The 57,671-nt window shown below is 41.8% G+C and carries 42 protein-coding genes and 2 tRNA genes (1 of these 44 running past the window's edge); 24 read left to right on the top strand and 20 right to left on the bottom strand.

Annotation, left to right across the window (positions count from 1 at the left end; translation table 11 throughout):
• On the bottom strand, positions 1-157 hold the start of the coding sequence (pyrH, locus tag H140_RS0106945) for a UMP kinase (RefSeq protein ID WP_019672940.1). The gene continues 569 nt to the left of window position 1, outside the view; only the first 157 of its 726 coding nucleotides appear in the window; the start codon lies at positions 155-157; its stop codon lies off the left edge, out of view.
• A 173-nt stretch (positions 158-330) separates the two neighbouring features.
• A complete protein-coding gene (gene rimO, locus H140_RS0106940) occupies positions 331-2,043 on the bottom strand; it encodes a 30S ribosomal protein S12 methylthiotransferase RimO (RefSeq protein ID WP_019672939.1) in 1,713 nt (570 codons plus the stop codon).
• Positions 2,044-2,663: 620 nt separating this feature from the next.
• Here rimO and H140_RS0106935 point away from each other — a divergent pair.
• The 5 genes from H140_RS0106935 (at position 2,664) to H140_RS0106915 (ending at position 8,358) form a co-directional block, all read left to right on the top strand.
• On the top strand, positions 2,664-3,878 hold the full coding sequence (locus H140_RS0106935; protein ID WP_019672938.1) for a two-component system sensor histidine kinase NtrB: 1,215 nt from the start codon (positions 2,664-2,666) through the stop codon (positions 3,876-3,878).
• A 115-nt stretch (positions 3,879-3,993) separates the two neighbouring features.
• Positions 3,994-6,006, top strand: a complete 2,013-nt coding sequence (locus tag H140_RS15865; protein WP_019672937.1) for a sigma-54-dependent Fis family transcriptional regulator — start codon at positions 3,994-3,996, stop codon at positions 6,004-6,006.
• Positions 6,007-6,079: 73 nt separating this feature from the next.
• Positions 6,080-7,213 (top strand): serine/threonine-protein kinase, encoded by a 1,134-nt coding sequence (locus tag H140_RS15150; RefSeq protein WP_019672936.1) that lies wholly within the window; start codon positions 6,080-6,082, stop codon positions 7,211-7,213.
• A 550-nt stretch (positions 7,214-7,763) separates the two neighbouring features.
• Positions 7,764-7,848: transfer RNA gene (locus tag H140_RS0106920), tRNA-Leu, on the top strand.
• Positions 7,849-8,273: 425 nt separating this feature from the next.
• Positions 8,274-8,358: transfer RNA gene (locus H140_RS0106915), tRNA-Leu, on the top strand.
• Between the two features lie 193 nt (positions 8,359-8,551).
• On the opposite strand, the gene iscX is transcribed toward H140_RS0106915, so the two are convergent.
• On the bottom strand, positions 8,552-8,758 hold the full coding sequence (gene iscX, locus H140_RS0106910) for a Fe-S cluster assembly protein IscX (protein ID WP_019672935.1): 207 nt from the start codon (positions 8,756-8,758) through the stop codon (positions 8,552-8,554).
• Between the two features lie 576 nt (positions 8,759-9,334).
• Positions 9,335-9,859: an acyl-CoA thioesterase gene (locus tag H140_RS0106905; RefSeq protein ID WP_019672934.1), complete on the bottom strand. Its 525-nt coding sequence runs from the start codon at positions 9,857-9,859 to the stop codon at positions 9,335-9,337.
• Positions 9,860-10,242: 383 nt separating this feature from the next.
• On the opposite strand from H140_RS0106905, the gene H140_RS0106900 reads away from it, so the two are divergent.
• Positions 10,243-10,533 carry a co-chaperone GroES gene (locus H140_RS0106900; RefSeq protein WP_019672933.1) on the top strand — a complete coding sequence of 97 codons (291 nt, stop codon included), beginning with the start codon at positions 10,243-10,245 and terminating at the stop codon, positions 10,531-10,533.
• A 152-nt stretch (positions 10,534-10,685) separates the two neighbouring features.
• Complete coding sequence (gene groL / locus H140_RS0106895; protein WP_019672932.1) at positions 10,686-12,326, top strand: chaperonin GroEL; 1,641 nt, start codon at positions 10,686-10,688, stop codon at positions 12,324-12,326.
• A gap of 259 nt (positions 12,327-12,585) precedes the next feature.
• Here the strand turns inward: groL and yaaA are convergent, their stop codons facing one another.
• Entirely contained in the window at positions 12,586-13,398 is an 813-nt protein-coding gene (gene yaaA, locus H140_RS0106890) for a peroxide stress protein YaaA (RefSeq protein WP_019672931.1), read from the bottom strand.
• Between the two features lie 524 nt (positions 13,399-13,922).
• On the opposite strand from yaaA, the gene H140_RS0106885 reads away from it, so the two are divergent.
• The 4 genes from H140_RS0106885 (at position 13,923) to H140_RS0106870 (ending at position 18,367) form a co-directional block, all read left to right on the top strand.
• Positions 13,923-15,056 (top strand): Re/Si-specific NAD(P)(+) transhydrogenase subunit alpha, encoded by a 1,134-nt coding sequence (locus tag H140_RS0106885; protein ID WP_019672930.1) that lies wholly within the window; start codon positions 13,923-13,925, stop codon positions 15,054-15,056.
• A 150-nt stretch (positions 15,057-15,206) separates the two neighbouring features.
• Positions 15,207-15,527 carry a proton-translocating transhydrogenase family protein gene (locus H140_RS0106880; RefSeq protein WP_201546954.1) on the top strand — a complete coding sequence of 107 codons (321 nt, stop codon included), beginning with the start codon at positions 15,207-15,209 and terminating at the stop codon, positions 15,525-15,527.
• A 23-nt stretch (positions 15,528-15,550) separates the two neighbouring features.
• The gene (locus H140_RS0106875; RefSeq protein WP_026348912.1) at positions 15,551-16,939 is read left to right on the top strand and encodes an NAD(P)(+) transhydrogenase (Re/Si-specific) subunit beta; all 1,389 of its coding nucleotides are present in this window, start codon (positions 15,551-15,553) and stop codon (positions 16,937-16,939) included.
• A 711-nt stretch (positions 16,940-17,650) separates the two neighbouring features.
• Complete coding sequence (locus H140_RS0106870; protein WP_019672927.1) at positions 17,651-18,367, top strand: DUF3108 domain-containing protein; 717 nt, start codon at positions 17,651-17,653, stop codon at positions 18,365-18,367.
• A gap of 153 nt (positions 18,368-18,520) precedes the next feature.
• On the opposite strand, the gene H140_RS0106865 is transcribed toward H140_RS0106870, so the two are convergent.
• From H140_RS0106865 to wrbA, 4 genes are all read right to left on the bottom strand, one after another.
• Positions 18,521-20,650 (bottom strand): TRAP transporter permease, encoded by a 2,130-nt coding sequence (locus tag H140_RS0106865; RefSeq protein WP_019672926.1) that lies wholly within the window; start codon positions 20,648-20,650, stop codon positions 18,521-18,523.
• Positions 20,651-20,800: 150 nt separating this feature from the next.
• Positions 20,801-21,808, bottom strand: coding sequence for a TAXI family TRAP transporter solute-binding subunit (locus H140_RS0106860; protein WP_019672925.1), 1,008 nt, complete (start codon positions 21,806-21,808; stop codon positions 20,801-20,803).
• Between the two features lie 380 nt (positions 21,809-22,188).
• On the bottom strand, positions 22,189-22,620 hold the full coding sequence (locus H140_RS0106855) for a hypothetical protein (protein ID WP_019672924.1): 432 nt from the start codon (positions 22,618-22,620) through the stop codon (positions 22,189-22,191).
• Positions 22,621-22,623: 3 nt separating this feature from the next.
• Positions 22,624-23,262, bottom strand: a complete 639-nt coding sequence (wrbA, locus tag H140_RS0106850) for an NAD(P)H:quinone oxidoreductase (protein ID WP_019672923.1) — start codon at positions 23,260-23,262, stop codon at positions 22,624-22,626.
• A gap of 290 nt (positions 23,263-23,552) precedes the next feature.
• On the opposite strand from wrbA, the gene H140_RS0106845 reads away from it, so the two are divergent.
• The gene (locus H140_RS0106845; RefSeq protein ID WP_019672922.1) at positions 23,553-25,184 is read left to right on the top strand and encodes a YihY family inner membrane protein; all 1,632 of its coding nucleotides are present in this window, start codon (positions 23,553-23,555) and stop codon (positions 25,182-25,184) included.
• Here H140_RS0106845 and H140_RS14165 read toward each other — a convergent pair.
• Positions 25,174-25,752: a GNAT family N-acetyltransferase gene (locus tag H140_RS14165; protein ID WP_156819111.1), complete on the bottom strand. Its 579-nt coding sequence runs from the start codon at positions 25,750-25,752 to the stop codon at positions 25,174-25,176. The genes H140_RS0106845 and H140_RS14165 overlap by 11 nt on opposite strands.
• A 390-nt stretch (positions 25,753-26,142) precedes the next feature.
• Between H140_RS14165 and ribF the strand changes: the two genes are divergently transcribed.
• Complete coding sequence (ribF, locus tag H140_RS0106835) at positions 26,143-27,249, top strand: riboflavin biosynthesis protein RibF (protein WP_019672920.1); 1,107 nt, start codon at positions 26,143-26,145, stop codon at positions 27,247-27,249.
• Positions 27,250-27,369: 120 nt separating this feature from the next.
• Here the strand turns inward: ribF and acs are convergent, their stop codons facing one another.
• A complete protein-coding gene (acs, locus tag H140_RS0106830; protein ID WP_019672919.1) occupies positions 27,370-29,328 on the bottom strand; it encodes an acetate--CoA ligase in 1,959 nt (652 codons plus the stop codon).
• A 709-nt stretch (positions 29,329-30,037) separates the two neighbouring features.
• Here acs and H140_RS0106825 point away from each other — a divergent pair.
• Complete coding sequence (locus tag H140_RS0106825; RefSeq protein ID WP_019672918.1) at positions 30,038-31,435, top strand: BaiN/RdsA family NAD(P)/FAD-dependent oxidoreductase; 1,398 nt, start codon at positions 30,038-30,040, stop codon at positions 31,433-31,435.
• A 128-nt stretch (positions 31,436-31,563) separates the two neighbouring features.
• Here the strand turns inward: H140_RS0106825 and H140_RS0106820 are convergent, their stop codons facing one another.
• The 3 genes from H140_RS0106820 to H140_RS0106810 all read right to left on the bottom strand — a co-directional run bounded on the left by H140_RS0106820 (position 31,564) and on the right by H140_RS0106810 (position 37,370).
• A complete protein-coding gene (locus tag H140_RS0106820; protein ID WP_019672917.1) occupies positions 31,564-33,054 on the bottom strand; it encodes an amidase in 1,491 nt (496 codons plus the stop codon).
• Positions 33,055-33,440: 386 nt separating this feature from the next.
• On the bottom strand, positions 33,441-34,151 hold the full coding sequence (locus H140_RS0106815) for a pirin family protein (protein ID WP_019672916.1): 711 nt from the start codon (positions 34,149-34,151) through the stop codon (positions 33,441-33,443).
• A 192-nt stretch (positions 34,152-34,343) separates the two neighbouring features.
• Complete coding sequence (locus tag H140_RS0106810) at positions 34,344-37,370, bottom strand: DNA translocase FtsK (RefSeq protein ID WP_019672915.1); 3,027 nt, start codon at positions 37,368-37,370, stop codon at positions 34,344-34,346.
• A gap of 576 nt (positions 37,371-37,946) precedes the next feature.
• Between H140_RS0106810 and trxB the strand changes: the two genes are divergently transcribed.
• A complete protein-coding gene (gene trxB / locus H140_RS0106805) occupies positions 37,947-38,975 on the top strand; it encodes a thioredoxin-disulfide reductase (protein ID WP_019672914.1) in 1,029 nt (342 codons plus the stop codon).
• Between the two features lie 198 nt (positions 38,976-39,173).
• On the opposite strand, the gene H140_RS15860 is transcribed toward trxB, so the two are convergent.
• On the bottom strand, positions 39,174-39,326 hold the full coding sequence (locus H140_RS15860) for a hypothetical protein (RefSeq protein ID WP_156819109.1): 153 nt from the start codon (positions 39,324-39,326) through the stop codon (positions 39,174-39,176).
• 382 nt (positions 39,327-39,708) lie between these two features.
• Between H140_RS15860 and aat the strand changes: the two genes are divergently transcribed.
• Both aat and H140_RS0106795 read left to right on the top strand, forming a co-directional pair.
• Positions 39,709-40,485, top strand: a complete 777-nt coding sequence (aat, locus tag H140_RS14160; protein WP_156819110.1) for a leucyl/phenylalanyl-tRNA--protein transferase — start codon at positions 39,709-39,711, stop codon at positions 40,483-40,485.
• A complete protein-coding gene (locus tag H140_RS0106795) occupies positions 40,486-41,304 on the top strand; it encodes an arginyltransferase (RefSeq protein ID WP_019672912.1) in 819 nt (272 codons plus the stop codon). It begins immediately after the preceding gene.
• A gap of 300 nt (positions 41,305-41,604) precedes the next feature.
• On the opposite strand, the gene ispH is transcribed toward H140_RS0106795, so the two are convergent.
• On the bottom strand, positions 41,605-42,555 hold the full coding sequence (gene ispH / locus H140_RS0106790) for a 4-hydroxy-3-methylbut-2-enyl diphosphate reductase (RefSeq protein WP_019672911.1): 951 nt from the start codon (positions 42,553-42,555) through the stop codon (positions 41,605-41,607).
• 209 nt (positions 42,556-42,764) lie between these two features.
• Here ispH and gmk point away from each other — a divergent pair, with 209 nt between their 5' ends.
• The 6 genes from gmk to H140_RS0106760 all read left to right on the top strand — a co-directional run bounded on the left by gmk (position 42,765) and on the right by H140_RS0106760 (position 51,082).
• The gene (gmk, locus tag H140_RS0106785) at positions 42,765-43,379 is read left to right on the top strand and encodes a guanylate kinase (RefSeq protein ID WP_019672910.1); all 615 of its coding nucleotides are present in this window, start codon (positions 42,765-42,767) and stop codon (positions 43,377-43,379) included.
• A gap of 101 nt (positions 43,380-43,480) precedes the next feature.
• Complete coding sequence (gene rpoZ, locus H140_RS0106780) at positions 43,481-43,741, top strand: DNA-directed RNA polymerase subunit omega (RefSeq protein ID WP_019672909.1); 261 nt, start codon at positions 43,481-43,483, stop codon at positions 43,739-43,741.
• A gap of 735 nt (positions 43,742-44,476) precedes the next feature.
• Complete coding sequence (locus H140_RS0106775; RefSeq protein ID WP_051086873.1) at positions 44,477-46,627, top strand: RelA/SpoT family protein; 2,151 nt, start codon at positions 44,477-44,479, stop codon at positions 46,625-46,627.
• 56 nt (positions 46,628-46,683) lie between these two features.
• Complete coding sequence (locus tag H140_RS0106770; protein WP_019672907.1) at positions 46,684-47,079, top strand: Rid family detoxifying hydrolase; 396 nt, start codon at positions 46,684-46,686, stop codon at positions 47,077-47,079.
• 199 nt (positions 47,080-47,278) lie between these two features.
• On the top strand, positions 47,279-49,822 hold the full coding sequence (priA, locus tag H140_RS0106765; protein ID WP_019672906.1) for a replication restart helicase PriA: 2,544 nt from the start codon (positions 47,279-47,281) through the stop codon (positions 49,820-49,822).
• A gap of 201 nt (positions 49,823-50,023) precedes the next feature.
• Complete coding sequence (locus H140_RS0106760; RefSeq protein WP_019672905.1) at positions 50,024-51,082, top strand: cation diffusion facilitator family transporter; 1,059 nt, start codon at positions 50,024-50,026, stop codon at positions 51,080-51,082.
• 189 nt (positions 51,083-51,271) lie between these two features.
• Here the strand turns inward: H140_RS0106760 and H140_RS0106755 are convergent, their stop codons facing one another.
• Positions 51,272-52,180, bottom strand: a complete 909-nt coding sequence (locus H140_RS0106755; protein WP_026348908.1) for an MBL fold metallo-hydrolase — start codon at positions 52,178-52,180, stop codon at positions 51,272-51,274.
• A gap of 626 nt (positions 52,181-52,806) precedes the next feature.
• Entirely contained in the window at positions 52,807-54,039 is a 1,233-nt protein-coding gene (gene serA, locus H140_RS0106750; RefSeq protein WP_228127158.1) for a phosphoglycerate dehydrogenase, read from the bottom strand.
• Between the two features lie 521 nt (positions 54,040-54,560).
• Between serA and H140_RS0106745 the strand changes: the two genes are divergently transcribed.
• Positions 54,561-56,072, top strand: coding sequence for an FAD-binding oxidoreductase (locus H140_RS0106745; RefSeq protein WP_019672902.1), 1,512 nt, complete (start codon positions 54,561-54,563; stop codon positions 56,070-56,072).
• Positions 56,073-56,117: 45 nt separating this feature from the next.
• Here H140_RS0106745 and H140_RS0106740 read toward each other — a convergent pair whose 3' ends face one another.
• Both H140_RS0106740 and H140_RS0106735 read right to left on the bottom strand, forming a co-directional pair.
• On the bottom strand, positions 56,118-56,759 hold the full coding sequence (locus H140_RS0106740) for a BLUF domain-containing protein (RefSeq protein ID WP_019672901.1): 642 nt from the start codon (positions 56,757-56,759) through the stop codon (positions 56,118-56,120).
• Between the two features lie 649 nt (positions 56,760-57,408).
• The coding region (locus H140_RS0106735) for a transposase (protein ID WP_019672900.1) at positions 57,409-57,671 on the bottom strand (263 nt) is incomplete at its 5' end.

The following is a 57,671-nucleotide window of genomic DNA, read 5'->3' as shown; positions in this document are numbered from 1 at the left end:
CGATACCCACTTGCACGCCCAAACCGCATAAATGGGCAATGGCCAAGCTCATCTTATCAAGTACCGAGGCATCAATCCCCATGCCCTGATCACCCGCTAAGGCTTCGCCTGATAGTTTAAGTAAAATACGAGAAAATTGTGGATTTTTATCAGACATAAGGCACCTTTTTTATTTCAACTAATTTAAAGACAACGAACTATCAATGAATGAACTATCAACGAATGAAAGACAAGTGGACTGACGGTTTGCAATCGCTTCATTGCTGAAAAAATTAAAAAACAAAGCTAAATTCGGTAAAGTTTACCAAAAAATGCTAACGGCTTATAGCACTAATTTACTAATGATGCAAATAAATCATATTCACTGGCCTCATCAATAGTGACCTGCAACATATCTCCGATAGCGACTACTATCTGCCCCTTGTGTACAATATTATCGACATATACATGCCCATCAATTTCAGGCGCATCAGCATAACTACGGCAAATAGCAATCTCTTCTTCGGCATCAATATCATCAACCAGTACCATCAGGCGTTTACCGACCTTCTCTTGTAGCTTTTGTTCTGAGATTTGTTGCTGTACTGCCATAAAGCGCTCATAGCGTTGCTGCTTGACCTTTTCTGGCACAGGGTTGGGCAACTCATTGGCAACTGCGCCCTCAATTTCTGAATAAGTAAAACAGCCAACGCGATCTAATCTGGCCTGTTTAAGCCAGTCTAATAAATACTGAAAGTCTGCTTCAGTTTCACCTGGAAAACCAACCACAAAGGTTGAGCGAATTACGATATCTGGATTAATTTCACGCCATTTTTGAATACGTGCCAACGTATTTTCGCTATGCGCTGGGCGTTTCATTGCTTTTAATACACTTGGACTGGCATGCTGTAAGGGAATATCAAGATATGGCAGCAGACCGCCTTGATCTGTGGGCTTGGCCATTAACTCAACCACCTTGTCCACATGCGGATAAGGATAGACATAGTGCAAGCGTACCCAAATACCCACCTTAGCTAGCGCTTGGCAAAGGTCAAAGAATTTTGACTTCAGTGGCATCCCATTCCAAAAGCTGGTTTTGTACTTTAGGTCAACGCCATAAGCGGAAGTGTCCTGCGAGATAATCAGCAACTCTTTAACACCTGCCTTTTTGAGCGCCATCGCCTCATTCATCACACTATCTATCGGACGAGAGACTAGGTCTCCACGCAAGCTTGGAATGATACAAAAGGTACATCTGTGATTACAGCCTTCAGATATCTTTAAATACGCATAGTGACTTGGGGTAAGCTTAACACCTGCATCATCAATCAAGTCTATCTTAGGATCATAGCGGCGCTCTTTGGCGGACTTAGCAATGGGTGCGTGGGTTGATACAGCAGTAATCACCTCATCGTACGCATGCGCACCAGTGACTGATAATACTGCTGGATGCATCTGTCGAATCTTATCGGCATCTTTTCCCAAACAGCCAGTGACTATCACTTTGCCATTTTGACTGATTGCCTCACCAATGGCATCAAGGGACTCTTGCACCGCAGACTCAATAAAGCCGCAAGTATTCACCACCACCAGATCAGCGCCATCATAGTCTGATGCAACCTGATAACCATCACGGGTAAGCTCGGTAATAATGTGCTCACTATCGACCAAAGCTTTGGGACAGCCTAAAGAAACAAAGCCGACTTTAGGCGCAACTTGTGGCTCAGGATGAGCCACTGCTGGCTGCTCGCTCACCCTTGTATTGACTTGTAGATTAGACTGCTGGCTGACATGTTGGCTACTGTCACCAACACTACGGTTTTGGTTGTGATTAGCTTTATGGTGATAAGCCCCAGTACTGGCTTTGGTACGGATACGTTGAGAGTCGCTATTTTGTAAGCTATTGTTTTTGGCGTTGTCATCTGCCTTGATGCTGTCTTGTTCATTACTATTGGGTATATAGATAGAAACAGGATCTACAACAGAGTCTTTTGATGTTTGGCTTGGCACTGGTGTTTGGCTTGGCACTGGTATTTGGCTTGGCATAGTCAATTTGCTTGGCATAAAAAATTACTTTTTTAAAAATAAGGAAGGATAAAATAAACCACAAGATGTATTTTTATCAAGAGTTGCTTGTATTGTGGTGCATTGTACGAATTTTGCCCGCATGATACCAGTATCAAAACATGATTCATCAGATTTTCATCTCTGTTAACCATATCATCTTGTTAGTTTATCCAGCAAAAAAAATCAAAGTTCATCAATCATGGCGCAAAAACAATCATCAACACCCTCTTTTGTAAAAAATGCACTAAAATAGAACATAACACGTGCTCTAGTCCGTTATTTGCACTATTATAATATTAATACAAGTAGATTTAAGAGCCATTATAGTGCAATTTAGCCAACTTTATCCTTTATATCTGTCGAAGACATACTGTTTTTAGGGGGTGAAATCTATCGTATTAGCTACAAATGCTGGTACTATTCTTGCAGCTCACTATTAAACTAGGGGGCAGCATCATTTTGCAAATGGTAATAAAAATATAAAAATGAGCAACACCCCCTAATGACTCGACACTTAACTTGCTTAGCTGACTGACTTAACAGTTACTCAATACTTAATTAAACGCGTGCAAATCACTAAACGCACTCAAACAACAATATAATAAAAAAGACACGCCATGCCAGTGCTCAACCCCCTACTCTTACTGCAAAACCTATATACAGGTGTGATTTGGGTCACACATGACCTACGTATTGCATGGATCAATACTCAAACTGAACAAACCCTATCCGCCAGCGCCTCCCGCTTAATTGGACTTAATATTATCGATTTGTTATTACCAGTACATTCAAAGATGACAGATCCACAGGCTTCAGATGCAAACTTGCCAGCTGCGCTAGATGCTTATGACAAGCTAAAAACCCAGTTTTATAATGCTCAACATTACCAACAACCTTTTATCGAATATAGCCGCAACATTCGTGGTGTTACTCATCCGTTAGATGTTCATTATAGCGTTACACCAGTAGAGCAAGACGGTAAGCCTTACTTTTTAATTGAGATCTGGCAAGGTGACCGCCGTAGCAGATTGGATAAAGAGCAACAACTACAAGAGCAACATGATGTCTCACGTGAAATGCTACGCTCTGTGGCACATGAAGTCAAAAATCCATTGGCTGGTATCCGTGGTGCTGCCCAACTCCTAATTCGACAAACTCGTTCTAGCTTAGCAACCACTGCCGACACCGCACAAGCCAACGACAATCCAAATATCTTAGTAGATGCCAAGAGGTTGACCACCTACGCCAACATTGTCATCAGTGAAACTGATCGCTTAACGAAGTTAATAGAGCAATTACTTGGTTCTAACCAGCCACCAAACTTTCAGCTTATTAATATACATCAGCCACTAGAGCACGTGCTACTACTGACCCAAACTCAGCATCCTAGTGTTCGCATCCAACGAGATTACGACTTATCCTTACCAGAGCTCATGGCAGATAACGATCAACTGATTCAAGTGTTTTTAAATCTCGTTAACAACGCCTGTGAAGCCATGCTCGAACAAGACACTAGCCGATTGCACCCTGACTATCGACCACAACTAAAAATCAGCACCCGTATTGAGCATCAATACACCATAGGTACAGTACATCATAAGCAAGTGATTAAAGTGAGCGTACATGACAACGGAGTTGGGATTAGTGACGATCTTATCGGACGTATCTTCTTCCCGTTAGTGACCGCAAGGGCAAACGGCACAGGGCTAGGGCTGGCATTGGTGCAAGAGATTATCCATCGTCATCAAGGCACTATCGAAGTATTTTCACAACCAGGTGATACCCAATTTAACGTTTATCTACCCCTTAATATGACAACCCATACATCATGACAACCCATACATCTAGCCAAACTGAACCACAGACGCACTAACAGCTTACAAACGAATAGTAAAATAAAACGTCACTCATACAGCGTCATTTTTAATACACAAAGGAACCAAACTCATGACAACACAACATAGCCTTTGGTTAATCGATGATGACCCAGCATTACGCTTGATCTTGGAAGATACTTTTTGTGATGCTGGATTGACAGTACACCCGTTTTCTAATGCCAAAGGCGCATGGGTTAAGCTCAATGAAGTTCTCAAAGGACAGCAACCTAGCGACAGCCTCCCAGATGTCATTTTGACAGATATTAGAATGCCAATGATGGATGGGCTATCTTTTAGCCAGTGGATGCAAAACAACTTTCCCCAGCTACCCGTGATTATCATGACCGCCCACTCTGATTTAAAATCAGCGGTGGACAGCTATGAAACAGGTGCATTTGAGTATCTGCCAAAACCCTTTGATTTAGACCAAGCGGTATTGGTAATAAAAAAAGCCATTCAATCAAACCCAGCCGCTCGCAAGGAAGCCACAGCGCAAACTCAAGCCGAAAAAATAGTTACACCAACCACAACACAGACTGGTTCACAGCCAACTGATAGTCACTTGTCCACAACAAGTGTCGCAAGTTGTACTGACAGCATCCCAAATACAAACAAACAAAGTAAGAATGCTAAGCAAAATACGACTCAAACAACGCCAACTGATACGACCAAAATTACAACGGATAAAGCTCAGTCGATAGCCATACCCGCCGATACCAATCAAATCAATAAAACTAATAAGCCTAGCAAAACCAATAGCAACCGATCAAAAACCAACAATAGCAAAATTCAGCCCGATAGTACCACCCCAATTATCGGTCAATCAGTAGCGATGCAAACCGTATTTCGTGCTATCGGTCGCCTCGCCTCCTCTCCAATCACAGTATTAATCACAGGCGAATCTGGTACTGGTAAAGAGCTAGTAGCGGGGGCTTTGCATCAAAACTCACCACGTAGCAAAAAACCATTTATTGCGTTAAATATGGCAGCCATTCCACAAGAGCTTATAGAGTCAGAGTTATTTGGACATGAAAAAGGCGCTTTTACTGGAGCAACTACTCAGCGCCAAGGCCGATTTGAACAAGCCAATGGTGGAACACTATTCTTAGATGAAATTGGAGATATGCCGTTTAGCACCCAAACCCGTCTTTTGCGAGTATTAGCCAATGGTGAATTTTTTCGTGTTGGTGGCCAACAACCTATTAAAGTCGATGTGCGCATCATTGCCGCCACCCATCAAAACCTTGAACAGTTGGTGAAAGAGGGTAAGTTTCGAGAAGATTTGTTTTACCGACTTAATGTAATTCGTCTGCCGTTACCACCGCTACGTGATCGCCCTGATGACATTGCTGAGCTGGTTGATTTTTTTATGGCTAAAGCAGCAAAAGAGATGAATACAGATAAAAAGCAGCTATCGACAGAAGCCATGCACATCATGCAAGCCTTTGACTGGCCAGGCAACGTCCGCCAACTTGAAAATGCCTGTCGCTGGATAACAGTAATGGCCACCGGTGACCTACTGACTATCGAAGACTTACCACCTGACTTAACCGAATTTGCCAAACGTTATTTAACCCAGCAGATTCAACAGGAACATATAGCAACTCAAAGTGAGAGCAACAACAATACTGCTAGAGATATTGATGTCACTAATAACAGTGCTATTAATAATAATGGTGGTATCAATAATAGTGATGTCACCACTATTATTGATAATCTTAATAACCAAATACTAGCCACACCAGCCCAAACAGATGCTACTAAGTCTCTAGCTAAAAACCTAGCCTTTATTGATACACCAAGCTCCGTAAAAGCTCAACATCTGCCAGATATTAATACTCAAAGCTCACAACAAAACTGGCAGCAACAACTACGCACTTGGGCAACCAATGCGCTTAATGCTGGTCAAACTGATATTTTACAACAGGCTGCCCCAGAGTTTGAAACGGTATTAATTGAGGTGGCCTTAAATCACAGCAAAGGACGCAAAGGTGACGCTTCTGAGCTGTTAGGCTGGGGGCGCAACACCCTAACTCGTAAAATTAAACTACTGGGTCTAAACGACAATATAGATAATAGATAATAGATAATAGATAATAGATAATAGATAATAGATAATAGATAATAGATAATAGATAATAGATAATAGATAATAGATGATAAATAAGCCTGATGATCTTCATTCAATCCGCTTCAGCCAGAAACAGCGCTCCCTGCTCGCCCTGCTGACTCGGCATTTGGCCAAGCACAACTATCAAGTCAACAAGCATCTACGCCTTAGCCAGTATCGTGCTGTTAGCCAGCATAGTCATACTAGCCACAACCTAAGTGCAGACTATCAGTCAGATCAATTATCAGGCACTGCCTATTATCAAGGCTTAACTCTACTGACACAGTCTATCCCAGATAGCATAGCCTCTGACCTACCTTCCAGCCTACCTGCAAAGTCCCACGTTAGTCCTTACTGTATTTATAAATGGCAACTATCACCCTACAAACCACAAAGCCAGCACCAGCACCAGCACCAGCACCAGCATTTTAGCTTATGTCATGAAATTAAAAATTTGCAGCTTATTCAACAGCACATTACAGAATCAGCCTCACCTATCCCACCAACAGTTCCAGTTATAGCTTGTTACGATGAGATAATCACAATCACTGACAGCGACCAAAAATGGCAATGTGTTGGCTTTATCATGCCTTATTTGTTTGAAGCTAGTATTAAAGATTATTTAGCCAGAAACGATGGCGATAACCAAAGCCTAAACATATGCCACAAGCTTGACCTAGCGCAAGCGATGGCAAGTAGCTTGAAACAGCTACATGGCTTGGGCTGGATACATGGCGATATTAAACCGAGCAATTTTTTGTTGTCTCGCACAGACAGTAAAATTACAACATATCTTAGCGACTTATCCTGCGCACTTCAACCTGGCGATAATGTCGCATTAACCACCACTTTGCTGTCAGGCACACCCGCTTATCTCGCGCCTGAATGCTGGCAAGGTCAACTAAAAAATCAGCAAAGTGACATTTATGCGTTTGGTATTACTCTATATGAGATAGTGATGGGAAAAAGACCGTTTATACTCGATAACCTAGATGATTTGCAGGGCTGGGCACAGCTACATTGCCAGCAGCCGGTGCCTTTGCTTTCGGCACAGTTGCAAGAACAGTATCCAGCATTACAAACCATCATCGACAAATTATTGGCAAAGCAGATATCAAATCGCTATCAGTGTATGGATGCGGTGTGGAATGATCTGTATCAGCTATTACAGTCACGATAATAATACCAAATCTAAAAATTAAGCTATCGAGGAAAACGAGTGCAAACGCTACATATAGTAGGTTCAACGAGTTTGACAAAGATAGGTTGTTTTTTAGAAAAGGTATAACTATAATCACACCAAAAAGTATTTTGAATTAGCTTGATTTGCTTAGGCTATTAATACTTAATCAAAATAAAAAAAAGGTACAGATAACAAACTAGCCCACCTTATCCTATCTTGCCGTTTTATTAACGTTTCGCTAACCTACACTTGTATCTACGCTGGTGGGTTGACTTTGCAGGGATGGTAGCGCTATGGCTATGGCAAATACAAGAACGAAGCTATCTTAACTAGGTGTACTCTCATTCAAACAATGAATTGAACTGCCTAGCACCAAACTTAAAACAGAGCAAACCATACTACAAAATACTTTCACCTTCCTTTCCAAAATTTTGATGTACTATTCCTATCACGTAACAAATCGCAATTTTCTAAAAAAAATACTTGCCAACTCAAATTAAATCTATATAATACACAACCACTGAGACACACTGACCCAGTTAAAAACGGGGATGTGGCGGAATTGGTAGACGCACCAGATTTAGGTTCTGGCGCCGAGAGGTGTGAGAGTTCGAGTCTCTCCATCCCCACCATTTTTAGCGGTTAGTTGATTGTTCTCAACCCTATATAGAACCTGCCTTTGAGCGGGTTTTTTTTGTGTTTGTGATTTTGGTACGTGAAATAGATGTGGGCTGAGACTTTGCTTGCGTATATTGCGATAGGGCTAGTAAACGCCCATAAATAAAGGCTTTGCGGTGAACGGTAACTGTAAAGGCTTTTGTGTACCGTGAAACAGAATCATAGATTGACCAGCTATTTTCTATGTAGTAGTTAATCTTGGTAGTAGTTAATCTTGGTAGTAGTTAATCTTGGTAGTAGCTAATCTTGATCCAAAGCCAAGCCAATGTGGTATCAGTATTGACCCATAATTCACTCTTTAACTAAAAAAAAGGCTTGCCAATCAGTTTTAAATCTATATAATACACAACCACTGAGACACACTGACCCAGTTAAAAACGGGGATGTGGCGGAATTGGTAGACGCACCAGATTTAGGTTCTGGCGCCGAGAGGTGTGAGAGTTCGAGTCTCTCCATCCCCACCATTTTTAGCGGTTAGTTGATTGCTCTCACACCTATATAGAACCTGCCTTTGAGCAGGTTTTTTATTGCTTAATAAAATTAATACTACACTACTTGATAACCACCCTATTTATTTGTTTTGTTGTCAAAAAGCCAGCCCTTTTTTTCTTTTTGATACAAAGGACTGGCTTTTTTTTATCGAGATTTGATATCCAGTTAATCCGCTTCGTCAATCCAGTTCATTTGGATGGCTTCTAAGATACCTTCGTTTGATTTTTGAGGGTCATCATCAAAATTTTCCAGCTCAGTTACCCAGCGATGTAAGTCGGTAAAGCGGATGTATTGTGGGTCGGTGTCTGGAAACTTCTCATAAAGCTCGATGGCGATGTCTAGGCTGTCGGTCCATTTTAGTTTTTGGTTCATTGGGTTGTCCTTTTTATTAGGTTGAGAGTTGATTTATTAGGTTGAGAGTTGATTTATTAGGTTGAGAGTTGATTTGTTAGGTTGAGAGTGGCTATCTGGCGCAGGGTGGTGTTCGTTTTTTATTGCGCTTGAAGATAGTATTAAAAACGTGATCTGCCACGATTAAATTAAAATTAGTTGTAGTTATTATACATGGGTGACTCACGCTTCGCTAACTTCGCTGACTTTATCTGGTTGGTTTACGTTTGTTGGGGTAAGTAAGTGGGTGTGGGTGGCCTTAATAAGGCTTTTTAGTCCTGATTGAAGCGGATATACTTGGTTAAGCACAGGCTTGCAGGCGCTTGGCTAGAGGTGGTATCGCTGGGTCAGGAACGCCTCTGGCCTTAGTGCCTGCGCCTGTGTGTACCAAGATAGCAGCGAAAAGCAGGGTTGACTCCTTGGTATGTTTATGTTGCTACTTCGTTCTCAACTTTTTGTATCGGCTGTGGTTTTTGTCCAGAATTTTTACGAAAAAGTAGGTTTATCTGGGCTATAAGCTTCAGCCTATATCGATTTTTTAAGTCGAGATTGGGGGTGTTACTGGTTTTTTATGGCGGTTTGATTGGCATTCCAAGTGGTAATTACCTCAGTCAACTGCTTACCTTGTAAGCCTATTACTTCTGGGCTTTGTTTGCCTTTTTTATTAACTAAAAGAAACTTGGTTAGGCCAATCGCCATTAATTTATTTTTGACATAAAAGTGATGCTGAAAATACAAATACTTGTTATCCCAGCCTTCTAAGGTGCTGGTCACGGTCAGTTTGTCCAAAAATTTAACCTCTTTCAGATACACCATCTCTTGCATCGAGATAATCCAATTGAGGCTTAGTCCGCCCTTACCTTGCTGTTTTAGTATTTGATATAGCCAACCGGTGACATTGAGCTCGATAAAGGAGAGGTAGCGGTAGTTTGGTAGGTGATTGCGAAAGCCCATATCGTGCGGCAATACTCGGTAGTGACGACTAAAGGGGGCTTTTAATCGCTCAAGATTAATGGCGTCATCTTTGGCTTGTTGCTGTCTGAGCAAATTAAGCAAAATAGCAAAACGAATGATCATGTTCATGGTGGCGGTGTCCTTTGCTTATTTTTAAATTTTCCATACAGAGTGACAGTTGCTATGTTTGGATGTTTGGATGTTTGGTTTGGTTGGGTTGGGTTTCGATACTGGCTGTTCAGTCTTTTATTACCAAGACGGGTATTGATTTTAGCACTGGCTTTAATAATGGTTACATAAATCAATCAATTAAGGCAAGCCTAGTCTATACCTGCCTATTACCCTTGTCATCTTAGGATTAGAAAAAAATTTTATCGGCTTGAACTTGAAACTTTCACTATGAAACCCCACTTTCATTACAACCCCATAGCTCAATAACAATATTTTAATGAGTGATATGGGTACCCCCCTATACATTAACTGTAACTGAACTTTTTTTAATGGAGTGAACAATGAATATTCGCCCTTTACATGACCGCATCGTTGTCCGCCGTGTGGAAGAAGAGCAAAAAACTGCTGGTGGTATTTTATTGCCTGGTTCAGCTCAAGAGAAACCATCTCAAGGTGAAATCTTAGCTGTTGGTAATGGTCAAATTCGTGATAATGGTGAGGTGCGTGCGTTAGACGTAAAAGTTGGTGATAAGATTTTATTCGGTCAGTATGCAGGTCAAACGGTTAAGGTTGACGGCGAAGAGTTATTGATTATGAAGGAGTCTGATGTTTTAGGTGTGCTTGAAGGTTAGTTTACCGATAGATAGCTTATTCATCTTTATTTAATATGTAAGCTGGCTTAGAACAAAAATAAAATGTCTAAGGCTTCTAAGCCCTTTTATAGACTACTTTTTTATAAATATAAACAAACACTCATTAACAAAAATAATTGGAGAGTATTCTCATGGCTAAAGATGTAAAGTTTGGCATTGACGCTCGTACGCAAATGATGGATGGCGTTAATATCCTAGCAGACGCTGTCAAAGTAACTCTTGGTCCTAAAGGACGTAACGTGGTTATTGATAAGTCTTTTGGTGCACCGTCAATCACTAAAGATGGTGTGTCAGTAGCAAAAGAAATTGAACTTGAAAATAAGTTTGAAAATATGGGTGCTCAGCTTGTACGTGAAGTTGCTAGCAAAACCAATGATGTGGCTGGTGATGGTACAACAACGGCAACGGTATTGGCTCAGTCTATCTTGCAAGAAGGCATGAAGTCTGTTGCTGCGGGTATGAACCCAATGGATCTAAAACGTGGTATTGATAAAGCAGTGAAAGCCTCTGTTGAAGAAATTCATAAGTTAGCAACACCTGCTGATGACCACAAGGCCATTGCCCAAGTAGGCTCTATCTCTGCTAACTCTGATACCAAAATCGGTGAGCTAATCTCTGAAGCAATGGAGAAAGTAGGCAAAAAAGGGGTTATTACAGTTGAGGAAGGCTCAGGCTTTGAAGATGCCTTAGAGGTCGTTGAAGGTATGCAGTTTGACCGTGGCTATATCAGCCCCTACTTTGCAAATAAACAAGATAGCTTAACGGCTGAGTTTGAAAATCCATTTATCCTATTGGTTGATAAAAAAATCAGCAATATCCGCGAAATTGTGCCTTTACTTGAGCAAGTTATGCAACAAAGTAAGCCACTATTAATCATCGCTGAAGATGTTGAAAACGAAGCATTAGCAACATTAGTAGTAAACAATATGCGTGGTGGCTTAAAAACTTGTGCAGTAAAAGCGCCTGGTTTTGGTGATCGCCGTAAAGCGATGCTACAAGATATCGCCATCTTAACAGGTGGTACGGTTATCTCTGAAGAAGTAGGTCTTAGCCTAGAGACTGCGACCCTTGATCACTTGGGTACTGCTAAAAAAGTTACTGTCGGCAAAGAAAATACCGTTATCGTTGATGGTGCGGGTTCAAAAGAAGATATCACTGCTCGTGTTGAGTCTATCAACCGTCAAATCGAAGAGTCAACTTCAGATTATGACAAAGAAAAACTACAAGAGCGTGTTGCTAAGCTTTCAGGCGGTGTTGCAGTTATTAAGGTCGGTGCAGCAACTGAAACAGCGATGAAAGAGAAAAAAGACCGTGTCGATGACGCACTACATGCGACTCGTGCTGCCGTTGAAGAAGGGGTGGTTCCAGGTGGTGGTGTTGCACTAATACGCGCCTTAATCGCTATCAAAGATTTAACTGGCGACAACGATGATCAAAATGCGGGTATCAATATTTTACGCCGCGCAATGGAAGCCCCATTACGTCAAATCGTGAGCAACGCAGGTGACGAAGCTTCTGTTGTAGTAAATGAAGTAAAAGCTGGCTCTGGTAACTATGGCTATAATGCTGCCACTGGTGAGTATGGTGATATGCTTGAAATGGGTATTCTTGACCCTGCCAAAGTATCACGTTCAGCACTTGAGCATGCAGCATCTGTTGCAGGCTTAATGCTAACGACAGAAGCGATGATCACTGACAAGCCTGAAGCTGCTGACCCAATGGCTGGTATGGGTGGCGCTGGTGGTATGGGCGGTATGGGCGGCATGATGTAGTCTAGTCTGCGTAGAACTAAACTGTGACGGTGTTAACCTCGCTAAGCCTACCTTAGTAGTACTAACGCTCGGTTGCCTTGTCACATTTTAGTCTACTTGACTTTACACGTTACAATTAGATGCTGTTTATAGCAAAAATAAAAACCCCGATAGGCAATCGCTTATCGGGGTTTTTGGTTGTCTAATTTATTTCAACTCATTCGCTTAATTTAATTCATTCACTTTATTCAATTCATTAGCCATAAAAGGTCATTTCGGCTTATTGGCTAGATTCATCCCGTCTAAACGTCCAAGTCTTCTCATCGGATAACTCATCAACATAATAATAACCCGCAAGATTAAAGTCTTTTAACTGTTCTGCCTTAGTTATTTTGTTAACCGCCGCAAAATTAACCATTAATCCACGTGCTTTTTTGGCATAAAAAGCAATCACTTTATATTTGCCATTTTTTTCATCTTCAAAACGTGGGGTGATAATATCCGCTTCTAAATTTTTCTTTTTTACTGACTTGAAATATTCATTAGACGCCAAGTTAATCAGTACATTATCCTCGCCTTGAGCTTCGGAGTCAGCCATACGCTGATTAATAACTTCAGTAATCGCATCTCCCCAGAACTGGTATAAATTATCACCACGCTCATTTTTAAGCTTGGTACCCATCTCTAATCGGTATGGCTGAATTAAATCTAGTGGTTTTAAAACGCCATACAAACCAGACAAAATACCCAAATGCTCATTGAGATAAATTACGGTGTCTTTATCTAGGTTATACATATCAAGCCCAGTATAGACATCGCCATCAAACAGATAACCCGCTGCTTTGGCATTGGCATCGGTGAACGGAGCGTCCTCACTCCACGCCCATTGCTGGTTGCGCTGAGCATTTAGTTGCGCTAAGTCATCAGAGATACCCATTAACTCTTGTAGGTCTATCGGCTCTTTGTCTTTTAAAATTTTCATCAGTTGCTGGGCATGCTCGATAAGCTCAGGCTGACTGTAATAGTTGCCTACATTGATTGGCACACCATCACTCTCATTGAGACTCTTTGCAGGAGATAGTAAGAAATACATGAGCTTATTATCCTTTTATATTAATTGATTCGGTTATATTAACTCAGTAAGTTGGTTTATCTATAATTGGTTTATCGGTTACTTGCTAATTAGCGAATTGATAACTACGGAAGCTTAAAAGAACATCATAGCCTGTATCTATTGAGCATTTCAATGCACTCTTGTTGCTTCGGTGATGATAGCCAAACTTTGTAATTATACACATAATAATAAGTATGATGTAGATAGCAAATATCATTATATAGATAACCTTATGTTATCTGTTATACTTCTATTAGAAAATCCTATAAATTTAAGTTTTTATTAAATTTAACTGGTTGGTCATCTTTCTACAATGATTTTTATTAATTTATATTCTTATAATAAATTCTAAGAATGGTTTTCAAACGACCATTTTATATATTGATAACCTTTGGTTTTAAATACACTAACCAGAGGTTTTTTAACAGAAAACATAACTGCGCTTAAAGAATGGATATAAACCAGATTATGGTTTTACTCAACTGAACAAGCTAGGAGCGAAAATGATAATAGGCACAATACAAGCCAAGCAGGCATATGAAGGCCGCGTTGCTATTACGCCAGATTCGGTAAAAAAATTAACCAAACTTGGGCATGAGGTGATTATTGAGTCTGGTGCAGGTCAACATGCCTATTACGATGACACCGCCTATGTTAATGCTGGTGCTAAAATTGCCAGTGAAGCTGAAGTCCTTTCTCAAGCAAACATAATTTGTGTGGTACAAAATCTGACAGCTGAGCAGATATCTCAGCTATCAGCAGCGAGTATCGTCATCGGTATGCTAGATCCTTATCGCAATGATCAACTTGAAAACTATGCTAAACAGGGCGTCACTGCCTTTGCGATGGAGTTGTTACCTCGAACCTTATCACGTGCTCAGAATATGGACGTGTTGTCATCACAAGCAAACCTTGCAGGCTATAAAGCTGTGTTAATGGCAGCCAACGAATATGCCCGCCCTTTTCCAATGTTTATGACCTCAGCTGGTACGGTCAAGCCAGCCAAAGTCGTGATACTTGGTGTCGGTGTAGCAGGCCTACAAGCTATTGCAACGGCAAAACGGTTAGGTGCTGTGGTCGAAGCCAGTGACTTACGCCCTGCGGCAAAAGAGCAGGTAGAGTCATTAGGCGGTAAGTGGCTTGATGTTCCCATGAGCGATGAGGAAAAAGAAAAGGCCAAATCAACAGGGGGCTATGCTTGGACACCGTCAGAACAGTACATGAAAGATCAAGCTGCAGTGGTAGATAAAGCGGTGTCAAATGCTGATATTGTGATCACTACGGCTCAAGTACCTGGTCGCAATGCACCTCGCCTTATTCACAAAACTACATTAGACAAGATGAAAGCTGGCTCAGTACTGATCGATATGGCAGCCAGCTCAGGAGGAAATGTTGAAGGCACTGTCGCAGGAGAGACTATCGTTACTGATAATAAAGTACGTATCGTAGGCGCAGCCAATATCCCTGCCACTTTGGCAGCCCAATCTTCAGATTTATATGCCAACAACTTAGTCAACTTTATCACTACTCTCTTTGATGCAGAAAACAACAATACCCTAGCCATCAATCTTGACGATGAAATCCAAGGGGCACTGGCGGTAACTCACAATGGTGACGTGCGTTTGCAGCGTAACTAATGTATTTACGGATGACTCATTACGCTTTATCACTGTCATACCAAACGCTTACATAAAGATATTTAAGAAAGAAATTAGGAGAAAACTATGCTTGCTACTGTATTAGCAACGGCCCCTTTAGGGGTGGCCGTCACAGGTGGCACACCATTTGTGGCAATATTTACCATTTTTGTACTCGCCATCTTTGTCGGCTACTATGTGGTTTGGGGCGTTACCCCTGCCCTACACACGCCCTTAATGGCAGTTACCAATGCCTTGTCTAGTATTGTTATTGTCGGTGCTATGTTACAGACCACTCATATTGATGGTAGCGCCATTTCTGTCACTAGTGTACTCGGTGCTTTTGCCGTATTTTTAGCCAGTATCAATATTTTTGGTGGTTTTGCGGTGACCGAACGTATGCTCGCTATGTTTAAACCGAAGGAAAAAAAAGCCAAACCAGTTGCTAAATCAGAAGGAGAAGACGCATGAACGAGGTAACAGATTTAGCACAAATGAATTGGATTGCCGCACATGCTGACTGGTTTTATTTGATTGGTGCGATTTTATTTATTCTAACCCTACGTGGACTGTCTAGCCCAAAAACTGCAATTCGTGGTAACCGCTTTGGTATGGCAGCGATGGCGATTGCCGTATTGACTACTTTCTTCTTAGCTGAAGGCCCTGTACTGTGGCTGATCATAGGCGCAATGGCTTTAGGCGCTATTGTCGGAATGTGGAAAGCAAAAACCGTTGCTATGACTCAAATGCCAGAAACAGTTGCGTTAATGCACTCTTTTGTCGGTCTAGCCGCAGTAGCGATTGCGCTAGCAACTGTGTTACATACAGGTCATGAACATAGTACCATTGCCCGTATCGAGCTGTTTATCGGCTGCTTTATTGGTGCCATTACCTTCTCAGCGTCTGTGTTTGCCTTTGGTAAACTTGCAGCCAAAAAATGGGCGAAAACCGTCACTGGTGGCTGGGTTAAGCCTGTACAACTGATCTTGTTTGTCGCCATGATTGCCTTTGGTGGCATTTACTTTACCACTGAATCTATGCCAGCGTTTTACGCCATGACCGTTCTTGCTGTTATATTTGGCTGGATGTGGATTGCCCCTATCGGTGGTGGCGATATGCCAGTCGTTGTATCCTTACTAAATTCATTTTCTGGTTGGGCAGCAGCTGGTATCGGATTTACACTTGGTAACTCGATGCTCATCATTGCTGGCTCATTAGTGGGCTCATCTGGTGCCATCCTATCTTATATTATGTGTAAAGCGATGAACCGCTCTTTGATCAATGTACTATTTGGTGGTATGGGAACTGCAGCCGCTGCTTCAGGTGATGATGATGGTGCGCCTAAGACCTACAAATCAGGCTCTGCCGAAGATGCAGGCTTCTTGATGAGCAATGCCAGCGACGTCATCATCGTTCCAGGTTATGGTATGGCACAAGGTCGTGCGCAAAATGCAGTAAAAGAGCTGTATGAGCTATTAAAATCAGAGGGTGTTAACGTGCGCTTTGCGATTCATCCTGTGGCGGGTCGTATGCCAGGTCATATGAACGTTCTATTAGCAGAAGCGGATGTGCCTTATGATGATATTTTGGAAATGGATGAGATCAACTCAGACTTTCCAAGTACAGATGTGGTACTAGTCATTGGCGCAAACGATGTGGTCAACCCATCTGCCAAAGACGACCCAACCTCACCGATTTTTGGGATGCCTATTTTAGAGGCTTCGAAAGCACAAACCGTTATGGTTATCAAGCGCTCAATGAGCACTGGCTATGCTGGACTTGATAACCCACTATTTTATTTAGACAAGACCATGATGATCTTTGGTGATGCCAAAAAAATGGTGGAAGAGATGGTGCGAACAATTAACGGTGGTGGCCATTAACAGTCATACTATTATTCGTTAGTGAGTGAGTTAGTTAATGAGTGAGTTAGTAATGAATCTCTCATAACTCATTCGTAAAAAGACAGCTTCGGTTGTCTTTTTTTATTCACCCTATTTTTTGAATTAACACTGCCCTAATACAAAAGTCACTTGAGAAACAAGTTATGTAACTAAGCTTGTCCTAACTCAGCCTGTTAGAAAGAATTACTAACAAAACACCTTCAAGACCACCCTTGGAAATGTAACAAAGTATGACCATATATAAGGTATAGTAGCGGCTAACAAACAAATGATGTCAGTCGCTATGTTGCTGTTTATAAATAGTTAGTTGTTTATAAATAGTTATTATAAATAGTTAAATGACTAAATAATCGTTACATAATGGCTAGGACGTGTCTTCATTTTATTAAAACACAATATCGGCTGCGTTTTAGCCCAGAAAATCGTATCTTTTAACCAAGTATGTTGGGCTAAAGCCACAGCCGATGCTAACAGTTGCGAGTAAAATATATAAAACTAAATATAGGATCTATTGAACATTCATCACATATGATTAATAGCCATTTAGACTTAAAGAAAAGTTTCATTTTCGTTTATTTATTTTTACACGAAAAAAAGGCTAAATTTTTTATCCGAAGATGACTATTCAACAAACCCTAAAACCATCCTAAAAAATACGACATTTAATGAATAAATTAAGGAATACCTATCATGTTAAATATGTTAAAAAATATTAAAAGCTCAAAGATAGCGACTGGTATTGGACTTGCCGCGGCAGCGACTGTTGCGTCAAGTGTTTCTCTAGCATCTACGGCACTAGCGCCCTCTACTGCTGACTATACCTTCACTGTTGAAAACAAATACAAAGGAACAGGTACCCGCACTTTAACCAAGTCAGGTAATAACTGGACCTATAAAGTCAATGCTCGTGTTGCTGGTGTGGCTACCGCCAATCAAAGCAGTATTTTTTCATTAAGTGGCAATACCATTATTCCAAGCAAAGCCAGTACATCATATCGCTTGTTTGGTATCGGTCGTACCCACGATATGAGCTTTAGCAATTCAGGCAAACGAGTGTCCAGTACTTATCGCGGTAAAACTCATAATTTATCCTCATCAGCAGTTGCTTATGATGACTTGAGTTTAGAAGCTCAAATCAGGCAAGATTTGTTAACAGGTAAGTTTACTGGCAACTATTACATGGTCAAAAAAGATAAAATTGAAAAAACACCATTTAGACGCGTGGGCAATGTCAAAATAACGGTTCCTGCAGGTACTTATGATACAGTTCGTGTCGATCGAGTCCACGATGACAAAGATCGTAAGACTAGCTTTTGGTTAGCACCGAGCCTAAACTATCTACCAATTAAGATGGTACAAGATGATGATGGTAAAGTGATTGAGATGGCATTAACTAAAGTTCGTTAAAAACGCTTAGTCCAAAAAACAACCTCATTCAGTTTATGACTGAATGAGGTTTCTATATGGGTTTATATCAGTTTAGCAATTGAATCATTCAAAACATCAGACAAAGCTTCGGTCTAGACATAAGTCAAAGCCTCAGTTAAAACACCAGCTACTTTAAGCTGCCAGCTTATTACCCAGGCTTTGCTTATTTTGACGTTGTATCTGCCACCAATAAATAACCGCATACAAACTGATTCCAATAGCATAACTGACATACTCATGCGGCAAATGCAACCAACCTTGAACCAAGTTTGGAACCATCAAAAACACAGTAACAATAATCAGTAGCACCACTTCTAGCCAATTGGTTTTGACCCGTATCCAGCGCTGGGTAGCAGAAGAAAATGCCAACATCCCTAATACGGCTGTTGCAAAAATTAATACGATTTCTAATGGGTTACTAATCCACTGCCAGCCCGAGGGATCTTTTGGATTACTTGGATCCACACCCTCAATTAACAACAGCTTACTATTAAAAAAGAACATAAACGGTAATATAGCGGTTCGAATATCATAGGCAAAACCTTGTAACCCCGTCTTTATAGGATCCGACTTAGCAATACCCGCAGCGGCATAAGCAGCCATACCAACAGGGGGGGTATCATCAGCTAAGATACCAAAATAAAAGACAAATAAGTGTGCTGCAATTGCTGGTACTAAGTAGCCTAAATCACCACTTAAACCAAGGATAACAGGCGCTGTCAAAGAAGCCATAACGATATAGTTAGCCGTGGTTGGCAGCCCCATACCTAAGACTAACGATACCACAGCAGTTAATGCTAACACTGCAAAGATGTAGCCACCCGATAGCACCTCAATCACATCTGCTAAGATAAGTCCAATACCAGTAATGGTAACCGACCCGACCACGATACCAGCCACACCAGTTGCTACGGCAATAGGTACCATATTTTTGGCACCATTAATCATACCAGCACCAATATCACTAATGGCTGTTTGCACATTGTGAATCGGATTTAGTCCTTGCTTGGCATAAAGCGACTTAATAAAAGGCTGCACTATCATAATCGCCATCAATACCATAATGCCGTTAAACGCCGCTCTCTGTGGCGACATGCGCAATACAACCAAAGTGTACATCAAATAAAATACTGGCAACAAAAAGTGTAACCCACTTACGAATACTGACCACACTTTTGGTAGTCTATCTTTGGCTTCGCCCTTAATGCCAAGTTTTTTAGCTTCTAAGTGAACAATATAAAATAGCGCAATATAGCTGACAAAGGCAGGAATAGCGGCAGCCATAATTACCCCCGCATAATCCATTCCCAAAAACTCAGCGATAATAAAAGCAGCTGCCCCCATGATCGGTGGCATCAACTGTCCATTGGTAGAGGCTGCCACTTCGACAGATGCTGCCTTATGCCCTGGAAAGCCAAGGCGCTTCATTAATGGAATGGTAAAGGTACCAGTGGTTACTGTGTTAGCGATAGAGGATCCAGAGATGATACCCATCATCCCTGAGGCAGCCACTGAGGCTTTTGCTGGTCCACCATCATAACGTCCTAAAGCGGCATAGGCCAAATCAATAAAATACTTCCCCGCACCAGCACGTTCTAATAATGCACCAAACAGCACAAATAAAAAAACATAGCTGGCACTTACTCCAAGTGGCACCCCAAAGATACCCTCTGTGGTCAAGAACATCTGACCCATCATCTTATTAATACTGGCGCCTTGGTGAGATATCATATCAGGCATTAACTGACCAAATTTCACATACCCCAGGAAGATAATAGCAATAATAGCTAATGCTGGGCCCAGTGCTCGGCGTGATGCCATTAACAATAAAATAATGCCAACAATGGCTGCCCAAACATCTATCGGTAACCAAGCACCAGAACGCGCATTAAGCGCATCATAAAAAATAAAGATGTACAAAGACGTTACCGCTGCGACAATTGCCAGTGCATAGTTCCACAGTGGGATACTACTCATGGTACGCTTGGTACGGAACATAGGATACATAAAGAAGGTCAATACCAGCGCAAAAGCTAAGTGAATTGAGCGCACAAAGACATCATTAACTGGCAGTAGCACCACATACAATTGGAAAAAAGACCAAAAAAAAGCAATCAAGCCAATAAGTTTATATCCAAATGAATTGACTGGTAATACCCGCTTACCCTCCAATACATCTGCGCTATCAACATTACCCATTTCTGGAATAAAATCTGGATCTGGCGGTGAGTTATTATCCTTAACATTAGTCTTATTAGTCATTGAAATTCTCCTTAAAGCAGTCTATTGTTCTACAACATCGGCACGCATAAAAATAAACTTGTCACTGCAAAAAAATAAGCACAAGTTAATCAACCTGTGCTTATCATTATTTATCAACTCATTTGCTCACAAGCCATTTATTTTTATAGACTATTGTGCATTGGCTGCAACAATACCAGCTTCTTCAAATACCGCAGCAGCAGCTGGATGCTGAGGTACAGCTAAGCCTTCAAGCAATGACTCTTTGGTAATATTTTTATAAGCAGGATGTGACTCTTTGAACTCATCAAAATTATCAAGTACTGCTTTGGTAATAGTAGTTACCGCATCCTCTGCCATATCTTCACGGGTAACCAACACCGCCTTAACACCAATGCTTGGAATATCTTGCTCCACGCCTTCGTAATATTCAGCTAAAATAGTGCCTTTGGCGTAATATGGATTTTCTGCAACGAGCTTATCAACACCAGCGCCCTCGATTGGCACTAGGTTAATTGCTACTGAATTAGCAGCATCTTTAATATTAGCAGTTGGGTGTCCTACCATATAAAAATAACCATCTACTTTTTTATCTTTTAGCATGGTTGGGCCTTCAGATGCCTTCAACTCATTTGCAAAAGCTAGATCATCTAGACTTATACCACTTGCTGCAAAGACCGCTTCGGCAGTCATACGGTTGCCACTTCCTGGTACATCTACGTTAATTCTTTTGCCTTTCACATCTTCAAGCTTTTCGATACCAGCATCTTTGCGAACAATGAGTGATAGTAGCTCTGGATAAATAGCCAAAACACTGCGCAACTCTGGCACAGGTGCGTCGCTGAATTTACCTTCACCTTTAAAGGCTTGGTAGGCGGTATCGCTTTGACTAATACCAAAATCTAACTCACCAGCTTTAATGGTATTGACGTTATAGACAGAGCCACCTGTTGACTCAACTGAACAACGAATAGGAGACTCGGCTGCTTTTACCATACGACAGATAGCACCGCCAGTGGGATAATAAGTTCCAGTCACCCCACCTGTGCCTATGGTCATAAACTTAGTTGCACCAGCGGCTGCGTCGCCGCCTTTTGCAGTTTCGTCAGTTGATTGTGAACAGCCAGTGATTACGCAAAGGCCAAGCGCCATTGCAGTTAATGAGGGAAGTAATTTCATGGAAAACCATCCTAGTTGGTCAAATCTTGAACTTAATTTGAATATAAAAAACAAAAAACTAAGTTGCCTGTGATTAGATTATTAACGCTGTCGCATCCATTCAGCCAGTTCAATATCTTGCTTGATAAGGTAAAACAAGACTGGACCTCATATACCTTGATATAAATACTTAATATAAATAAATATAACTTGATATAATAAAAGATACAATTAATAACAATTAGTTTCAATCTACCTATATTATGATAATTTTATACACAAGTCCACATTTATCTTGACAAAGAGCTATTGAAAATTCACTTCATGTGTTGAATAGTAATCTAAGTTTAAAGAAAATTTCATTTTTGTGTAAAAATAGCTATCTTGTGAAAGATTGGTTGCTAGCCATTCATTGATGGCAAGCGTTTTAACAACTTAAACAACCACACATTGGTCAATAGTAATAAGGCAGTATCCAACAAATAGACCCACAGCACACTAATACCACTGTCATACAACCTAGCAAATAAGGTCACACCACTGGCGCCCAAATACACCAAGGTCAACATACTGCTTATCAATAGCGCATAAGCAGATCTACCCATGAGCATCCAAGGACTAACAACCAATGCAGGTATCAACCACAGCAGATGCCAAGCTACTCCGCCCACAACATCAGGTGCCGTTGGCAGGAATAAGCTTAATAAAATAGGCAAGCCAAAACCTCGGTAACATAGCCATAACAGCCAACCCAGACGCAGCTTAGATTGCATTTGCGTGATGGCTGTTAGATTCTCTGGGCTATGCCTATCTATTTTTTGTTTTTTTGCCATAATCTAAGACCACTTGGTCTGGGACAGTGCTTTGGCAGCTTGAGCAATACGCTTACCTTGGGCAACCGCTAAGGCGCGCTCATCTTGACTCATGGGGTGGTCATGAGCTGTGCCACTAACATGCGTTGCGCCATAAGGAGTGCCACCACGATTGGTACGACCCAACTCTGGATTGGCATAGGGTAAGCCTACTATCATCATTCCATGGTGCAATAGAGGGATCATCATTGTAAACAAGGTCGTTTCTTGACCGCCGTGCATCGAGCCCGTACTGGTAAACACACAGGCTGGTTTGTTTTGTAAATTACCAGCCAGCCATAAAGTGACCGTATTATCCCAAAAATGTTTCATAGCACCCGCCATATTGCCAAAATGGGTAGGACTACCTAGTGCTAAGCCTGCACAGTTTTTTAAGTCCGCCATGGTACAATATAAGTCGCCTTCATCAGGTATGACAGGCTTAATCTCTGTGGTCTCAGTCGCTATGGTAGGCACTGTGCGAATACGGGCAATCATACCCGTATCTTCAATCCCTTGAGCAATGGCGTATGCCAATTCTTTAGTGGTACCATGTTGAGAGTAATACAATACCAGTACATAATTTGATGAATTCGAGGTTGAACTTACCGTTTGAGCTGTCATCGACTTACTATCTCCAAGTTAGACATTGATAAAAATGGATAAAATTTGAGGGGCGTATTGTCCCTAGTACTTAATCTGAATGGCTGCTTTATGACTTTATTCATGACTAATAATAATCTAAGGCGTCAATACCTCTTAAGACGACTTAACAGCTAGCACAATCTGCGTGTTTGCCACTCATTGTTAGCATATGACCCTTATCATATCACTTTGACACAAACAAACATCACAATTAGTATGACAATTTTTGTTAAACTAACGTTTCTTTTCATAACTCACATCTAGCCACTATGGAAAAATTACTCAAAAAACTTCCTTTTTACGACCAGACTTGGTTTAGTTTTTTACGCTTTTTGGTACGTCATTTTTTAGAGGACAACTGTCAGCAGAAAGCGGCATCCTTGACCTATACCACCATGCTATCTATCGTGCCGATCTTAACAGTGCTACTGATGATCTTATCTTCCGTGCCTGCACTAGAGTCTGTGCGTGAACAGATATCTCAAATTATTTATTCAAACTTACTGCCCCAATCTAGCTTGCAAGTCAGTGAGTATCTAAATAACTTTGCAGAAAAATCAAGCAACTTAACTGCCATTGGCGCGATGGTGCTTTTTGTGACTACCATCATGACCTTAACTACCATTGAGCGGGCGTTTAACCAAATCTGGCGTGTTGAGGAGCGCTCAGGTGGACTAAAAAGTATTTTGCGTTATTGGACCATCATTACTTTAGGTCCTTTAGTTTTAGGTACTGCCTTTATTGCTTCAAGCACAGTACAAAGCTTAAGCTTACTAAATAAACAAGTTGCTGGCTATGGCATTGACTGGTCATTTTGGGTACAACTTATCTCTTTTGCAGTGACCGTTGCTGGTTTTATCGGTATGTACTGGTTTATTCCCAAAGCAAGGGTACCAGTAAAAACAGCGGCCATTGCAGGGGTGTTTGTCGCAGTCGTATTTGAATTATTAAGACACGTATTTGGTGTGGTGATGAGTAATTTCACCAGTTATGAGGCCATCTATGGTGCGTTTGCTGCCTTCCCTATCCTACTATTGTGGATCTATATGTCATGGAACCTGATTTTATTGGGTGTTGAGATTAGCTATACTTTGACCATCTTTGCCAGTAGTGAAGTACATCCTCGTCATCCTTTAATCAGTCTGCTAGACATGCTTAATTTGTTACATGAACGTTATCAGCAAGGTCAATGTACCAAGGAGCAAGAGCTACGAGATGTATTGGGTCGCAAAGAGCTACCTAAATGGTTTACTTACTTAAATTATTTGCGCCAATGCGACTTGATAACTGTGACGGCTAACGGTGAGTATGTCCTAAAAAAAGACTTGCATAATCTAACTTTATGGGACTTTTATCGCACTCTACCTTACCCGCTACCGATCAAAAATGAGTTAGACGATATTAAACTAAATGCCACCCAACCTGGATTGCAGCAGCTACTAACTCGCCTAGAGCATACAGAAGCCTATGTACGTCAAGAGCTGGATATCCCATTGGCGACTATTTTTAATCAAAGTCATGCCACAGGTGAACACCATAGCTTATTTGCTAATAATGACCAAGCTAATGCTAATAGCAAGTCTGAACTTAGTGTCGCTAACAAGGTGATTGATAATAAAAAATCAACTGCAACCAAAGACAGTAATGAAAATCATGACCAGACTTCAGCAGAATCCTTTGATGCCAAAGAAAAAGTGGTCACTGATAACAGTAATAAAGAAGCGATTATTCCTTCAGACGCAGACTTAACATCGCCTCACTCAGAACCAACCATAGCGCCTAAAACTGAGGAAAAAACAAAAGAAAATAAAAAAACTGGACTGTTTAGCGGTATTTTGTCACACCACCACAACCAACCCTTAATTACAGAAGAAGATAATCCAAAAAAGTCTAATGATTAATGGGCTCAACACCCTCTGCATCTACGATATTTGTGGATGCGGCAAGTTGCTTACCCATAATGACAATATCGGCAATAAAGGTTTGCATATCGCATACTTGTGGTAGCTTACCCCAAATGGTGAATCCAAAATTGCTAAATAAAGCAAGGCTCGGTTCATTATGAGCAAAGATTAGCGCCAGAATATTATAGATACCCAGCTCAGGCGCTTGATCCAACATCCATTGTAATAAATGACTGGCCAAGCCACGACGCTGAAAGCTTGAATGTACATAGATGCTGATCTCAGCACTAATATGATAAGCAGAGCGATCTTTGACATCACTAAAACAGCCCCAAGCCATCACCTGATCATCTTGATTTTTGATGACATAAATAGGACGCTCTGGGCGTTGCTGATGTGTATCAAACCAGACCTGTCTATCTTTGATACTCACTGGTGTTAAATCAGCGGTGGCTTTTTTTGTCAAGATACTTTGGTTATAAATCTTTACTATCTGCTCGAGATCCAGAGCCTGTGCTTTGACAATACTATATTTTGTTCCACTAACTATTTTCGCTCTATACATTTTAGTTGTGGACTTTTTACCCTTGAACTGAGTTCTATTGTCTTGTTTATTGTCTTGCTCATCGCCTAGTGACATCAGTTTTATTTCCTAATAAAGCGGGCGGTTATGATTTTGGGCATCGTTATTGCTCATTTTACATTATAATAGGCTTATTTTATCGCTATAATTCATACCTTATGATCAACAAGGATAAATGACAAATAGAGGCTGTATAGAATTAACCTATTTAGTTAATGTCGTATAACATGATTTTGCTATTTATTAGCTTATCCACTTTAAGGTCATTGCATGAATTAAAGACACGTCCTAGCATAGACTGGCGAATCCAGACAACCATACATCCTTATACCCTTTTCTATACCCCTTTATGATGTTTATAAACAAGGCTTTATGAAAACAATATTTTTAGACTTAAACCAACTTAATACGCTCGCAACTCATGACGCACTGAATCAAGCCAGCGCCCTGACAATAGGAAACTTTGATGGTGTACATCTAGGTCATCAAGCCATGCTAAAGCAACTTCAAATCACGGCTAATGAACAAAACTTGGCAGCCATGATAATGATTTTTGAGCCTCAGCCACGTGAGTATTTTGCACAGCTAAAGGGAGAACCACAGCTGGCGCCTGCTCGCCTGACATCTCAAGACGAGAAGTTGGCTTTATTTGCCGAACTTGGCATAGATACTGTTATTGTCGCTAAGTTTGATGAGGCATTTCGCTCACTATCTGCTACTGAGTTTGCAGATTTGCTCACGACCAAGCTTAATGTCAGATCCTTAGTACTCGGTGATGATTTTAAGTTTGGTCATGACCGAACTGGTGACAGTGAGTTTTTACGGGGTTATGGGTTACCAGTGACCAACTTGCATACCATTACAGATACAGCCAAAAACACAGATACAGCCAAAAACGATAGCATTTCTAACCAAGCAGAACAAATAGATAACCGCATCAGTTCAACCCGTATCCGCGAGCTACTCGCAGTAGGTGACTTGGCCAATGCCAATCGATTACTTAACCGAGATTACAGCATGACAGGCAAGGTAGTTGGTGGCGATAAAATTGGTCGTACTTTAGACTTCCCAACCGCCAATATTGAGATTAATCGCGTCCGCCCTGCTCTACATGGGGTGTTTGGTGTGGATGTAGTGATCTTGGATGAAGATGGAAAAACAGTTAAAGATAGCTTTCAACAAATAGCACAAGATGAGCAATATGGCATTGCAGGCCTACGACCCTCAAGCCTTTTTGGTACTGCTAATATTGGCATCCGCCCTACCATTGATAAGCCACATGAGTGGCGTCTTGAGGTGTTTTTTCCACAGTTTTCAGGCAATTTATATGGCAAAACGCTAAGCGTCAGGTTTTTGCACCATTTGCATCCTGAACGAAAATATGATGGGCTAGAAGCACTAAAAGCTGGCATTAGACAGGATGTGCAGGATTTGATCGCTTGGCGCACTAGTATCCGTATCGATACCAAGCCAGACTAGAGCACCAAGCAAAGCCTAGTGCTCTTTAATCCGTAAGCGCTCTCTAGTCTAGAGGTAGGCTTAGCGAGTCTAACCCAATCTCTCATAAGTTGAGAGTGCTGTCACGGATGGTAAAAACAGTCACTGGCTTGCTTGCTCCAGCTTAACCCTAGCAATCAGTTGTTCAATCACACTATCATCAGCTAAGGTAGATAAATCGCCGAGTCCATCAAACTCGCCCGCAGCCAACTTACGTAAAATGCGTCGCATAATCTTACCAGAACGGGTCTTAGGCAGTGCCTCTACAATATAGATAGCATCCAAGTTTGCAATCGGTCCAATCTCATGACGCACATGCAGATTTAAGGCGGCACGCAATCTGGCACTATCCTCTTCACCATGCTTTAATATAACATAGGCACAAACGCCCTCGCCTTTTAAGTCATGCGGCATACCTACGATGGCGGTCTCTGCAGCAGCAGGATGTGAAACCAAAGCGCTTTCAATCTCAGCAGTACCAATACGATGACCTGAGACATTTAATACATCATCAACACGCCCAGTAATCCAGTAATGACCATCTTCATCTCTTAATGCACCATCCCCAGTAAAGTAGCTACCAGGATATGTGGTGTAATAGGTCTCTAAAAAACGTTGATGATCACCATAAATGGTACGCATCTGTCCAGGCCACCCCTCGGTGATGATTAAGTTTCCGGCAGCAGCATCTTCTAGCGCATGACCATCAGAGTCAACAATCGCTGGCTTGATACCATACAGAGGGTTCATCGCTGCGCCTGGTTTCATCTCTACCGTATTGGGTAATGGTGCCATTAAGATGCCACCTGTCTCTGTCTGCCACCAGGTATCGACAATTGGACAGCGACCTTCACCAACAACCTGATAATACCAATCCCATGCTTCAGGGTTAATTGGTTCACCCACCGTTCCCAGTAAACGTAGACTTGAGCGATTTGACTGACGTACATAAGCATCACCTTCTTTCATCATCGCTCGAATCGCTGTTGGCGCTGTATATAAAATACTGACATTGTGCTTATCGACTATTTGACCAATACGAGCCCAAGTTGGATATTGTGGCACACCTTCAAATATCAGTGTCGTCGTACCATTGGCCAATGGCCCGTAGGTAACATAGCTATGTCCAGTAATCCAGCCAACATCGGCAGTACACCAAAACACATCTTCCTCTTTGACATCAAACACATCAATGAAGCTTGATAACACATAGGTAATATAGCCTCCTGTGCTATGCACCACTCCTTTTGGCTTACCAGTGGACCCTGAGGTATATAATAAAAATAAAGGATCTTCAGCATTCATTGGCTCAGGTGGACAGTCTTCATGCGAGTTATCAATCAGACTGTGATACCATACATCACGGCGCCCACTCATCGGCACAGAGTTACCAGTACGGTGTACCACAATCACTCGCTCCACGCAATGAGTACCATCCACATCCAATGCCCGATCAACATTGACCTTTAAAGGACTATACTTACCGCCACGTACGCCCTCATCAGCAGTAATAATCAACTTAGCCTGACTATCAACAATACGACTGGCCAAGCTCTCTGCTGAAAACCCACCAAATACTACCGTATGAATAGCGCCGATACGGGCACAAGCGAGCATAGATACCACCGCTTCAGGCACCATAGGCAAATACAGCACCACCCGATCACCTTTACCAATACCAATTTTACGCATGGCATTACCTAGACGACATACTTCAGCGTGTAATGCCTTAAAAGATATAATTTTGTGTAGTGAGGGATGATCACCCTCCCAGATAATGGCTGGTTTATACGGATTATTACGCAGATGACGATCTAAGCAATTCACAGAAACATTAAGCTCACCATCTTCATACCATTTGATGGTAAAGTCATCTAAATCATAGTTGACATTTTTGATCTTAGTTGGCTTTTTGATCCAATCAATCAACTCAGCACGCTGCGCCCAAAAGACCTCATTTGCTTCTGGTGACTCGATTGACTGTTGATAGGTTTGTAAATACCGTTCAGCGGTGGTATTGGCTTGCGTGGAAAATTCACGGCTAATTGGATATCTTTTCATAACATAAAGTCCTTTTTATGATGATTACGTCTTTTACTCTAAGCGTTACTACTGCTCACTGTTAACACTAAGTGTTGATTCAGGCGTTGCTTAACTGTAACTTCTGCCAATCAGTGGTATCATATGACAAGTGATAACTATCAATAACAGCATAACTATCAATAACGCCATGACAAAAGTAATTCGACAAAGTTGCTACTGCTAACCTTAACACCTAATAGCTAACTTAATAGCTAATAACTAACCTGAACCTATCCCTAGCTACCTAGCTAATACCAAATCTGAAAACTAAGATATCGAGGAAAACGTGTGCAAACGCTACAAGTAGTAGGTTTAGCGAGTTTGACAAAGATAGATTATTTTTCAGAAAAGGTATAGATATAATAGAATACGCAGCATACCCTTGCTTTGTGATGGTTATCTATTTATTGATAGCTCAATATTAGTTGTACTAAATTTTAATACTCTTGTAAACGGTTGTTTTGTCTTCAACTATCGCCCATCTTAGCAATATTCTGATTGGCTCAATCTCCAACAGCTTCTAAAGCAGAGACAAATAGCCTGTAAATAAAAAAATACAGCCCATTAGGGTATGTTGAACAGTCATCTTCGTAAGAAAAATTGAGATAAATTTTTCTTTAAACCTAGATATCCTAATCAATTCAATCCTCACAAACCATAATACACATCTTTAGTAAGCAATATAAATATGCCAAAACAGCACTCAAACTCAAACCACTCAACCCTTATTAGTCATAGCTTAAACAGTAGTCATAACTTAAACAGTAGTCAAAGCTTAAACAGTAGTCATAACTTAAACAGTAGTCATAACTTAAACACTAGTAACAGCTTAACGTCACATCACTCACAATCAGCAATCAAAAATAAGCACCCAGTAAACACTGTCGATGTTCTCATCATAGGCGCTGGTGCATCAGGATTATATTGTGCCTTTACTGCTGGACAGCGTGGCCGCTCAGTATTGGTCATTGACCATGCCAATAAGCCTGGAAAAAAAATTCTAATGTCTGGTGGCGGTCGCTGTAACTTTACTAACTATGTCGTCGAGCCCGAAAACTTTATCGGCAATAATACACACTTCTGCAAGTCCGCTTTGATCCGTTATAACCCATGGGAATTTATCGGTTTGATTGAAAAATACAGTGTCGCTTATCATGAGCGGGATTATGGACAGCTGTTTTGTGACAATTCCTCAAAAGATATTCTAAATGTATTGCTTGAAGAGTGTACTCAAGCTGGGGTTAAGATTCAATTAAAAACAAGCATCACAGCCATCAAACCTTTGTCACAAAATCCACAAAATAATAATGCATCAAGATTTATTGTAGAGACCTCAAAAGGCATAATCCAATGCCACTCGCTGGTTATCGCTACTGGAGGTCTATCTATTCCTACCATGGGCGCGACTGGGTTTGGTTATGAGGTTGCAGAACAGTTTGGTCATAAGATATATCCGACATCAGCAGGCTTGGTACCTTTTACCTTTACTGATAAGGTTGGTGAAGTTATTGCTTCTTTAGCAGGGATTAGCTTGGATGTGCTAGCCTTTAATGAGCGTATAGCTTTTGCACGTCCAATGTTATTTACCCACCGAGGCTTGTCTGGCCCTGCCATGTTGCAGTTATCTAACTACTGGGAAGTGGGCGAAAACATTCATATCAATCTAATCCCAAATATAGACGTTACAGGCTTATTAATATCAGCCAAGGCAGAACATCCAAAGCAAAAAGTACGCAGTGTCTTAGCCGAATACTTCCCGAAAAAACTATTATTGGCATTACAAGATTTACACTGGGCAGCTTTCAAGGATATGGAGCTTGCCAATATCAAAGATGACGATCTGTCCTCTATTGGCGATCATATTAATAACTGGACGCTCAAGCCTTCAGGTACAGAAGGTTATCGCACTGCGGAAGTGACTCGAGGCGGTGTGGCAACCGATGTTGTATCATCGAAAACCTTTGAGAGTAAATTGCAGCCTAATTTGTATTTTATCGGCGAGGTGCTTGATGTCACTGGCTGGCTTGGCGGCTATAACTTTCAGTGGGCGTGGGCCAGTGGCAAGGCGTGTGGTGAGGTGGTTTAGGTATTATTATCAAAAACCAATATCAACCTGGTGTTCTATATTCTGCTATTAAGTCTGTCACACTTTTTTAAAATTTAGTATGACAGACCATCTAAATATTTCTAAACCTAAAATCTGATTATTCAAAATTAAATCGCTGGCTCCGTAAAAAGCCCCGCACGCTCAATATCTGCCGCCAAGCTAAACAAGCCAGCCTCATCATTCATACGTCCAATCACTTGCATACCTATTGGCAGCCCTTTACTACTTATACCCATCGGCAGTGACATACAAGGCAAGCCTGTGACATTACCCAAAGTCGTAAATGCCATCTTACTGAGCACAGGTGCACTGAGCTTCTCGACCAAGCTTGAGTTATAAATCCATTTGCCCACATTGATGCCACGTTCAATCACATCGGTGACACTCAGCAATAGCTCATCAATACGGCTTGGCGGCAACACCCCATGCTTAACCGCTGGCGTTGGTACTGTCGGGCACAAAATCATATCGTATTGCTCAAGCACCAGCCCAGTTTGATACTGCACATCATGCCAGCCTTGCTTGGCTTTGAGTAAATCAAGCACACTTAATGAGCGCCCTATCATCGCCATATTACGGGTTTGTGGCTCCAAATTTGCCACCTGCTGTATGCCATGACGCTGTGCCAAGTCATCAACAAAAAAGGCGGTATGTGCACACACCACCGTAAAAAAATCCCGCCACATACTATCAATGTTAATTCGTGGCTGTGCATAATCTAGGGTATGCCCCATATCCTCCAACTGCTGACAAGTTTTGTCCAATACTGCCAATACCTCTTTATCCAAAATCGTACCTGGGAACAAAGGCTCACGCATAATGGCAATCTTTAACGGCTTACTGGGCTGCTTTGTCGCCTGTAAAAAGCTATCTTTTGCAGAGACTTCGGTCACAAAAGCCGATCCCACTTCACGACCTGCTGTGGCATCAAGCATGGCAGCACTATCACGGACGCTCCGAGTGATCACATGATCGACCACCGCCCCTTCCCAACCTTCTGCATATAATGGACCACTGGGGTTGCGTCCACGACTTGGCTTCAAGCCAAATACACCACACCAAGCTGCTGGAAAACGAATCGAGCCACCACCATCACCTGCACCTGCCATCGGCACAATACCTGCGCTGACTGCTGCGGCACTACCGCCTGATGAGCCGCCACTACTGTAACCTTTTTTAAATGGATTGTGAGTTGGGCCAAAAGACTTAGGCTCAGTGGTAATAATCAGTCCAAACTCAGGCGTATTGGTTTTGCCAAAGGTATTCACCCCTGTGGCTCGCATGCGTCTGACCAACTCACTGTCTTGTTCTGGCGTGATATTCACGCTGCGACTGCCCATTTTTAGTGGTTCACCGGCAAACAAAAAGTTTAAATCTTTTAATAAATAAGGCACACCGCTAAACACACCATTAGGCAGACCCTGTTGTGCAGCTGCAAACGCACGCTCATCAAAGCGGTGGATAATGGCATTGAGTTTAGGATTGCGTTTATTGGCTTGAAAAATAGCAGCTTCTAACGCTTGCTTGGCACTAATGTCACCTGCTTTGATAAGCTGGGCCAATCCAATGGCATCATATTGTGGATATTCTTTGAACATAGCGTCCTCTGCTTGTGTTAAGTGTGGTATTTTTAGGATAGTGGTATTTTTAGGATAAATAATACCAAATCTGAAAATTAAAATATCGAGGAAAACGAGGGCAAACGCTACAAGTAGTAGGTTTAGCGAGTTTGACAAAGATAGGTTGTTATTTTTCAGAAAAGGTATAACGATATATCAAGGGTTATCATATATATCAAAGCTAGCTTATACTAAAGACACAAAAAAAGCCAAACCTGAATTAGGCTTGGCTTTTTTTTACCACTTTTCTTAGTGACTGTATATTTCTTAGTGACTGTATAAGCAGATACATCTTTACTGAGTTAGTTGAAGTTTGCACTGCTGGTTTGATGACTGATTAAATGAGTGCACTAATTAAGTTTAAGTTACTGAATAGGTACTTCCATTAGCAATACCTGTGAGTCTTCTAGTGCCTCTACATCAAACTCAGTCACATCGATAATGCCCATACCATCACGTCTGTCAAGTATCTCATCACCAATTTTGACTTTACCTTCGATAACAAAGGCATAAACACCGTGGAATGTACCATTTAGTTTATATTTTGCAGTCACGCCTTTATCTAGGTGACCCATATTAAACCAAGCATCTTGGTGAATCCAGACACCAGCATCATCTGGGTTTGGTGACAAGATTTGGCTAAACTCATTTTGTTTTACCAAGTCAGCGATTTTTAACTGCTGATAACGTGGCTCAACACTTTGTTTGTTTGGTAATACCCAAATTTGGAAGAATTTCACTGGCTCATCAGCGTTACCATTCATTTCACTGTGGGCAATACCTGTACCAGCTGACATGACTTGGATTTCACCACTTTCAATAATGCCATTAGTACCGATTGTATCTTTGTGTGCCAATTTACCAGCGGTTGGAATTGAGATAATCTCCATATCGCGGTGAGGGTGTGTACCAAAGCCTTTGCCGCCTTCAACATGGTCATCGTTGATTACACGTAGTGCGCCAAAGCCCATGCGTGATGGATCATAGTAGTTTGCAAAGCTAAAGGTGTGTTTGCTTTTTAGCCAGCCATGGTTTGCATCGCCACGAGTATCTGCTCTGTGAATAATAGTTCTCATAGTATTAATCCTTATTAATTATGGTCTATTCTAATTTTAGTCTATTTGCTTTTAACGAGGCTATTATATCATCAACCTGAGCTTAATCAATATAGTCTATTGTTAACTTTGGTTTAAGTGTGTAACTAATCTCAATTCTACTAAATGGACACTTAAGCTCTGCTCAGAAATCATAGCGGCTATCAGATAAATCTACATCAATAGCTCACGCTTACCACTTTTGCCCATCGGACTAACCAAGCCAGCCTCTTCCATCGAGTCGACAATACGAGCAGCTCGGTTATAACCAATACTAAATTTACGTTGAATACTCGATGCAGAAACTTTGCGAGTTTCAAGCACAAAAGCAACTGCCTCATCATACAAGGCATCATCCTCGCCAGATGTATTACCTGCACCACTTGGGCTGGTTAACTCAAAGTTACTGGCCATATTATCAATATAATCTGGTGCACCACGCTCACGCCACGCATCACAAACTCGGTTTACCTCTTCATCACTGACATAAGCACCATGCACACGCTCTGGTTCAATCTGACCTGGGCCTAAGAACAGCATGTCACCATTACCTAGCATGTCCTCTGCGCCACCAGCATCCAAGATAGTACGTGAATCCACCTTAGAGTTTACACGCAGTGCCGCTCGCACTGGAATGTTTGCTTTAATAAGACCAGTAATGACATCTACTGAGGGGCGCTGAGTCGCAAGCATTAAGTGGATTCCAGCTGCCCGTGACTTTTGTGCCAAACGAGTAATAAGCTCTTCTGCCTGCTTACCCACCTGCATAATCATATCGGCAAACTCATCGGCCACAATGACAATCATTGGTAGTGTCTTTAACTTTGGTGCTTTATCAATACTGACGCTGTCATTAGGTCGCCACAAGGGATCTAAAATAGGATGCCCTGCCTTCTCAGCTGCAACAACTTTTTTATTAAATTCTTTTAACTTACGCACCTTTAGCAAGCTCATTAGCTGATAACGACGCTCCATCTCCGCCACACACCAAGACAAGCTGCTAGCGGCTTCATTCATATCAGTCACTACTGGGGTTAGTAGATGCGGAATGTCGTTATAGTTGGCAAGCTCTAACTGCTTAGGGTCTATCAAAATTAGACGCAAATCTGCTGGTTTATATTTCAATAGCATCGATAGTAGCATGGCGTTGACTAGAACAGACTTACCTGAGCCTGTGGTACCTGCTACCAACATATGAGGCGCACGAGCAAGGTCAGTAATAATAGGCTTACCACCAATATCCTTCCCCATTGCCATACTAATTTGTGCTTTTGGATCTTTATAATCTGCAGTTTCGAGCAGCTCGATCAAACGCACCATCTCCCGTTTTTTATTCGGCACTTCAATACCAATATACGGTTTACCAGGAATGACCTCAACCACACGCAATGATGCCATGGACAATGAGCGCGCTAAGTCACGAGAGATGCCAGTTACCTTACTGGCCTTAACTCCAGCCGCAAGGTCAACTTCAAAGCGAGTGACCACAGGTCCAGGAATGGCGTTAACTACCTCGGCTTTGACGTTAAATTCTTGTAATTTAATCTCTAATAGCTCAGATAACTGGGTCAGCTCCTCTTGGGTATAGCTTGGCTTACGATCTGGATCTGGCTTATCCAGTATTGACAGCTCTGGAATGGGGGTTAAACTTTCTCGATATTTTGCGGTTTGCATCGCACGACTACTGGTTGTAAAGGCAGTATCATCATGAATCTCAGGTAACGTCACCTCTTCAACATCCTCCTCTGGCACCATATCCTCAATATGATTGGCATCGCCTTCTGGTGTCGCAAAACGAATGATTGGAGTTGCAGGCTGTGCTGTAGTCGGCTTATCTTCTAGCTTATGCGGTTCTCTTGGATTAGCAGGTGGGGTGTTAGTTGGTGTCAAGTCAACCATAGTATCAGTATCGCTAGACATAGTATCGTTAAACATAGTATCGTTAAACATAGTATCGCTAGGCTCTAGCTTTGACTCAAGACTAGGTTTATACTCTTTAGTCTCTGTAATGTCTTCAGCTTGTCCAGCTTTGTTACTGCCTGTGTCTGAGTTAACAACTTGCTCTGGAGCCACTACTTGCTGTATTGAATCTAGTGGCTGTGCGGACTCTATATTTGCTTGTTCTAGGGTAGTAAGCGGCTGAGACTGCTGTGAAGAAGATGGCTCATATAGCAGCTCATCAATGACATCAGGATCATTCCAAGCAAAGCTCGGCTCCTGCTTTACCGTTAACTGCTCCTCGCTCGCTTGCTGCGATTGCATGCTGCCTCTTGCCCGTTGCTCACGTTGTGCTTGTGCTTCTTGTTTTCGCTGCTCACGTAAAGTCAAAATAGTTTCTGTCAAACCAGAGGTCACCAAAAACTCATCCAGCGCATTGTTCCAAGCTGGATTTTTAGCTTGGGTTTGCTCAGCATTTTCAACACTCACCTCTTGTTGTGCCTGCTGGCGATCTAGATTTAACTTTAACTGCTGAAATAAAGGAGACTGCTCTGAGTCAGTGTCCTCATCACGCTGCCTTTGCTCAGAAGATGACTCCATAACTTGTGCATTATCTTTTATTGCGTCATTAACACTGGCATCCCCTACCTGCGCATCTGTCAGTTGCTGCTGTGATGACTTTGTCTTTTTGTCACGCACACCAGTACCAAGCCAAGAAAGATTAACTAATGAGACAAATACCTGACGCCAGTGCACATCAAATACAAAAGTTGCTGTCAATAGTACAAATACCAATAAAAAGGTACTGGCACCATAAATAGTTAGCAAGCCTGTTAACTGAGAGGCTACCTCTGCTCCCAAAATGCCACCACTGCGAGCATTACTTACCTCAAAGATGCCAAAAAGCTGCGGTACTATGGCTACTAAGGCACAGCTAGATAGCAACAAAAATACATAGCCAATCACCCGTAGTGGTCCAATCGCCTGATTACGTTTCCACCAAATGCTCATGGCTTCATAAGCTAGGAATACAATTAGCCACCAAGCTGACCAACCCAAAAAGGTATACAATAAGTCTGATAGCCATGCGCCAATAGCGCCACCCATATTACTAATCTGTCCCATATCACTACTGATACGTGACCAACTAGGATCATTTGGCGTATAGGTCAGTAAGATAACAAACAAAAACGCAGACACTAAGACGGCAAGCAGGGTAAAAAAGACTTTTTTAAAACTATGAATAAGAGGTGCCGTTATCATTAATTTTTCCTAGCGTATAAAACTGATAAAAACTCAAAAAACGAAAAAAAGTAGAAAAAGTAGAAAAAGAAAAGAATGACCACAAAGATGACAAGATAATGACTGTAAGTCGAATCAATGAGCTTGTGATATATTAAGCCAAACTCACGCTCAGTTTTATCAAAGCAAGAGTCATACTGTGTAACCCTCTATAATAGCAAATTACACTCTATTTTCGAGCGCCTATTGCCTTATTTATTGAATTAATCAATATCATCGCTTAAACTTTACTCATTTTTTTATTAAAAACAGTTAATTAAGAGCAGGTCACGGTCATTTAATCAGGTCAAAGGCTATTTAACATTGCTATTTGTATTTAGCACCCTCATGATATAAAGACCTACTCATTACCTCAATCTCAACTTATTACAATCCATTGTAGGCTGGTGCTTTTAGCCCAGCAAAACGTATCTTTTAACCAAATATGCTGGGCTAAAGCCACAGCCTACGCAAAGAGTTGAGAGTGAGGTACTCATTATAAATAATTATAAATCTTTTTTTTAATACAGTTACGATAAACACAACTAAGGATATTTCATGACTCAAAATGTCAATACACCACGTCACGAAAAGCTCATTATTTTAGGCTCAGGCCCTGCTGGATATTCAGCGGCTGTATATGCGGCTCGTGCCAATCTAAATCCTATTATCATCTCAGGTATGCAGCTTGGCGGTCAGCTGACCACCACCACAGATGTTGACAACTGGCCAGGAGATGCTGAAGGCTTAACGGGTCCAGACTTAATGCAGCGCATGAAAGCCCATGCTGAGCGCTTTGGTACTGAAATTGTCAGCGACCACATCAACACCGTTGACTTAAGAAAACGCCCCTTTACCTTAGAAGGCAACGCTGGCAGCTATACCTGTGATGCTCTAATTATTGCAACTGGCGCTTCTGCCCAATACTTACAACTAGAGTCTGAACAGAAGTTCAGAGGTTTAGGTGTCTCAGCATGTGCCACTTGTGATGGATTCTTCTACAAAAACCAAAAAGTTGCCGTTGTTGGCGGCGGTAACACGGCTGTTGAAGAAGCACTCTACTTATCTAATATTGCCAAAGAAGTGGTATTAATTCATCGCCGTGACAGTCTTCGTGCCGAGAAAATCTTACAAGACAAACTGTTTGAAAAAGCCAAAAACGGCAACATCACCATTGAGTGGAATCACCAAGTTAAAGAAGTACTTGGTGATGAGATGGGGGTTACCGGACTGCTTATTGAATCTACCCAAGATGACAGCAGCAAGCAAATTGATGTGCACGGTTTATTTGTCGCCATCGGTCACAAGCCAAATACTCAAATGTTTGTCGATCAGCTAGAAATGCAAGATGGTTACATTACGGTCAATAGCGGCACTCAGGGCAATGCCACCCAGACCAGTATCGAAGGCGTGTTTGCTGCGGGTGATGTCGCTGACAACGTTTACCGTCAAGCCATTACCTCAGCTGGCACTGGCTGTATGGCTGCGCTAGATGCTGAGAAGTTTTTAGACTCTATCGGTGCTGCCACTGCCAGCGACCACACCTACGAGTCTACCTTAACTGCTGACTCTGACAGCAACGCCTAAAGCTCCTAAATAAAGAGCTGCGCTGCCATAAACAGCAGAACAAACATCAGAGTCACCCAAAAGAGCCATTGCCAACACTGTGCCATGGCTCTTTTTCATTGCTGGAATAAACCTTCGTAACCAAAAGACTCCCTTCCTTTTCTTTAGCCAAGCACAGCTTGGCTCTTGCGAAGCTAAAAAGCTCCCCCAGAGCTTTTCTTAACGCTTCTCAGGGCTGGGGATGGATTTGTTTTTCACGCCTTGAATGTGGCCTTGGGATGCGGTGTAGCCCCGACAGTAGCGGGTATCCTTGGACGACCACTGGCTTGCAGTGACTTGGCTAGGAGTGGTCGCTCGTATGTTGGAACGCACCTAGCCAATAGTCACTGCGCCAGTGGGTGATCAAGATATGAGCGGATGGCGGTATTGGCTCCAATATGTTTTGGGTGTGGATGGCTACCCCAAACCAAAAATTGGTACGGTGGGTTACGCTCGCGTAAAGTGCTCTGCGAGCCTTTATGCTCACTAACCCTACCCTACGCCAAACACCAAATCAAACTCAAGTAGCGAAACAGTTAACGGTATCTAATCACCCCTTTATCAGCGCCGGCGTTTGTGATAGTTTAAAGCCTACCAATTTTTGTGCCTGATTGACTATCAAATGGATACCTACGTGCCAACAAATCAGCAAACTCGCTTTGATCAGGATCAACCGCAGCAACACGCCGCAACCGATGCCGATCATCAAACAGACATGCCTACCCCCTTTACCAGCAACTACCTCTTTCCAGAGCCAGGCATTACCGATCCTGAAGGTCATGGCCTTATTGCCATTGGTGGAGATTTGGCACCGCAGACCCTGCTTGACGCCTACTCACAAGGGTTATTTCCTTGGTTTAACGAAGATGAGCCCATTGCTTGGTGGTGCCCAGAGCCACGCTGTGTCCTAGATCCTACTACCTTTAAGCCGAGCAAATCTCTCAAACGCCAAGCCAAAAAATCCACATGGCATTGGACGGTTAACCGTGCCTTTGAAGAGGTTATTCATGCGTGTAGTCTACCGCGCAGCTATGCTGATGACACTTGGATTCATGATGAGATGATAGAAGCTTACACCCAGTTGCATCAGCTTGGGTTTGCGCACAGCATCGAAGTATGGGATAACTCAATCTTAATTGGCGGTCTCTACGGCTTAAAAACTGGACAACTGTACTTTGGTGAATCTATGTTCCATCATCAAAGCAATGCCTCAAAAATAGCCTTTTGGGCGCTCAATGAATTTTGCCAACACAGCCAAGTTGCTCTCATTGACTGTCAACTGCCCAACCCACATTTGCAAAGCTTAGGAGCAAGCATCATGCCACGCTCAGAGTTTTTAACGCATCTAAAGAGATTGATACAGAATAGCAGTCTTGACTGGCACACCTTTAGCACTTACAAATTTCCTGTAAGCTGCTTACCGTTAAGCACTCAATACTGGCACAGCTTAGGGGTAACGACCACCACTTCAACCACTGATAGAGAATCTTAAATGCAACAGTCTATCGATGAGGCTCAAAACACAGAGTCACATCAGCAACACGCTTTTTACTTATCACCACCTAGCCTATGTAGCTATCTTCCCGATAGAGCATCACAGCTAACTTTTATGCTACTTCCAGAAAGCGTACAAATAGAGTCTAATCTTTATACCCATCTCAGCCATCAAGGTTTTCGTCGTAGTGGTAAAGCCATTTACCGTCCACACTGCCAGCAGTGCCGACAGTGCATCTCTAGTCGAGTGGTGGTCAATGATTTTGTGCCCTCTCGACGCTATCGGCGTGTACTCAAGCGCAATACTCAACTAACAATGAGCATTATAAGTGCCAATCAAGCTACCCAAGAGCATTATGCCTTGTACCAAAAATATATTTGTATTCGTCATGCCGATGGCGATATGTATCCTCCAAGCCTACATACCTTTGAGCAGTTTTTGATTGATAGTCCCGCAGATACTGTATTTATTGAGTTTCGCGAGCCTAGCAAAAAGCTTGTGGCGGTGGCTGTCACCGATAAGCTCAGTGATGGGTTATCGAGTGTCTATACTTTTTTTGATCCAGAACCTAGTTATCACTCACGTAGCCTTGGCGTGTTTTGTATCTTACAACAAATAGAGACTGCCAAAATGTTGGGCCTATCTTATGCCTACTTGGGTTACTGGATTCCCAGTGTCAAAAAGATGCGCTATAAAACAGACTATACTCCTATTGAGCTGTTAATTAATCAACAATGGCTACGCTTTGATAGCCAGCCTGACCATGATGAAGTGTTGGCATTATTAAATACTAAGCCAATACATATCTGTAAATAGCTCTATACACTCTATACACTCTATGCGCCAAATCCTAGTTCTATGTCCCAGCCATAACCAGCTAAAACAGTTAATCTAAAACTGTCATAACTTAAAATAAGACCACCCCACTCTCAACGTATTAGAGCTCAATGTAAACTGCTACTTTTAGCCCAGAAAAATATAGCTTATTATTATGGATATTGGGCTAACGCCACAGCCTACGGCAAGAGTTAAGATTGAGGTACAGTTATAGCTTAGAACACTGTTGTAGCTTAAAACGCTTTGTATGGCTAAGAATACAAAGCTTATCCATCACAACTACACTTGCTTGACTGGAATACGCAACTCTTTTGGCAAGCTAAAGGTAACATTTTCTTCGATACCTTTTAGCTCATCTGGCATAGCACCACCCCATTCTTGAAGCTGTTCAAGCACTTCTTGAATTAGGATCTCTGGTGCTGATGCTCCCGCAGTCACCCCGACTGCCTCTACACCTTCAAACCAATCTTGTTGCATCTCACCAGCATTGTCAATTAGATAAGCACGGCAGTTCATACGTTCTGCGAGTTCACGCAGACGGTTCGAGTTTGACGAGTTGGGTGAGCCCACGACCAGCACTACTTCACAACGCTCTGCCAAATCTTTTACTGCATCTTGACGGTTTTGGGTAGCATAGCAAATATCGTCTTTGCGTGGCCCTTGAATGTTTGGAAAACGCTGACGCAAGGCATCAATGACCACAGCGGTATCATCCATAGACAAGGTTGTTTGGGTCACAAAGGCTAAGCGGTCTGGATCATTGACCTCAAGTCTTGCCACATCGGCTTCATTTTCTACCAGATGAATTTCACCGCCATACTGCTTACTAAAGCGTCCCATGGTACCCTCCACTTCTGGATGACCTTGGTGACCAATTAATACTGCGTCCATATTTTCACGAGCAAACTTGGATACTTCGATATGCACCTTGGTTACTAGTGGGCAGGTCGCATCAAATACGGTTAAGTCGCGGCGATCTGCCTCATCTTCTACTGCTTTGGATACTCCATGCGCAGAAAATATCACAATTGAACCATCAGGAACTTCATCGAGCTCCTCCACAAATACTGCCCCTCTATTGGCTAGATCTGAAACCACAAACTTATTGTGCACCACTTCATGACGCACATAAATAGGCGGTTCAAAACGCAATAAAGCTTCATTAACAATAGCAATGGCACGGTCAACACCCGCACAAAATCCACGCGGATTGGCAAGATAAATTTGCATAACAGTTCTTCACAATAGATAATCAGGGAATTAAAATATGGCTAATGGCACCATTTGGTTGTGCGACTACTATAACATATCCGCTAAAATAGCAGGAAAAACCACTGCTATTTTGCAACAATAATCACTTATTTTTCACATTCTTTTTTATTTTATTACTCTTTATCTTTATTACTACTTATGTTTATTATTACTAAGAGACGTTATTTATGAAAGGTTCACTTTTTATTGTTACTGCTGCCTCAGGTACTGGCAAAACTTCACTGGTGAAGCAACTCATCGCTACCACCAACGACTTGGCAGTAAGCATCTCGCATACTACCCGTGAGCCACGTCCTGGTGAAATTGATGGTCAACACTATCACTTTACCAAAAGGTCTAAATTTATCGAAGGCATTGCATCTGGTGAGTTTTTAGAGCATGCACAAGTATTTGATAACTACTACGGCACCTCAAAACAAAGTGTCAATCAGCAACTAAACTCAGGTATTGATGTGATCTTAGAAATTGACTGGCAAGGCGCTTTACAAGTTAAAGAACAGTATGATGATGTGACCATGATTTTTATTCTACCTCCAAGCAAAGCCACCTTACGTCAACGCCTATCTTCACGTGGACAAGACTCGCAAGAGGTTATTGAAAAGCGCTTGGCTGGTGCTGTCACTGAAATGAAACAGTATGTACACTTTGATTATGTAGTCATTAATGATCAGTTTGAAGCCGCTTTAAGCGAATTAAAAGCCATTATTGTCGCCAAGCGTCAAACTACTGAGCGCCAACAATCCCGTTACAGCGAGACCATTGCTGACCTGATTAAAGATTAATTTTATAAAAGTCCACCACTTATTAACTAAAATTTGATATAATGGACGATTAACATTCATATGAACACCTATCACCAAGCTGTGATAAACAAGAGGACGTTATGGCACGTGTAACCGTAGAAGACTGCTTACATGCAGTAGATAATCGCTTTGAGCTGGTATTGGTTGCCAGCAAGCGCGCCCAACAGCTAGCCAAGGGCATCGCTGAGCCATTGGTTGATGTGGACAATGACAAACCCACTGTATTAGCGTTACGTGAAATTGCCTCTGGCCTAGTTACCAAAGATATTCTAGACCAGCCAGACCATCACTTTGCGACCAACTCATTAGACTTGGTTTTAAGCAGTGGTCAAGGATTCTAATTTAAGCACCATGCTTATTAGATTTAGAGCTAATATGCTCATTTAATAGCTATATTCTAGCTGCAGCACAAATGACTAATTATTCATTGAGTGCTATCTGCAGCAAAACCACGATATGCTTTTAGCCTGTCGTGGTTTTTTTATAGCCTAGGGGCTGTATAGATCTTTTTTTTAAAGGTAAATATCCCCATATAATATAATAGCTTTAACTATTTTTTCTGTTGTAAATGACATTTTTAAATAATATTGTTTTTTTAAATTGATTAGATATTTTTTAATGGATTAAATATTGTTAAGCTATAAGTTGTTAGCCTAATAAGGCTAATAGACTATATTAAGAAATAGAACCATATAGAAATAGAACCATAGTCACTCTTGTATATTTATTACTTATATGACTATAACTGTTGCCTAGCTGAAGGATGATTAAACATGACAGTCCCTAATACACGCTCCATGCCCATCACTCAGGCTAGCACTCACTCATCAGATTCATCAGACTCTAAAACAGATATGTTAAATAGTTTAAATACTAAAATTGATTTAAATACTGATATTGATGGCAACGTCATTAATAATATTGCCCGTGATGACAACGTAATAGATACCTCCATTAGCTCAGATGTTGCTTTACCTGACTCAACTGAAGATGACCTATATCACCAACAAAGTCGTTACTTGCAACATCTACCAAAACTTAGTCACCATTTAGTCGATGAAGCACAGCGCAATTTGATGCGTGCGGTCGCTTACCTGAACGATACTGAAAAGCAAGATGTGCTTGATGCTTGCGCCTTTGGTGATAAAGCACATATTAAAGACAGGCGCAAATCTGGTGAGCCTTATATTACCCATCCTATTGCGGTGGCAGAGATTTTGGCTGGTTTTAGACTAGATCGAGACACCATCATAGCTGCCATCTTGCATGATACAGTAGAAGATACAGAGGTCACCTCTGAAGAGATCCGTGAGCGCTATGGTGCTAATGTTGCCCGTTTGGTCGATGGCGTAACCAAACTAAAGTCTTCCAGTCATAATAAACAGCAAAACAAAGCGGCTACTTTCCATAAGATTATGACCGCCACCTTGGATGATCCTCGTGTATTGATTATTAAGCTGGCTGATCGCTTACACAATATGTCAACTTTGGGTGCTGTTCGCCCTGAAAAACAACGTTCTACGGCTACCGAGACTTTACAGTTTTATGTGCCATTTGCACGTTTGATGGGGCTTAATGACATTGCAGATTATATCGAAATCTTATGTTATCGTAACCTAGATCCTGTCATGTACACCAAAATGGCTGATAAGCTGCTACAACATGGGCTAGGACGTAAATATCAAAAAGAGTCTATTGAGCAATATCTTAACTATGTCCTCTATAAGCATGCAATTACAGGTCATGTGCGTGTAATTGATAATCAGGTTGTTATGTATCGCCAATTTTTCCGTAACCGAGGAGAAATGGAGGACTTATTACGCCACTATGCCTTTGAAATTGTTACCAATACCATTGAGGACTGTGACTCCCTGTCGCAATACTTAATCAAAAAATATCGAATCCCAGCAAGCTTGATCGAAGACAATATCCGTCATCCCTTGCCAGGTGGTAACCAATCGCTGACGCTTACCTATATCCGTGATAATGATACTATCAAGGTAACCTTGCTTACTCGCAAAATGCAAGCAGCTTCACGCTTAGGCGTGATTGGTGCTGAGCAAGCCTCCGACCTAAGTCGTTCTGTGATTAAAGCATCACTGCGCAATATGAAAGAGCTGATTGACATCAAGCATGAAGATGAAGATGAAGATCATCAACACACAGATCAAGTGGATGACGATTATGATGAGATTGTAGAAACAATTGATGATCTTATAGCTTATTTAAACAGCCGTAAAATTGTGTGTTACAGTCCAAAAGGTCGTGCCTATGAACTGCCAAGAGGTGCAACGGCATTAGACTTTGCGTATGCAGTAGGACCGAAGGTTGGTAACATTGCAACTGGTGCCAAAATTAATGATGAGAATGCAAAGCTTGGCTCTATCTTACAAGCAGGACAAACCGTAGAGATCGAAGTAGATAAAGACGCAAAACCCAAAGCAGAATGGCTAGGGATTGTGGTTACTAGTAAAGCCCAGCGCACCTTAAAGCGTTGGTTTAGTAACTTATCTATTGAAGAACAACAACAACATGGTAAACAGGCACTAGACAGAGCCTTACAAACTTATGATAAATCACTTGCCGATGTCACTGATTCTGATTGGGAAGACTTATTACAATGGCAAAATGCAAGCAGTAAAGAAGATCTATATCGAAGCATGAGTGCTGGTGCACTATTGCCACAACTGGTGGTATCTCGCCTATTTAGTGATGATGTAACCAAGCTACACCATGAAGCACACGAAACTGGCTTTGATCGCCCCAACCAATTACTCTCCAATGCCAACGGTGTGGAAGTACACTTTGCTGGTTGCTGTCGCCCTATCTTTGGAGATCCCATTATCGGTCACTTAACCAAGCACGGTTTGGTACTACATCGCCATCGTTGTTATTCTATTATTAATAAATATGCCGAAAAACCGTATGAACTTGTGCAGCTTAATTGGTATAGTGAAGAAGAGGTTGAAAAACACATTAAGCACCCAAGTGAGCGTCCTCATTTTACCGCCTATTTAAAAATTAACTTAGCCTTAAATGATGAACAAGTCTCGCATGTGCTATATACTCTACGACAACTGAGTATTGGTATCGAAAAGGTAGATATTCGCTCAGACTCGACTATAATTCATGTCATTGTTCGTAGCCGTAGCCATGTATTAGAGGGTATTGAGGCACTGCGTCCGCATGTTGGTTTTGGTAGTATCAGACGCCTTTACCGCTTATAACAATACTTAAATGTAATAACAATACCCAAATGTAATTTTACACAAAGGAATTTATTATGACTCGTCAAACCATTCATACAGACAAAGCACCTGCCGCTGTTGGCGCTTACTCACAAGCAGTAAAAATCCCATCTGCTGGTGGTAGCCTCGTTTATATCTCAGGTCAGCTTGGTTTTGATCCAGAAACGATGCAATTGGCAGAGGGTTTTAAAGCACAAGCTGCAAAGGTGATGGATAATATCGAAGCCATTTGTGAAGCTGCTGGTGGTAAGCTTAGCGATGTGGTCAAGTTTAATGTGTCCTTGACTGATCTCAATGACTTTGCGGCATTAAACGACATCTTCGCCGAGCGTTTAGAAGAGCCTTTTCCTGCACGTGCAGCTGTACAAGTCGCTGCGCTACCTAAAGGCGGAGTGGTAGAGATTGAATCTATCTTATTTATTGAAGACTAATTTCTTAAAAGACTGATTTAATTGAAGGCTAATTTGAACGATTAGACTCTCAAGATTCAAACAAGCGTCATTCTCACTTTTTTTAGTATCTGTTTAAATCTTAAAACAGTCCTCTATTGAAAGTTGAGAGTGACCTGTATTGTTTTAATTTTGGATAAATATATTCGATACATGGTTTTCGTAGGGAGTACCACCCAAAATGCTTGTTCGAGTTGCCCTACCAGTTCCCTTATATCGTGAGTTCGACTACCTGCCTCCTGGCACCATCGCCTCTGAATTAACAACTACTGCTGCAACACCCTCGGCCACTCCGTCATCTAATTTAGCCGCCACAACACCAGATTTACTTGCCAGCCTTAACTTACCTGCCATAGGTAGCCGAGTGCAGGTCTCATTTGGTCGTCAAAGATTAATCGGTATTGTTGTTGATCATATTGAGCTTAGCCAAAGTGAGATACCAGCCAGCAAGCTCAAGCATATTCAAGCCGTACTGGATCAAGATCCCATTTTAAATGAGAAAATGCTGGCACTGGCACACTGGCTGGCGCGTTATTACCACTATCCTTTAGGTGATGTACTGTCGGTGATGCTACCAACCTTAATTCGACAAGGTAAGCCATTAGACCTACTGGTCACCCACTGGCGTATTTTGCCACAGGTCACCGATGCCGATATTCCAGCCAATGCGCACAAACAAAAACAGCAATTTGCGATGCTACAATTGCATGGTCATAAAGGTGCCAGCGAAGATACCTTGCTGCTACAAGGCGTGCAGCGTCCTTTTTTAAAACGGCTACAACAAAAAGGCTTAATTGAAAGCTATGTGGAGTGTAAACCTGACCCTGCGCCAGTCTCATTAGCAAAAATGCCACTGCAACTCAATGAACAACAAGCGCAGGCCGTTACTGCCATTACCGAGAGCCTAGATGCCAAAAAATACACCGGGTTTTTGCTCAATGGCGTCACTGGCAGCGGCAAAACCGAAGTTTATTTACAGGCCATGCAGCCGGTATTGGAGGCAGGCAAACAAGTGCTGGTATTGGTACCTGAAATTGGGCTAACCCCGCAAACTAGAGCCCGATTTGCCGAGCGCTTTGCCGCCCATATTTTGCTGCTACATTCTAATTTAAACAATACCCAGCGGATGCATGGCTGGGAAGATTGCCGACAAGGGCGTGCGCAAATTATTATCGGAACCCGATCTTCTGTTCTGTATCCTTTTGCAAATTTAGGCTTAATTGTGGTCGATGAGTCACATGATCAGTCTTATAAGCAACAAGATACGTTGCGCTATCATGCAGCGGATGTGGCCTTGTATCGTGGCTATCAGTCAGGCATTCCTGTGATACTTGGTACAGCAACCCCGTCACTTGAGCATTTAAAACTGGTAGAAGACGGCAAGCTGACTGAGCTGAATCTAACCCAGCGCGCTGGCGTTGCCACTGTTGCACAGATGCATCTGGTTGATGCTCGTGACACACCGACCGCTTATAGCAATTTGCCCATAAAGCATGCTGAGGGTAAGCAAACCGATGGCGCTACTCAGTCTCAAAACGCCCAATCTCAAAGCGCCCAACCCCAAGGCAATCAGTCTCAAGCATCTCAATTTGAAAATACTCAACTTCAAAGCAGTGGATCCAACCAAAATTCTAGCCAAAATCAAGCCAATACCACCACAACGCAGCCTTCTTTATTACCCAATCTGCACAGTACCCAAAATACGGGACTAACTGATGCCACCATTCAAGCCATTCGCCGTACATTAGAAGCTGGTGAACAAGTGCTGGTATTTTTAAATCGTCGTGGCTATGCACCTATTTTATTATGTGATTCCTGTGGATGGCAGGCCAACTGTGTACGCTGTGAAGCACATATGACAGTGCATCACAGTCAACTCAATAGCCGCCAACCCAGCTATCTAAAATGCCATCATTGTGACTGGCAAGCAGACATTCCAACCGCGTGTCCTGAATGTGGTAGCGTTAACTTAAATGCGGTAGGCATGGGAACCACACGCTTAACCGAAAGCTTGCATGCGCTGTTTTCTAACCCTCAAACCAGCAAAAGAACCTACCCCATCATTCAAATAGATAGAGATACGACCCGGCGCAAAGACAGCTGGGAAAACATTTATCGACGCATACAAAGCGGCAACCCTGCCATCTTGGTCGGCACCCAAATGGTTGCCAAAGGCCATCACTTTCCTGATGTGACCTTGGTGTGCTTACCCAATGCAGATCGGGGGTTTTTATCTCCAGATTTTCGCTCACCTGAACATACAGCGCAACTTATTGTACAAGTGGCGGGACGTGCTGGTCGTGGTAGCAAGCCTGGCACAGTATTAATACAAACCCTACAACCTGAAAATCCTTTATTGCAGAAACTGGTACGTGATGGTTATTATCCCTTTGCTCTTGAATTGTTAAAAGAGCGCAAAATGCTTGGACTTCCTCCTTATACTCATGCCGCCTTAGTTCGCTGCGAGGGCAAGACATTGGAGCGAGCCACTCAAGCGTTAAAAGACGCACAAGCCATCTTGCCAGCACATGATCTCGCTATTCTAGGGCCTATCGATGCGCCAATGAAGATGAAGAACAACCGTTATCACAGTCAGCTGTTATTATTGGCTAAGCAACGTCCACAGCTACATCAGGTCCTGAGAGGATGGTGGCCGCAAGTATTACAATTACCATCAGCGAAATATTTAAAGTTAACATTAGATATAGATCCTATCGGCTGGTAACTAGGGCGTAGCTTCATTTTGAAAATAGTGATAACAATAAGATAAGCCGCAGTCAGACGAAGAAAATAACGCAGATAATATCATGATATTAATCTGTTATTTGACGCTGTATGATGAGATTTAGCTATGTTTAGCCCATTTTAATGTCATTGCACGAAATGCAAACACGCCCTAAAACTTATTGGGAGGTATAGAGAGTTTATGTCCGCTAATCACTCACATCAAGATCACACAGCAGATCCACTCATAGAGCATGATCCGCCTCACTTTCATGACGATCCAGAAATTAGAGATCTAAGTAAAGAAAAACGTCTCTTGTTAATATCTTTTTTATTAATTACATTCTTTATGTTAGTTGAGGCTATCGGTGGCTTACTCACCCATAGCTTGGCCTTGCTCTCGGATGCCGGTCATATGCTCTCAGATGCAGCTGCCTTAGGCGCAACCTTATTGGCATTTAAGATCGGTGAAAAGCAAGCCAGTGACGAAAAAACCTTTGGCTACAAACGCTTCGAAATCTTAGTCGCTGGTGCTAATGGCGCGACTTTAATTATTATTTCGGTAATGATTGTCTGGGAAGCCATAGATCGCTTTACCTCACCACCTGAGGTCGCATCTCATGGGATGTTAATCATCGCCACGATAGGGTTAATTGTCAACTTAGTGGTGGCGTGGCTACTTCATAGTGGTAGCAATCACCATCATCACGATGATCCCTTATCCGATGAAAAAAACCTCAATATGCACAGTGCCTATCTGCATGTATTGGGTGATCTGCTAGGCTCGGTTGCTGCCATCGTTGCGGCATTAGCTATGATTTGGATGGACTGGTGGTGGGCTGATCCAGTAGCCTCCATCATTGTAGCAGTTTTAATCTTAGTTAGTGGCTATCGTGTGGTTAAAGCCTCAGCTCATATTTTAATGGAAGGAACTCCTGAAGAGATATCTTTATCAGAAGTAGAGCAAACTATTTTGGGTCATAAAGACATTATTGCGGTGCACGATTTACACGTTTGGAGTATTACCAGTGGCTTGCACGCCTTATCGTGTCACGTGGTGGTCGATAGTGACATGCGCATTTTGGAAGCCAGTGAATTGATTCATAGCCTAGAATTAAGCTTGGAAAAGCTGGGTATTAGCCATACCACCATACAGGTGGAATCTGTTGAGCACCCCCACAACCGACTTGAAGCCATTGTCTGCTCATTAGAAGATGCGAAGCGAGGCAATCACTCACATGGGCATCACCATCATCACTAGCTTTAAATGTTTTACAAAATTAGGAGCGGTTTATAGTTGATACGTGACTACTACTAATAGCTAAAATCATCTCAGACTGAGTAAAAATCTAAGTTGGTTAAGGTCAATACCTTACAGATTATTAAAATCATCTGAGAAAATCTTAGCAGTAGCTTAAAGATAGAAGATACGATGATTTATGTTAAATCATTAGCGCAGCGTGTTTAACGGAACTTTTAAATAGCGCACTCCGTTACTCTCTGGTTCAGGCATCTTGCCTGCTCGAATATTTACTTGTACCGAAGGGATGATCAGTCTTGGCATATCCAAAGTGGCATCACGCTGCGTGCGCATCTTCACAAACTCCGCCTCACTGATTCCTTGTTTCACATGAATATTATGCCGCTTCTGATCAGCCACTGTCGTGATGGCAGAGTGTGTGCGCCCTTCAGGTGGATAGTCATGGCACAGATATATCTGCGTATTATCTGGCAACGATAAAATCTTTTGAATAGAGTGATACATCTGATGTGCATCACCACCAGGAAAGTCACATCTGGCAGTACCCACATCGGGGGCAAATAAAGTGTCGCCAACAAAAATAGCTAACGGTATGTCACTGTTATCTCTATTATCTATACCTGTATCTGACGCTGTCTGCCTTGCAATATAAGCCATATCTGCTGGTGTATGCCCTGGTACATGCATGACTGTCAGTTCAATATCGCCTAACATAAACTGCGAGCCGTCTTCGGTCAGCATATCAAATTGACTGGCATCTGTCTTAAAGCTCATATCCAGATTAAACACATCTTTGAACATTTTTTGAACTTGCATGATGTGCTTACCTATCACCAACTCACCACCCAAAGCGTGTTTTAGATACTGGGCAGCAGACAGGTGATCTGCGTGGGCATGGGTCTCAATAATATACCTCACCGTTAAATCTTGATGACGTACAAAGTCAACCACCTCATCAGCTGAATCTGTTGCCGTATGTCCAGACTTAAAGTCATAGTCCAGAACAGGATCTATAATGGCACAAAGCTGGTTATCAGTATCTGTTAGTACATGGGTGTAGGTCTCGGTATCTTGATGCAAAAAAGAGGTTACTTGCATGGCACACATAGCCTATTGCTCCTTTTATTCATTATTCATTATTAATATATTTTGTTCTTATATTATTATATAAAAAAATATAGTGATACCCCAATCTCAACATAAATAGCTGACAACATTAATAACTGATTTATTAGCTGTCTCTTTAGCTTATTTATTGCAATATATTAAAACAGAGGGCAAGTCCCCCTTTCTCAAAGGGGGATTTTTTGATGCCCGTTGAGAATCCATCCCCAGCCCTGAGAAGCGTTAAGAAAAGCTCTGGGGGAGCTTTTTAGCTTCGCAAGAGCCAAGCTGTGCTTGGCTAAAGAAAAGGAAGGGAGTCAAATCCCGCATAAGCCACCGACTGTATTTTAAGTTGAGATTGGCGCATAGTAACATTATTATTCGCAACACTATTTATTATGAGTTTATTATTAGTGGTAAAAAATACCAGTAATAAAAAGTTAGCCATAAAAAAGCTGGCACACGGCCAGCTTTTCTTTCATTTAACGCTTTGTTTAACGCTTTGTTTAACGCTTTGTTTAACGCTTTGTTTAACGCTTTGTTTAACGCTTTGTTTAATGCTTAGTTTAATGCTTAGTTTAACGCTTATTCACTTCATAATTTTTGACCAAACGGGTCAACTAGAACAACACACGCACTCGAATTGTCTCTTTAATATCTCTTAGCTTATCCAGCGCTTCTTTTGAGTTACGGTTGTCTACATCCATCACTAAGTAACCCACTTCACCTTCAGTCATTAAGCTTTGCGCTAAAATGTTAATACCAGCTGAAGCAAATGAGTTATTAATTTGCGACAACACGCCTGGTACGTTTTTGTGAATGTGTAATAGACGGTGTGAGCCTTCTTTTACAGGGATGCTGACTTCAGGGAAGTTCACCGATGTTGTGGTATCACCCGCATCTGAGTACTTCACAAATTTCTCAGCCACTTCTAGACCAATGTTAGCTTGTGCTTCTTGGGTTGAGCCACCAATATGTGGGGTCAAGATAACATTGTCAAACTTACGCAGGGGCGACTCAAATTCTTCATCTGCAGATTTTGGCTCTTTTGGAAACACATCTACCGCAGCACCTAACAGCTTACCAGATTCAAGTGCCGCAGCTAAATCATCAATCTCAACACAAGTGCCACGTGCAGCATTGATAAAATAACTACCTTCTTTCATCTGATCAAATTGCTCTTTTTTCATCATATAACGGGTACTTGGCACATCTGGCACGTGTAAAGTGACGATGTCAGACTGTTGTAGCAACTCTTCAAGGCTACCTACTTGTACCGCATTACCTAAAGGCAGTTTGGTGACGACATCATGGTAAATGACCTTCATACCTAAGCCTTCTGCCAACACAGACAGCTGCGAGCCGATTGAACCATAGCCGACGATACCCATCACTTTACCACGGACTTCGTGTGAGTTTTTCGCAGATTTACCCCAGCCGCCACGATGAACGACCGCATTTTTTTCAGGGATTCCACGGTACAGCATGATAGCTTCAGCCAATACCAGCTCAGCCACTGAACGGGTGTTTGAGTAAGGTGCGTTAAATACAGGAATACCAAATTCACGAGCGGCTTCTAAGTCAACTTGGTTGGTACCAATACAAAAACAGCCAATCGCAATCAGTTTTTCTGCTTTTTCAAGCACGTCACGGGTTAACTGGGTGCGTGAACGAATACCAATAAAGTGCGCATCTTTAATTTTTTCGACCAGATCATCTGGATCTAGCGCATGAGACAAATACTCAATATTGGTATAACCTGCGGCATTTAATACTTTTAGCGCATTGTCATGCACGCCTTCTAGTAATAAAAAACGAATCTTATCTTTTCCAAGCGATAACGCCATATCTATGCCCTTTTTAAGACTTATTTATTTAATAAAATTACAAACCTACCTGCGCCGACTGCTATCTTATACTTGCAGCATAAGATAGCAGGATGCTGGCTTTCGCATGTCAGCAATTCACTGACAAAATGCTAGCTTAAAGGATATGCGCAAAAATTAACAGACAGTTTAACATTTTGTAATACTGCCCTTTAGCCTCAGTATTACTAAGACATACCTTCCAAACCACCATGCTTAGACCCAAACCACCATGCTTAGACCGCATTATCAAAGGTATCGTAATACGACTATCTTATAACAAATTAAATGGTTTTGGCACAATAAATTGTGAATAAGCGCATGTCCATTATGACTATACGTCAATTATGGCTATAATAGATGGATATATAATAAAAAATGAGCTACCGCTATTTTTAATTAATATAAATTAGCCTAGCTTAGACTGGCTGCATTATCTGTTACCATCGTACTGTGATGGCCATCACCACTTATTTTGTTATTTATCTGGTTTTTTATTAGAGGCTTCCATGACTGCATCAAACGCAACTCCCAACACCACCCCAGCACATGAATTGGCTCATGGCGCACATCAAGCCGATATAAACACCCCACAGCTTGCATCTGTCGCTACTAAGCCAGCTCAACTAAACGCTTTATTACAAACGCTAAGTGAGCAACACGGCTTTGATGACAGCCAAATTAAGACAGATGACGACAGCTTGCAATATTGGGGAGCAGACTGGACCAAACACTTTGCACCAGCACCTTCTGCTATTGTGTTTCCTAAATCTACCGAGCAAGTTCAAGCGATTGTCCAACTTGCCAACCAACACAATATAGTGGTGACCCCAAGTGGCGGACGCACCGGTTTGTCTGCTGGTGCTGTCGCCAGTAATGGTGAAATCGTGGTGAGCTTGGATAAAATGAACAAAATCGGTGAGTTTTTCCCTGCCGACAGACTGGTTGAGATTGAGGCTGGTGTCATCACCGAACAGCTACAACAATTTGCTGAGGACAAAGGCTTATATTATCCAGTTGATTTTGCCTCAGCTGGCTCAAGCCAAATTGGTGGTAACATCGGTACCAATGCTGGCGGTATTAAAGTGATTCGCTACGGTATGACTCGCAACTGGGTGCTAGGTCTGACCGTAGTCACTGGTAAAGGTGATATCCTCGAGCTAAATCGTGGCATGATTAAAAACGCTACTGGCTACGACTTACGCCAACTATTTATTGGCGCTGAGGGCACGCTTGGTATCGTCACCAAAGCCCAGATCAAGCTTGATCGTCCACCACAAGATTTAACCGTCATGGTATTTGGCATGGAAGAGTTTGAGCATGTGATGAATGTACTGTCTGCTTTCCAGTCTCAGCTTGATTTGACCGCTTTTGAATTCTTTGATGAAGTCGCTATTGAGAAGCTGATGGCCACCGGTCATGTGCAAGAGCCATTTGAAACCCGTACTAAATACTATGCCCTACTTGAGCTTGAAGCCCCTTATGAGCCTATCATGGACAAGGCGATGGCTATATTTGAACAGTGTATGGAAAGCGGCTGGCTTGTCGATGGTGTCATGAGCCAAAACTTAGCACAAGCCGCTGAGCTGTGGAAGCTGCGTGAGTATATTTCAGAGACCATCTCTGTCTTTACCCCATACAAAAATGATGTGTCAGTGCTTATTAGCTATGTCCCTGATTTTATTAAAGACATCGAACAAGTGGTTACCACCAATTATCCAGACTTTGAAATCTGCTGGTTTGGTCACATCGGTGATGGCAACTTACATCTTAATATCTTAAAGCCTGACAACTTAAGCAAAGATGAGTTCTTTGAAAAATGCCAAAGCGTTAACGACCTGGTTTTCCAAACCGTACAAAAATACGGCGGTTCGGTCTCAGCAGAACACGGTGTCGGTATGACCAAAAAGCCCTACCTAGCTTATAGCCGTAGCGAGACTGAGATTGAATATTTAAAACAGATTAAGCAGGTATTTGATCCGAACGGCATCATGAACCGTGGCAAAATCTTTGATCTTTAGGGCGTTGGCTTACACGTAAAACTTGGCTTATACGTAAAACTTGGCTTACATGTAAAAACTAGTATACAAGCAATAGACGGAGATGATAGCCAAAATACTGAGCAGTCCTTGAACGAAAATAAACACCTGATGCGGCCCCAAGACGTGTCGCATCAGATTGCCAATGGCATTGAGCTGGATGCCATTGGTACGCGCGTGTGCTGGTGAAGTTAGCTGTCGCACGGTTACTAAAAAGCGTTCCGTATACTCAATACTCCAGTCATAAGGACGCAGCGGTATAAACTCTGCTAGGCTAATTGCTTGTTTTTTGGTATCTGGTGACCAAAGCCAGCGTTCTAAAAACAATAAGCGCACACCCCAGTTAGAAAACAAGCGTTCTTTTATGGGCTTAATCAACAATATCTTGGTAGTGTTATGACGCTTATCATCAAATAGACTCTGCAAAACTGGCAGCAAATCCATTTTTTCACCTTCAACACATTGTAAAAAGCAGCCGTTGCCATAGCAAAGTGTCCCTGTAATACCATGCACCTTATTATAATGACGGGCATCATGTTGAATGGCTTCAAAAACTTTGGATTGAAGGCGATTGGTGAGGCTTAAACTACTGACATACACGATGCGAACCAATGTAAGTTCGTCAATTTGGTCAAGCAGGGCTGTGGTTTGTTGCTCATATAATGGCATAAAAAAATCCTTTTATGCAGTGTAGCCAACCAGCTTAAACATCATCAGCGTGTCACTTGATTCTGATGTTACGGCTGCTTGACTGTTCGTCTTGTCTGCCAAGTTTCTGACCTGTTTAGTGCTTAGTTTATTGCCTATTTTCTAATCTATCCTATTACCTACTTTCCCACCCTCTATTTTTATTTCTAATTCTATTTCTACTCGACTTAGATGATTCTTAATACTATTAACTGGTACAATGTCAAAGTAAGCGTTTAATTGAGCGTAATAAATCACAATTAGTCGCTAAGCTAAGGTTTTGTTTTTGATAGAAAAATGGGTGATTCTGTACATTACGACATGAGCATGAACAGTTTAAGGAAGAATAAATTACTTTTTTTTGCAAGTAACAAATACATTACTATTCATAAAGTATACAATAATTTACATCAATTAAGTGACTTTGAACACAATAATTCCAATTAAATTGTAAGCGACACCATATTATTTTAGAAAAACTAAAATTAATAACAATAAAAACTTCTTTAAAATTTATGCAACTAAATTATTTTTTAATGATTCCTCTTTGAGCTTTGCCTGTTTTTTACTTTTAAACTTCAGTATGGAGTGATTGACGTACTTGGCAATATTATTATACCAAACCCAATAATTAAAGTTGAGCCCAAGCACGAGTGGTTAAAGTGCGAATTCTTTGTGGCTGTTTGAGCAGATTATTCCAAGCCAAACAAGCGGCATCAACAATAGCTTCATAGCTTTCATAACAGCGATTAGATAACTCATTTTGCTTCAGGTACTGCCATACGTTCTCAGAGGGGTTAAGCTCAGGTGAATACGGTGGTAATTTAAGCATAGTGACATTCCCCTGATTCAAGCTTGGTTGATGCCATAATGCACCGTCCATTACCACCACCG

This window comes from Psychrobacter lutiphocae DSM 21542 (assembly GCF_000382145.1).
GTDB classification, from domain to species: domain Bacteria; phylum Pseudomonadota; class Gammaproteobacteria; order Pseudomonadales; family Moraxellaceae; genus Psychrobacter; species Psychrobacter lutiphocae.
The sequence above is the reverse complement of the archived record's forward strand: the minus strand, read 5'-3'. Positions and strand labels throughout refer to the sequence as shown.

Coding starts and splice junctions, on each gene's coding strand:
- rimO (WP_019672939.1), bottom strand. CDS start 2,043: ATGCCAAGCAAATTGACTATGCCAAGCCAAATACCAGTGCCAAGCCAA.
- H140_RS0106935 (WP_019672938.1), top strand. CDS start 2,664: ATGCCAGTGCTCAACCCCCTACTCTTACTGCAAAACCTATATACAGGT.
- H140_RS15865 (WP_019672937.1), top strand. CDS start 3,994: ATGACAACACAACATAGCCTTTGGTTAATCGATGATGACCCAGCATTA.
- H140_RS15150 (WP_019672936.1), top strand. CDS start 6,080: ATGATAAATAAGCCTGATGATCTTCATTCAATCCGCTTCAGCCAGAAA.
- iscX (WP_019672935.1), bottom strand. CDS start 8,758: ATGAACCAAAAACTAAAATGGACCGACAGCCTAGACATCGCCATCGAG.
- H140_RS0106905 (WP_019672934.1), bottom strand. CDS start 9,859: ATGAACATGATCATTCGTTTTGCTATTTTGCTTAATTTGCTCAGACAG.
- H140_RS0106900 (WP_019672933.1), top strand. CDS start 10,243: ATGAATATTCGCCCTTTACATGACCGCATCGTTGTCCGCCGTGTGGAA.
- groL (WP_019672932.1), top strand. CDS start 10,686: ATGGCTAAAGATGTAAAGTTTGGCATTGACGCTCGTACGCAAATGATG.
- yaaA (WP_019672931.1), bottom strand. CDS start 13,398: ATGTATTTCTTACTATCTCCTGCAAAGAGTCTCAATGAGAGTGATGGT.
- H140_RS0106885 (WP_019672930.1), top strand. CDS start 13,923: ATGATAATAGGCACAATACAAGCCAAGCAGGCATATGAAGGCCGCGTT.
- H140_RS0106875 (WP_026348912.1), top strand. CDS start 15,551: ATGAATTGGATTGCCGCACATGCTGACTGGTTTTATTTGATTGGTGCG.
- H140_RS0106870 (WP_019672927.1), top strand. CDS start 17,651: ATGTTAAATATGTTAAAAAATATTAAAAGCTCAAAGATAGCGACTGGT.
- H140_RS0106865 (WP_019672926.1), bottom strand. CDS start 20,650: ATGACTAATAAGACTAATGTTAAGGATAATAACTCACCGCCAGATCCA.
- H140_RS0106860 (WP_019672925.1), bottom strand. CDS start 21,808: ATGAAATTACTTCCCTCATTAACTGCAATGGCGCTTGGCCTTTGCGTA.
- H140_RS0106855 (WP_019672924.1), bottom strand. CDS start 22,620: ATGGCAAAAAAACAAAAAATAGATAGGCATAGCCCAGAGAATCTAACA.
- wrbA (WP_019672923.1), bottom strand. CDS start 23,262: ATGACAGCTCAAACGGTAAGTTCAACCTCGAATTCATCAAATTATGTA.
- H140_RS0106845 (WP_019672922.1), top strand. CDS start 23,553: ATGGAAAAATTACTCAAAAAACTTCCTTTTTACGACCAGACTTGGTTT.
- H140_RS14165 (WP_156819111.1), bottom strand. CDS start 25,752: ATGTATAGAGCGAAAATAGTTAGTGGAACAAAATATAGTATTGTCAAA.
- ribF (WP_019672920.1), top strand. CDS start 26,143: ATGAAAACAATATTTTTAGACTTAAACCAACTTAATACGCTCGCAACT.
- acs (WP_019672919.1), bottom strand. CDS start 29,328: ATGAAAAGATATCCAATTAGCCGTGAATTTTCCACGCAAGCCAATACC.
- H140_RS0106825 (WP_019672918.1), top strand. CDS start 30,038: ATGCCAAAACAGCACTCAAACTCAAACCACTCAACCCTTATTAGTCAT.
- H140_RS0106820 (WP_019672917.1), bottom strand. CDS start 33,054: ATGTTCAAAGAATATCCACAATATGATGCCATTGGATTGGCCCAGCTT.
- H140_RS0106815 (WP_019672916.1), bottom strand. CDS start 34,151: ATGAGAACTATTATTCACAGAGCAGATACTCGTGGCGATGCAAACCAT.
- H140_RS0106810 (WP_019672915.1), bottom strand. CDS start 37,370: ATGATAACGGCACCTCTTATTCATAGTTTTAAAAAAGTCTTTTTTACC.
- trxB (WP_019672914.1), top strand. CDS start 37,947: ATGACTCAAAATGTCAATACACCACGTCACGAAAAGCTCATTATTTTA.
- aat (WP_156819110.1), top strand. CDS start 39,709: ATGCCTACCCCCTTTACCAGCAACTACCTCTTTCCAGAGCCAGGCATT.
- H140_RS0106795 (WP_019672912.1), top strand. CDS start 40,486: ATGCAACAGTCTATCGATGAGGCTCAAAACACAGAGTCACATCAGCAA.
- ispH (WP_019672911.1), bottom strand. CDS start 42,555: ATGCAAATTTATCTTGCCAATCCGCGTGGATTTTGTGCGGGTGTTGAC.
- gmk (WP_019672910.1), top strand. CDS start 42,765: ATGAAAGGTTCACTTTTTATTGTTACTGCTGCCTCAGGTACTGGCAAA.
- rpoZ (WP_019672909.1), top strand. CDS start 43,481: ATGGCACGTGTAACCGTAGAAGACTGCTTACATGCAGTAGATAATCGC.
- H140_RS0106775 (WP_051086873.1), top strand. CDS start 44,477: ATGCGTGCGGTCGCTTACCTGAACGATACTGAAAAGCAAGATGTGCTT.
- H140_RS0106770 (WP_019672907.1), top strand. CDS start 46,684: ATGACTCGTCAAACCATTCATACAGACAAAGCACCTGCCGCTGTTGGC.
- priA (WP_019672906.1), top strand. CDS start 47,279: ATGCTTGTTCGAGTTGCCCTACCAGTTCCCTTATATCGTGAGTTCGAC.
- H140_RS0106760 (WP_019672905.1), top strand. CDS start 50,024: ATGTCCGCTAATCACTCACATCAAGATCACACAGCAGATCCACTCATA.
- H140_RS0106755 (WP_026348908.1), bottom strand. CDS start 52,180: ATGCAAGTAACCTCTTTTTTGCATCAAGATACCGAGACCTACACCCAT.
- H140_RS0106745 (WP_019672902.1), top strand. CDS start 54,561: ATGACTGCATCAAACGCAACTCCCAACACCACCCCAGCACATGAATTG.
- H140_RS0106740 (WP_019672901.1), bottom strand. CDS start 56,759: ATGCCATTATATGAGCAACAAACCACAGCCCTGCTTGACCAAATTGAC.